We start from the raw sequence: 56,110 nt of genomic DNA, 5'->3' as shown, positions 1-56,110 counted from the left end.
CCACTACAGAACCGCCCAAGGCCATAAATAGAATGGCAACAATGGCGTCGAAGCCTATTGGCTTCAATACCATAGCATTACCTGTCATTGCCCATTCAATGAGTGGCCACGGAAGCAGCAGCAGACTTCCATACAGGAAGATATAGTACATAAACAGATTGTTTGGCGTATCTTGTTTGTTGCGTTCGACAAAAATGTTGTAAACAGCAAAGCAGAATGTGCTAAGCAGAAGCAACAGGTCGCCAACGGAATACTCAATACTGAGCAGTTTATCCAATTGCCCATCAAATACGATGTAAATAACCCCCACATAGGCCGCGATAAAGCCAACCACTTTGGTGAGACTCTCTCGTTTGCCGCTGCAAGCAGCGATAAACAGTGTCAGACAAGGAATCGTTGCTTCAATGACACCTGCGTTGAATGCACTTGATAGATCAAGGCCTCGGAAGTAGAAGTAGTAGCAGGCGGTGATCCCAAAGAAGGCGGTGAGCGCTACCTTGATATGGCGCATTATTGGCATGGAATAGCGCTGAATCTGTCGCCGATAAAGCAGCGCTAACACCAAAGCGGCAATACCGAATCGTAATATAGTGACCATAGAGACAGAAAAGGTCTCCATCGCTATTTTCCCTGCGATGGCCGAGCCTCCCCAAAAAAAAGCAGAAAGGAATAATTTGAAGTAGGTCGTCAGGTTCATCGCTTGGCTAAAGTCCATGTGTGGTAATCTTTACCAAAGGCTATAAGCAAAAAGGCTCATACAACAGAATGGATAGGGACAAAATGCATCAAGATCATGCCAACTCGTTGCCACACTCTGTTGTTTTAGTGGGATTCGAGTCACTGAGAACCTTTGAGTTTGGCTGTGCGGTGGAAATTTTTGGACTTGAACGACCAGAGCTTGGCGTTGATTGGTATCAGTTTAAAGTGTGTGGGATAGAGTCAAGTACGGTGCAAGCGATAGGGGGCGTGTCGGTGACGTTTGAGCACGGTCCAGAGATACTAGAGCAAGCCGACACAATCATTCTTCCTGGTTGGCGCGATGTGAATGAGCAGCCCCCAGAGGTATTGGTCAATGCACTAAAGCGAGCTCATGAGCGAGGCGCACGTATTTGTAGTATTTGCACAGGGGCATTTGTGCTCGCCGCAGCAGGGTTACTCAATGGCCGAGCGGTGACGACACATTGGCATCATTCAAACCTACTGTCACAACGCTATCCAAGCCTTCGGGTGTCCCCATCTTCGCTGTACATCGAAGATGGTAATATCTTGACCTCAGCGGGCTCAGCGGCGGGATTGGACATGATGCTCGATATCGTACGTCAGGATTATGGTTATAGAATTGCCAATATGGTGGCACAGCGCTTGGTGATACCGGCATACAGAGATGGTGAACAGCTACAGATCGTTTCTCAAGAAGCGATGGCGACTTCGCAGACTAAGATTGCGGAAGTTATGGATTGGGTGAGAGAGAGACTGTCTGAACCTCACAATGTGGACTCTCTTGCCAGTCAGATGGATATGACGCCGCGAACTTTTCAGCGAACATTTAAGAATGTTGTTGGGCTCCCTGTGATTGAATGGCTAACGCGAGCACGAGTGGATCGCGCTAAAGAACTGCTAGCAACGACCTCTTCAACGGTGTCACACATTGCCTACCATTGCGGCTTTGCCTCCGAAAGTACCTTCCGACACCAGTTTCGAAAGCTAGTAAGTCAAACGCCAACTGAGTTTCGGCGTCAATCATCGAGTAATTTGCAGCAATTGAGAGACAAAAACACTGAATAATCGCGATTATTCGATTATATTGTTGCTGTTAACAGGTAATGCTAGGTGCGCGTATGTCCGAAGAAGTCAGCAAAAACATCTCTGAAACCTTGTTTGAAAAAAACAAGCAGGCTAAAGAAACCTCCCACCTTATCCGGTATATGCCAAGCAGTATCCGAGTGCTTGAGGAGCGTCGATCACAGCAGCCAACCTCTTGGTATCGCAACTTATTGCGTTTGCAGTGGGTTTGGCAAGGGATGGATCCGATTGAATTAGAGTCGGTATTGGCAAAAATTGCCTCTTCAGAACACTCGAGAACGGTTGATGAGTGGCTGGATACCGTTATGGGGTACCACGGTGGCAACTGGAACTATGAGTGGACTAAGCATGGCATGATGCATCAAAAGCGTGCCAATGATTTGCAAGGCGATGCTGCGGCGGAAGAGCTGTTTAAAGCATCGCTTAGCTTTAGTATCGCAGGCTACCCCCATCTTAAAAATGACAACTTGGCACTGCAAGCTCAGGTTCTGGCAAATAACGCCTACAATGAAGCCGCGAAACACACCAGTCACATCATTAAGCAAGTTGAGATCCCTTATCAGAATCGACGCATTACCGCTAACCTTCACCTGGTAAGCACCGAAAAACCTCAGCCTGTTGTCATTGTTAGCGCTGGACTTGATTCGTTGCAAACCGATATGTGGCGTTTATTTAGAGACTACCTAGCGCCGGCCGGTATCGCGATGTTGACGGTGGATATGCCATCGATAGGGCACAGCTCACACTGGCCACTAACCGAAGATACCTCTTGTCTGCACCAAGCGGTAATACAAGAGCTGCCAAATATTCCTTGGGTTGACCATTTTAGAGTGGGTTTGCTCGGCTTTCGTTTTGGCGGCAACGCCATGGCTCGTTTGTCGTTTCTTGAGCCAGATAAAATTAAAGCGTGCGTGACGCTTGGTGCACCAATTCACCACTGTTTAGTGACACCGAAGATCATTCAGTCGATGCCGAAAATGTATATCGATATGCTAGCGTCTCGTCTTGGGAAAGATGCGGTAGACATTAATAGCCTTGCTGGGCAACTGATGGCATGGTCGCTGAAAATTCAAGGCTTCTTATCATCTCGCCGAACTAAAGTGCCTATTTTGGCAATGAGTATGGAAGGGGATATTGTGTCGCCGCTATCCGATAACCGCTTGTTAGCGATGTTTAGTCAATATGGCAAAGCACGTGAGATACCTGCAAAAGGCATCGCTAAGGGGTATGCGCAATCCCTCGAAATGGCCATCAAGTGGTTGGAGGACGAACTTTTAAAGTGACATTTGTGCAAATTTAGTGAACTATGTGAAATGATTGTGTAATCAAGTGCATGATAAAAATATAAATTAAACACAATTTATTATCGCTATTTATGTTTTATCCCTATTTCATATAGAAACGGAGTTTCCCTATGTCAGAAACGGCGAAAACCCCTACTCACTATCGCTTAATTGCTGCGTTTAAAGCTATTGGTCCGTATTTACGAGAAACCTTGAGTAAAGACGGTAGCTATCACTTTGACTGCCTTTCGGTGTGCGTGGATGATGCCAAATCTCCAGAAGATAGAGAGTTTTGGGGCTGGTGGCTCGATTTAGCCCTAGTAGATGGGCAGTTTGAGGCGACGTATCAAATCGGTCGCTACAACCAAACAGGCGAGTGGATTTTAGAATCGGCACCAAAATCGGCTATTAACGAGATAAATCGCACCCAAGAGGTGTTTCATCAAAAATTGGAAGCGACACTTAAGGATAAGTTCGAACTCGCTGTCTCTATTCATGACGACTCAGTAGAGTTTGTATAACCGCCTGTCATTAGGCTCCAGAGCCTGCCTTGAGTAGCTTTGGAGCCTTTTTTGTGCCTCTTTGCCCCCCGCTTTGCTTTTTTACTTGTACAAATGATGTTTGATTGCTAAAACATCACTCCTTATTCAATTTTTCACGTCAAACAAGTAGAGATAACTTTGGATATTACTCGTCAAACTGCCGACAAAAAAACGGTAGTGGTGAAGTTAGGTACTAGTGTCCTAACAGGTGGTTCCCTAGCGCTAAATAAAGCGCACATGGTTGAGCTGGTCAGACAATGTGCTGAGCTGAAAAAGCTTGGACACTCCGTTGTAATGGTATCGTCAGGTGCAATTGCGGCGGGTCGCGAGCACCTAGGTTACCCCGAACTTCCCAAAACGATGGCGAGTAAGCAGCTTTTAGCCGCTGTTGGTCAAAGCCAGCTTATTCAAGTATGGGAGTCTTTGTTTGCTATTTACGGGCTTAAAATCGGTCAAATGCTGCTAACGCGTGCCGATCTTGAAGATCGTGAACGCTTTCTTAATGCACGCGATACCATCAATGCCTTGGTTGAGAACGACATCATTCCAGTGGTGAATGAGAACGACGCAGTTGCGACCAGTGAAATTAAGGTTGGCGACAACGACAATCTATCGGCATTGGTGGGTATTTTGTGTGGTGCGGATAAGCTGTTGCTGCTTACCGACCAGCGCGGTTTGTTTACCGCCGATCCTCGCAAAGACCCAAATGCAGAGTTGATCCGTGAAGTGACAACGATTGATGAAACGCTTCGCAAGATCGCAGGTGGCAGCGGAACCACATTAGGGACCGGTGGCATGGCAACCAAGCTTCAAGCGGCAGACATTGCACGCCGAGCAGGGATTGAAGTTATTATTGCAGCGGGTAGTGCGGAAAACGTGGTGTTTGACTCACTATCTGATGAGCCTCAAGGTACTCGCTTCTTGCCTCTACCAGAAGCATTGGAAAATCGTAAACGTTGGATACTCGCAGGCCCTGCAGCAACCGGTAACATTGTTATCGATTCAGGCGCAGTGAATGCGGTAATAGGCAAGGGCAGTAGCTTACTTGCTAAAGGGGTTATAAAAGTTTCAGGCCGCTTCGCTCGTGGTGAAGTGGTACGTGTGACGACCAATGACGGGGCTTTAGTTGCAAAAGGAATTTGTGGCTACTCCGATGCCGATCTGTCCAAAATAGCAGGTAAGCACAGTAAAGAAATTGCTGATACGCTTGGCTATGATTATGGTGCAGAAGTGATTCATCGCGACGATATGGTCGTCATTCAAGATTAAGAATAAAGGGAACCGTTATGGACATGATTAAACTAGGCCAAAACGCGAAGCAAGCCAGCTTTGCTTTGGCGACCGCGTCAACGGCGCAAAAGAATCGCGCACTGCAAATCATCGCCGATGAACTTGAAGCAAACGCCGACGTCATTTTGGCTGCGAATGCGAAAGACATCGACCTAGGTCGTGAAGCCGGTCTAACAGAAGCGCTACTTGATCGTCTGCTGCTGAACAAACAACGCCTGAAAGGCATTGCTGATGACGTTCGCAACGTTATCACGCTGTCTGATCCTGTTGGCAGTGAAATCGACAGCAAAGTGCTTGAAAACGGCATGAGCCTATCGCGCCGCCGCGTGCCACTTGGTGTTGTTGGTGTGATTTATGAAGCACGTCCAAACGTTACGATTGATATCGCAGCACTGTGTTTGAAAACCGGTAACGCCAGCATCCTTCGTGGTGGTAAAGAGACCTTCTTCTCTAACATGGAACTGGTTAAAGTGATCCAGTCTGCACTCGATAAAGCGGGTCTGCCTGCGGCATCAGTACAGTACATTGAAAAACCGGATCGTGAACTGGTTTCTAAGCTGCTTAAACTGGATGACTACGTAGACATGATCATCCCGCGCGGTGGTGCTGGTCTTCACAAAATGTGTAAAGAGAACAGCAACATACCAGTTATCATCGGCGGCTTTGGCATTAGCCATATCTTTGTTGATGATAGTGCGGATCTTGCTCGTTCTTTGGATGTGGTTGAGAACTCAAAAGTGCAACGTCCATCGGCATGTAACTCATTAGATACTCTGCTTGTGCACGAGAAAGTCGCAGCTGAATTCCTACCAATGATCGCTGAGCGCTTGAAAGGTAAAGTTTCACTGGTCGCAGAGCCAAAAGCGAAAGCGATGTTGGCAGGTTTTGATGATTTGCGTGACGCAGGTGAGGGTGACTTTGATACCGAGTGGCTGAGTTTCACTTTAGGTGTGAAAGTTGTGGCAGATGTTGAAGAAGCCATCGACCATATGCGCGTTCATAACGCTAGCCACTCTGATGCGATCATGACTAACAGCCTAATTAACTCAGAGAAATTCATTAACTCTGTAGGCTCAGCTGCAGTTTACGTAAATGCTTCGACACGCTTCACGGACGGCGCTCAATTTGGTCTTGGTGCAGAAGTTGCGGTATCAACGCAGAAACTCCATGCTCGCGGCCCTATGGGGCTAGAAGAGTTAACCAGCTACAAGTGGGTGGGTAAAGCGGATTACTTACCGCGTCCATAACGCTTGACTACATTGAATACAAAAAGAGTCAGTCGAATATCGGTTGACTCTTTTTTTGTTTTGAGGTGGTCATTTCAACCTAGCGTGTTGCTCTTGCCAAAAATCTGTCTAAATGGTTGGCAAATTCACGGCGCTCTGTCTGCCCAAGTGGTGCCGGACCACCAGTTTGAACTCCACTAGAGCGCATAGTGTCCATAAAGTCACGGATATTAAGACGAGCCTTAATGGTATCTTTAGTATAAAGCTCACCGCGTGGGCTGAGCGCCAAAGCATTTTTAGTGATCACTTCATCTGCCAAAGGAATATCAGACGTGATAACCAAGTCACCGGCGTTGACTCTTTTCACGATTTCATTGTCTGCAATGTCAAACCCAGCAGGTACGGTTAGCGAGTGGATATTGTCTCGTTTCGGTACAGGTACGCTGTGGTTAGCAACAAAGGTACAGGTTAAGCCAGTGCGTTCCGCGGCTCGGCACAGTGTTTCTCGAATCACTTTTGGGCATGCATCGGCATCGACCCAAATCTTAACGGCTTGTTTTAACGGTTCAGTCACGAGATTGCTCCAATGCAGTCAATCGCTGAGTCAGTGTGGCAACTTGCTGCTCTAATTCCTTCACTCTTAGCTCTAGAGGTTGCTCTGCTTTCTCAGCAGCGATTTCAACTTTTGGTACATGTTGACTGCTCTTCCAAGATTTGATCACGGTGATCAGCGCAGGCATAGGTACTTTAGTCTTCAAACGCGCTTTTACTAGTGCGACGGTTGGCTCTTTTCCCTCTGCGTGCAATGAGCTGATTGCAGCTTCAATCTCAGCGGAGACATCTTTGGTTATCATGTTGGTTATTCCGTTAAATAGGCTATCCATTAATAGTACCTTCGAATCTAAGGGAGGTACAGATGGAGCTTGTGTGACGGTCATCACCAGTGACTTGAAGCGAGGGAATCTAAGACATTAGCCAATTTGGAAACACCCTGTGCGAGATCTCTCACACGAGCTGTGAGATAAAGAGAAAAAATCGCCAGAAATTTGGAAGAGAAAATCAATAAGCTCATGTTAAATATGATATTTAACCTTTACTTAACAGTGTCGGCGAAAAACTTTTTGAATTGGGTAGATTGTCCAGAATCGCCATTAGGGTAAATTAGAACCTGTCGGAAGGATGCTGACACGGAACAGGAATGACATTGGAAGGTCATCTTCAGGAAGAAGATTTGGTTACCAAGGGAAACGTAACCAGCACGGAAGTTAGGATAGCGCGGGAAGCGAACAATCATCAGGACGGTGATTTTTAGGGAAATGGATACACTCAGGAAGAGTGCAAGGAACCCCATCAGGATGATGGTCAAGGACACCGCTCAAGGAACAAGTGAAGCGAGCTGACTGGGATAGTTAGCGTCATTGGATGAGATGGACACCGCTAGGACGGCGACGAATGGATATAGCTGAAGGATTCAGCCACTATTACGGATGATGCATGGAGCATTTTTAGTAGCCGGACTGCTGCGAGTAAGACTATAGCCCCAATACGCAAGTGTTGGGGCTTTTCTTATTTATAAACCCTAACTTTCATACTTCTCTTGTAAGTGTCGCACTTAATCTAAAGAACACAGAGCCTAAAGCCTATATTAGGTTATTTGGGTATTCAGTTACGAAAAGGAAGTCAATGACAATAGTTACTCGCAGAACCATTCTCGTCCCCTATACCGACTATCTGGAGTCGGATTTTCTGATGCTTAACGTGTGTGCGAAAAATCGCAAACACATGAATGGTCCTCATACCCTAGCCACTGCGCGTCGATTGTTTCATACCATATTGAGCGACTCAAAGTTCTATGCGATGGCGGCTCTGGATCTGCGAACGCGCGATTATATGGGGCATATTTTCATTGAGCGCGGAGCGGAGGGTGAAGGAGAGATAGGCTATATCTTTGACAAGCAATATTGGAACAAAGGGATTGCAACAGAGGTATTAAGAGCGTTTATTCCTGATGCCGTCCATACTTTAGGGCTTAATAGGCTTGAAGCGAACGTCGATATTGACCATGCCTCTTCGATTCGATTGCTGAGTAAACTCGGGTTTGAACAGTACGGACAAGCGGAAGATGAGCATGGCCCGTACTATCAGTTTCAATCTACATTCGGTGTGCTGGAAAGTGAAAGTTCAGCACATGAAAACCTTTCATCACCAGCTTTCCTTGGTAATAGTCGTCACCGAGTGCTGAAAACTCAAACTCATAAATAGTGTGCCAACCGAATCGGCCGTTGGCATCTCTAAGTCTGTGAGCACCAAACGACACGCTCAACATTTGCAGATCTAACTCCTTACAGCGACGTGTCACCGCCGCCTTGGCAATCTCAGATTGGCGCCGCTGCTGCCAAAATACAAAGCAGAACATACTCAGCGCCAATATCATCAAAAGATTATCTATCATTTCACCTTCCTAGTGAGTTTTTCCTTGTGTTGCCGCCTGTTGCAACGCGATCAATGCGCTGGCGAGCTCTGGTGATGGGCTAGAATGCAGCAGTGGCAAAAGCACTAAACGCAGGCTCGGCATCATCACTAGATCGGCAAATAATTGATTAAACAAGCCTTGGTTGCCAGTTTGAGCCAAGCGTACCAAGAACTTCTCGGCTAAGGCTGGCGTAGTCAGAGGTTGCCATGCACGGCCTGCTATGGCAATCAGCACTTCCTGATGACTCAAGCGCGCACTGGCTAAAATTTCAGTAACTAACGACTCTAGCTGCTCCGGCTTGCCACCCGATAGCGCACGAGCATAAGCGGCTAACAAGAATAGATCCGGCTCGTCGGACTCGCATTCAAATTGAGCAAGTTCGCGCAGCGTTGTGGAGAGCTTTTCTGGCAACGCCACATGCTCAAGTGCGCCAAGTAGCGCATAGCGTGGCTCGCTTGCAAGGTGACGCAGGCTAGTGCGGATCAAGCGACCGTTTTCATCACGTCCAAGCCTAGCTGCCATATCGGTGATGCCTTGCAGTCCAACCGTTTGCCAGTTGTCCCAGCCAAGGTCGCCTCGGAAGTATTCACGAGCATGCTGGTAGTATTGGCTGGTAGTCAGATCCAGTTCAGCTCTTAATAAGCTATGGAATACAGCTAACTTGTCGTCTGTTGGTTTATACGTAAATGGGTTGTTTGACAGCTTTTGTTGCTGCTCCTCGCTTATCTCTTTTCCAAGACGTGTCCCCATTGCTTCAAGCACGTATTTTAGAAACTGGCCGACATCGCCTTGGCTCAGTAATCCACGCTCATCAAGCTGGAATTTAAGGAACCAAATCCAAGGCTGTTTTTCTTCGTTCCAGTAGGCGATGGCAAACTGAGCCTGTCTTTGAATCGGATAAGGGTAAGGCTGACTAGCGCGCTCGACGGCAGCAAACTGATCGTTATCAATCAGTTGTACGCGTCTTGAGATATCGTAGATGTGATATTGGCAGCCACTGTTGACCAATAGATCCGTCAAAGTATGAATGGTTTCCATGGAGGGGTTCCTAGTACGGTTTGGGTATAGAACAATAGATGGTATTCTATCGCCAATTTTCAAGTCATTGACGACCATTTTCAATAGCGATGATGCAAAGTCGTGAAATAGTTCGTCGCGCTACTAGATAGATCTATGAAGTTATTACTTGTTGAGCTGAAACAGCAGCTTAAAAAACACTCACTTTGGCAGCTTAACGCCCCAGATACAGTGGCATTGAGTAGCCAACAGCCGTTCGCAGTCGATACCCTTGAGCCTCAAGAGTGGTTGCAATGGATTTTTATTGCCCGAATGGAGTCCCTGATTGAGGCCGGTGGCGACACCCCAAAAGGGTTTGAAATCACGCCATACTTTGAAGAAGTGTGGAAGCTGCGCCCTGAGTTGGCCGAGGTTCTAATGGTACTTAAACAGATAGATGAGGCCGCAAAATGAGTGAATCGACAGTTTTGCCAGAGGTTGAGCCACTAGAGATTGTCTACCGAGACGAGTACCTCATTGCGGTGAATAAGCCTGCGGGCATGTTGGTACACCGCTCATGGCTAGATAAAAATGAAACACGTTTTGTCATGCAAACTCTGCGTGATCAAATTGGCCAGCACGTTTTTCCTTTGCACCGTTTGGATAGACCAACATCGGGTGTGCTTTTATTTGCACTTTCGAGTGAGATAGCAGCGAAAGCGATGCCGATGTTTGCCGAGCACAATATTGAGAAAACCTATCACGCCATTGTTCGTGGCTGGATTGAGCAAGGTGATGTTTTAGACTATCCACTGAAAGTGGAGCTCGACAAAATCGCCGATAAGTTTGCCAACCAAGAAAAAGAGGCACAGCCAGCGGTCACCGCCTATCAGCCATTGGCGAAGGTTGAAGTGCCATACTCGACAGGTCGTTTTCCAACTAGCCGCTACTGCTTAATGGAAATGAAGCCAAAGACGGGTCGTAAGCATCAGCTTCGTCGTCATATGCATCATTTAAGTCACCCGATTGTCGGTGATACGACTCATGGTGATGGCCGGCACAATCGCTTGTTTAGGGAGCATTACGATACCCATCGTATGCTGTTGCATGCGTCTTGTTTGGCGTTCAACCACCCAATTACTGGCGAGCCAATACGTATTCAAGCAGGGTTTGATTCGGTTTGGCAGAGTCTAATGAGTGAATTTGGCTGGCAAGAGTGTGACGCAATCCAAGATTACACCTAATTACGTTACTTTACGGACTAAATAGTGGATTTCTTAATAGGTGAATTTTCGCTAAACTGTGGTCTAAACCATAGGAGGTGTTATGCATTGTCCATTTTGTTCAGAAAATGACACAAAAGTTATCGATTCCAGACTGGTAGCCGATGGCCATCAGGTGCGTCGTCGTCGTCAATGTTTGGCGTGCAGTGAGCGTTTCACCACCTTTGAAACCGCCGAACTGGTTATGCCAAAGGTGATTAAATCCAATGGTAATCGTGAGCCTTTCAACAAGGATAAGATGGTCGGTGGCATTCAGCGAGCGCTAGAAAAGCGTCCTGTAAGTGCAGACTCGATTGAACTTGCGATCAGTCATATTGAATCTCAACTTCGCGCTACTGGCGAGCGTGAAGTCCCAAGTGAAATGATAGGAAACCTAGTCATGACTCAGCTTAAAGAGCTGGACAAGGTAGCCTATATTCGTTTCGCATCTGTTTACCGTAGTTTTGAAGACATTCGCGAGTTCGGTGAAGAAATCGCTCGCTTGGAAGACTAACAGCCACCCCAAAATCAGCGATAGGTATGGATTACTATGAGTCAGTTTAGCGCTATTGACTATCAGATGATGAGTTTAGCGATTGACCTTGCCAAGAAAGGCCGCTTCACCACTGCTCCAAATCCGAATGTCGGCTGCGTGATAACGCAAAATGATGTCATTGTGGGGCAGGGATACCATAAGAAAGCGGGTGAGCCGCACGCCGAAGTGCACGCAATGCGTATGGCGGGTGAGCAAACTAAGGGCGCGACGGCGTACGTCACCCTAGAGCCATGTTCCCACTATGGGCGCACGCCACCCTGTGCCGAAGGGCTGATTAAAGCGGGTGTCGCGAAAGTCGTCTGTGCCATGTCCGATCCAAACCCGCAAGTCGCTGGGCGTGGTTTTGCCATGCTTGAAGAGGCGGGTATTGAAGTGCAGGTTGGCATCTTGGAGCAAGATGCGCGAGCACTAAATCGAGGTTTTCTAAAGAAAATGGAAACCAATCGTCCCTTCGTTCAGCTTAAAATGGCGGCCAGTCTCGATGGGCAAACCGCACTTGCTAATGGTCAAAGCCAGTGGATCACAGGCGCTGAAGCGCGCCGCGATGTACAGGCGTATCGTGCTGAAGCTGGCGCTATTTTGTCTACTAGCCGCACCGTTATTGACGACAATGCATCTCTAAATGTTCGCTGGAATGAACTGCCAAGCCAAGTTCATTCGGTGATTGACTCCACAGAGCTTCGTCAGCCAGTTCGTGTCATATTGGACAGACAAAATCAGCTCAGCTCTGATCTAAAACTGTTCAGCACCGAAGGCGTTATCCTCCGAGTGGCTCATGAAGGTGGCGATCTTAACATCCCAGCAGGTTCAAGCGAGCAGCTAGACCTTGCCCAAACGCTAGATGTACTAGCCGAAGAGCACCAAATTAACCATGTTTGGGTGGAAGCGGGCGCAACTCTGGCGAGCTCTATGATAGAGCAGCAGCTTGTCGATGAGCTTATTGTCTATTTAGCACCTAAGCTTATGGGGGCTGATGGCCGAGGACTGATCGGCGCGCTTGGGCTTGAGTCGATGCAACAGGTTATCGATCTCGATATTAAAGACATTCGTATGGTGGGTAGTGATATTCGAATCGTTGCCACGCCACAGCTAAAAAAGAAATAGAAGATGTTTACAGGAATTATTGAAGCCGTTGGTACCCTCAAAGCGATCACGCCAAAAGGGGAAGACATCAGTGTTACCGTTGATGCTGGCAAACTGGATATGGCCGATGTAAAACTCGGCGACAGTATTGCGACCAATGGTGTGTGTCTAACTGTGGTGGCGTTCACTGACAGTAGTTACCAAGCGGATTTATCATTAGAGACGCTAAAGAAAACCGGCTTTGCCAACTACAGCGTGGGTGACAAGGTCAACCTTGAAAAAGCCATGTTACCGACCACGCGTTTCGGTGGTCATATTGTCTCTGGTCACGTCGATGGCGTGGGTGAGATTGTCGACAGACAGCAAGTCGGCCGTGCAGTTGAGTATTGGGTACAGATGCCATCGGAAATCACTAAGTATGTCGCCCAAAAAGGCTCGATTACTGTGGATGGTATTAGCTTGACAGTGAACGATCTTCGTAAAGATGCGTTTAAGCTGACTATCGTACCACATACGTCAGAAGAGACGACTATCGACCAGTTCCAGGTAGGGCGAAAAGTAAACCTTGAAGTCGATGTTATGGCTCGTTACATGGAGCGATTACTTCAAGCGCAGACTCACTCTGAGCCTGAGTCGAGACTGACGATGGAATTCTTACAACAAAACGGTTTTGCCTAATCTCGCGAATCTAGTTCTCGAAAATCTAAGAATTGCAAAACCCAGATAAAAACAAGCGCAATAACAGGAACGTGAAATGCCAATTAGTACGCCGCAAGAAATCATTGAAGATATCCGTTTAGGAAAAATGGTCATCCTGATGGATGACGAAGATCGTGAAAACGAAGGCGACCTTATCATGGCCGCTGAACATATTACTCCTGAAGCCATCAACTTTATGGCAACTCATGGTCGCGGTCTTATCTGCTTAACTATGACCAAAGACCGCTGTGAAACGCTAGGTCTTCCGCCGATGGTGCAAGACAATAACGCGCAATACACCACAAACTTTACCGTATCGATTGAAGCCGCTGAAGGTGTGACTACCGGTATTTCTGCTGCTGACCGCGCGCGCACTGTGCAAGCGGCTGTTGCGAAAGATGCCAAAGCGGCCGATCTTGTTCAGCCAGGACACATCTTCCCACTTGCTGCTCAAGATGGTGGTGTACTAACTCGCGCAGGTCACACTGAAGCGGGCTGCGATTTAGCAAAACTGGCGGGACTTGAGCCAGCATCGGTGATCGTTGAGATTTTAAACGACGATGGCACTATGGCGCGTCGCCCAGATCTTGAAGTGTTTGCTGAAAAGCATGACATCAAACTAGGTACGATTGCTGACCTTATCGAGTACCGTAACAACAACGAAACAACGATTGAACGCGTTGCTGCGTGTCACTTGCCGACAGAATTTGGTGAGTTTGAGCTGGTCACATATCGCGATACCATCGATAACCAAATCCACTACGCTATGTGTGCTGGTGACTTGACGGCAAACACGCCACTGGTCCGTGTTCACTTGCAAGACACGTTCACTGACATTCTGCGCTCAAACCGTAACTCAGATCGCAGCTGGACACTGGACAAAGCGATGAAGCGCATTGGCAATGAAGGTGGTGTGCTGGTCATACTGGGTAATGAAGAGAGCACAGACTTCTTGATTCACAAGATGAAAATGTTCGAACAGCAAGACAGCGGCACAGCGCCTACTATGGCGAAAAAGCAGGGCACATCTCGCCGCGTAGGTGTGGGCTCTCAAATTCTAGCTGACCTTGGCGTGCATGAAATGAAATTGCTGTCATCAGCAGACAAAAAATACCATGCTCTCGGTGGTTTTGGTTTGACGGTCACGGAATACGTCACAGAGTAACCTATCAAGCCTTTGCTTCTGATAAGCAAAGGCTTTTTGTTATTAAGACTGCGCCCTACTTTTGGACACCTTGCTAAAGCCTTGTCTGGACGAAGTTAGCGGTAGATATTAATAAATGACTTGTGCTAGAATCCGTCGATTCTCGCGAGATGAACATAGTTTATAAGGAAAGCATATGAAAGTTATCGAGGGTGGCTTCCCAGCACCGAACGCAAAGATTGCTATTGTAATTGCACGATTCAATAGTTTTATCAATGAAAGCCTACTATCGGGTGCTATCGATACTTTGAAACGTCACGGTCAAGTGAGCGAAGACAACATCACGGTTGTACGCTGCCCAGGCGCAGTTGAACTACCACTTGTTGCTCAACGTGTTGCGAAAACAGGTAAGTTTGATGCAATCGTATCGCTAGGTACAGTCATTCGTGGCGGTACACCACATTTCGACTATGTTTGTAGTGAGTGTAATAAAGGTCTTGCACAAGTGTCTCTGGAATATAGCCTACCAGTAGCCTTTGGTGTATTGACTGTTGATACCATCGATCAAGCTATCGAGCGTGCAGGAACCAAGGCTGGTAATAAAGGTGCAGAGGCTGCACTAAGCGCGCTTGAAATGATCAACGTTCTTTCTGAAATCGATTCCTAATGGGGGCCAGTGTGAAACCAGCCGCACGTCGTAATGCACGTCAATTTGCTCTGCAAGCAATTTATTCTTGGCAAATTACTAAAGAAAATGTTGCCACTGTTGAAGAACAGTTCTTATCAGGTGGTAAGTATGATGAAGAAGAACATCATGCTGCTGAGCCTGCGTTGACTGCGCCAGAGACTGACGTTGTATATTTCCGTGACCTACTCACGGGTGTCGCGTTGAATCACACGGAGCTAGACAGCAAGCTACGTCCATTTGTTTCTCGTCCAATGCAAGATCTAGACATGATGGAACTTGCGCTACTTCGCCTAGCGATGTACGAGATGACACGCCGTGAAGACGTACCTTACAAAGTGGTTATTAACGAAGCGATCGAACTTGCAAAAGTATTCGCCGCAGAAGACAGCCACAAGTTTGTTAACGGTGTACTAGATAAAGCAGCACCACACGTTCGTAAGAAGTAACAAACAACGTTTGTCTATTCGTAAAAAGGTCAGCAATTTGCTGGCCTTTTTTATATACTCTGTTCACCTTTTCGTTGCCAAGTCGACAAGATGTCTGGTGAATTTAGTTTAATCGATAAGTACTTTGCTCATAAGCAGCAAAACCGAAAGGATGTGATCCTCGCTCAAGGAGACGATTGTGCGATTGTCGCCCCTACTGCTGGCTCTCATATTGCCATTAGTACCGACACCTTAGTGGCGGGCACTCATTTTCTCGCTGACGCTAATCCTGCGCAAATTGCTCACAAAGCCCTCGCGTCAAACATCAGTGATCTCGTGGCCATGGGCGCTTCCCCTGCTTGGGTTTCTATGGGTATTTCGTTACCTGAAATCAATACGGCATGGCTAGAGCGTTTCTCCAATGCGTTTTTTAAGCTTGCCGATTACTATGGTATTCAACTGATTGGCGGCGACACCACTAAAGGCCCACTTACTATCACTCTTACTGTTCAAGGCACACTACCTGAAGGTAAGGCGTTGACTCGCCATGGTGCCCAGTCAGGAGACTGGGTCTATGTCACCGGACAACTCGGTGATGCCAAAGCTGGGCTTGATGTGATTTTAGAGAACAACATCAGTGCGGATACCAGCCTCAATCAAGAGCTACAACGACGTCACTTTGAAGCCACGCCACGCGTACTAGCGGGTATAGCGTTGCGAGATATTGCTTCAGCAGCCATCGACATTTCTGATGGGCTGGTGGCTGATTTAGGGCATATTCTGAAACGCTCGAAGGTTGGCGCAAGGCTTAATGTTGCAGCGCTTCCGATATCAAAAGAACTGCTGCAGTTTGTCGGTAGCCGGGCACTTGCTCAGCAATATGCACTGACCAGTGGTGAAGAGTACGAACTATGCTTTACGGTACCAGAGGCCAATCGCGGTCAACTTGAAGTGGCGTTAAGTAATACGCCGTTTACCTGTATTGGGCAACTGACCGGCACAGAATATATAGAGCTTCACAACGACGATGCGCCAGTGGACTGGCAACTCGACGGTTTTGATCATTTTAAGGGAAATCAATGAGCAATCCTCTCGACTTAATCTCACTTAAAAATCCGTGGCACCTGCTAGCAACAGGCTTTGGTAGTGGTTTGTCACCGATTATCCCCGGCACCATGGGGACGCTCGCGTCGATCCCTTTGTACCTGCTACTGGTTCAGCTGCCGTTAAGCGTTTACCTCATTGCCGTGGTGATCGCCTGTATCATTGGTATAAAAATTTGTGACGTCACCTCTCAAGACATGGGCGTGCATGATCACGGCTCAATCGTTTGGGATGAGTTTGCTGGCTTTTGGATCACCATGGCGATTGTACCCGCACTCAAACTGCCTGCCGATGACTGGAAGTGGTTAATCACAGGGTTTGTGCTGTTTCGCTTCTTCGACATGGTAAAACCTTGGCCTATCGGCTGGCTCGACAAGCGCATGCATGGCGGCCTAGGCATTATGATTGATGACATCGTTGCTGGTATTATGGCAGGGCTTTGTTTGTATTTAGTGGGTCATTTTGCTGGCTGGCTAGCCTAGTTCAAATCGTTAGCCTAGTTTTAATCTTAAGCCCTGCCTGTATGCGGGGCTTTGTTTTTAGTTTTTTTGGCCTCACATTTCACTTCATCAATTCTCCCAAATATTGCCGATAATCCGCCAATCTTGAGCGGTCATTCCCTAGTTATGCTGGCCTAACTACACCCTCTATGAAGGGATAGAGGCTCACGCTCTAGAAGGAAGCTCAGCATGTCGAACGATAACACAAACCCATTCCAGTACACGCCAAACAGTTATTATCGGGACCTGTTTCCCTACTTGCTTTTTGACGATACCCCCATTATCTCCAGTTACGATGTAGACAACCGATTTATTTCCCCACCTCAGAGTGTGTTGCAATCTGCTGAGTTTACTAATTACGTCGATGCGGCTAAGAGCGATGATAGGGCGAAAATTGAATCTTTGGCATTGGCCTATATTAAAGGTTCAGACTTTATTGCCTCCCCAAGTCTATTTGACGATAAACTTTCGGGTATTTTAGCTAAGTTGCAAAATCGTGGTAATCGAGGCGAAAGTTGGCAAAGCATACTCGTTGAGCAGTTTGGTAGTGTTGAGGCGTTTAAAAGTTATGTTACGACTACAGGCGCCGCCTTTATCAAAAGGCTATGGCTTAGCACTATTGCGCTGATCATTCAGCTAGATTACGACACCTATTGGCTAAACCAACTGATACTAGTACTGAAGGCCATTTTCGTGATGGCCAAAATTGCTGACACCATTCCTGTGGCAAGTACGGCCCCTGGCCCACTCAATTCTGCTCAGTTTAATTTTCCCGAAACCTCTTCAGAGGCAACTGCGAAAATTCACGTTTGGGAAACAGCAAGTTTGGCGCTACCTCAGCCCTTATTTCCGTTACCAAGTAGTGTCAAAATACCGAGCCAATTGCCAGCAACGCCTTATGCAGTAGGTACTCTCAAGCGGATGAGCTACAAGTTAACTGGATACAAAATCGGAGAAATTCAGAAGGTTGAAACCATACTTCCGGGTGAAACCCGTAAGTCTCAAAAGCGTAGCCGTCGTCTAGACAGCACATCAGAACAGCATAATCACACAGATAATAAAGCTCAAACGACCGAGCATAATCTCACCACAGATGATCTTAACGCCTGGGTGGAAAAAGCGCGTCAAGGTCGATTAACAGAGAACACTGTCGATAGCTATCAAACCGATTACGCACCCACATCACCCATTGCAAAAACTACAGGCAGTTGGTCAATTGTCGAGTCACCTCAAGGTGCTGAGCAGACCTCAAAACAAAGCTTCGCCAAGTCCTTACTCGATAAGGCGATAAATCATGCTTTTGATGAAGTGAGCAAAGCACGTCAAGTTGTCGGCACTGTTGAACATGAAAATACCCAAAGTCATGCCTTTTCAAATCGCCACAGTGAGGTCATTAATGGGGTTTACTTCTGGTTGAATAAAGTGTTTACGGTACAGGAGCACAATTCTGAGAAGCGAATTATGGTCTCGATTGACGTTGAATTGCCAGACTTGGCCATTAAACAGCTGGTCAGTCAGATACCAGAGCTGGATCCGCAAAAACCGACATCGCTTGAAAAGTTAGGTATTACACACTTTAACCAGATAGAAACGACCAAGAGCACGGAAGCGAGTCCCACAGAGGATCCACAACCTAGCGAGGGGCAACGGTCACGTTATTACTTAGATCTGTGTGAGCAATTTGGTATCGAGATGCCAGAAAGTCCACCAGTGGAAAGCAAAGTGATCACAGGGAGCTTGAAACTCGAGTCGACTCAGGGGCAAACACAAGTATCGGTACCAATAGGGTATCAAGTTGATAGCGTGGTGGTGACGGTGCAGGCTGAAGCCATGACACCGGTAGATTCTGTGGTTATTGCCGGTCAGGTGATAAAAACAGCCGATGACAACGGTCAATATCGCTACGTAGACGATTCGAATTCATCAGGGACGGCAAAGCAAACCTTAGGTCAGCTATTTACGGTACCCGTCTCCATTACCCTAAAAGAGCCTGAAGAAGTAACACCGATAGCGCCTGCAAAAGGAAGTGATCCTGCTAGCCTTGAAGCCAATACTTTTTCTGCACAGCGGCAAGCAAGGCAAGATCATGCGGTAGGCGCTTTGGCTGATGTTCTGGTTGCGACAACGCTCGCACCCGAAACCAAGCTTGCGTGGCAATACAAACTATACATTCAGTTGAAGCATGCCTACCTCAAGCAAGAGCTAGAGTATGACAAGCAGATTGAAAAGCGAGACGAGTTACTGGCGCAGCAAAGTAACCCTGTGGTTCAAGGGCTGATTCATCAAAATTTGCTGAAGGCGAGTAAAACCGTGCTGTTTGAGCAGGCCAAAGCCCTCGTTGGCAACGACGCGAACTCGCCGCAAGATTCGTTGCCATTTAATAGTTATGCGGACTCCTCCCTGGACTGGGCGCACCTTTATTGCAAATTAGAACAAGAGGTGGCCTCGAACACCGAGGCAGCCAATCATAACGCGACATCTACTCAAACGACATCACTGCTCGAGCAGCTTGACCCCACGCTATTTTTAAGTCGCTACTTGCGAGCAACCAGAGCGAAACTATTGGTGCCCATTGTCCGTGGTCATGAAGTTGCTTTTCTCTACTATCTTGAAACAGGGCGTATATGGCATGGAAAAGCGAGTCTTGCACCTGTGAACTATCGCTCGCTCGCCATAGTGAATGACTTTAAAAAGTTACCGCCGCCGTCAGAGGATGACGATGACCAGCAAAATTCATGGAGTGTAGTCATGCCGACCACCATGTCAATTTTGTCGGATTACCAAGACATTTCACAACTAGAGGATTACTTGAATGACCGATAACACCAACATTCCCGGTGATGCGCCAAGGCCGATACCGTCTTCGCCACCACATGGTATTCAGTACCAAGGTATGCCAGTGGGAGCTGTGGTTGCCTATGCTGGGCAAATTCGTACTAACAACACTACTGATGGTCATCAGCTTAATATCGATATGTTTCCATGGCTGGTTTGCGATGGTAGAAAGCTTGAAATAGCGAAATACCCTGAACTCTATCAGGCTCTTGGAGACCTTTACGGCAAAGCCGCCAGTGGCTATTTTGTGCTCCCAGATTTCCGAGGCCAGTTTCTGCGCGGAGTCGATGATAGAGCCGGGGTCGAGGCCAGCGGCAGTAAAGAGCAAAGAAAAACCGCCGATGGCGTAGCGAGCACCACTGTAGGGTCGTTTCAAGATACCGCCATGCGATCCCACCAACATCACTATTTAAAAAACGCCCAAGGCGTTTTAGTACCCGCAGATCCACCAGTGGGAGAGGGGCTGGCAAGCATGAGTGAATCAAAAGAGACGTTTGATATTCTTGGGGTCGATACCGAAAAGGTCAGCAGCTTTGAGAGTCGCCCCCCTAATGTGTTCATTCACTGGCTCATCAAGTGCAGCGGTGTGCAGGGATAATACTCCGTTCATCTATCGCCTACTAAAAAGCGCCAATCCAAAACGGGATGGCGCTTTTTATTTTGAGCTTTGCATTGCTTAGTAACGCGGAAGAAACCGTTTGAACTTGGTCAATAAAAACGGATAGTCATCGGTAACATCAACGGCGCAGTACCAATGCTGACCTACACTACTTTGCACGTTCTGAAAATCAAACACCACTTTAGCGATCTTGCGCTCGCCATATACCTCACTGAGTACCGTCACGTTATTGAGCTGAGCCACTTGGCGTTCGGCATTGCCTCCGGCATGGTTGTAGATGATTTCATACGAGCCCATATAGAGATCCAGATTATGATAAAGCGCGTAGTTTAGTGCTCTGTCGTGGTCGTTATCGCCGTTGTTTTCCGCCAAAGACAAGATGTCACCAATGACGTTCTTGAGCTTGCCGCTGTTAAAGCCTGCGTGTTGAGTTTGAATTTGCTGAACCAAACTAGACGGGGAAATAGACTCCACCTTGTTAATATGGATACACGGTAAAGCTTCTTGCGCGAGCATTTGATGGGTACCAATCACATTAATCGCTCTTGGAGCATCTTTGTCATTGAGCTCAAGTGCTGCAATTAACGCATTGAGGTGCTGCGGATCTGGTTTGAGGCGATAGATCTCATCATTGTAGCTGTTGATGATTGACCATTTCATGAGACGGGCAATATAGCGATTCTTGGGCTGAGAGAGATAAGTAAACAGACAGCGTTCACGATCCTCATACCACTGTTTATCCTTGAGAACACTGTCGGTGTTTTCAGGCATATACAACGTATGCTGGCCTTCACTATCACAAGAAGCGATGTTGCGCTCAAACTCTCGCTCCAGTCCCAAGTTATCAAACTCGGCTTTAACAAATCCGTTGACGTAGACGAAATCGACCGCGCCATCCTCAACCAAGAAAGGTAGGGCGTAGGGGAGTGATGAAGAGCGTTGCGCGACGTCAGTGACTTGCCCTGTCGGAGTAGAAATCAGATTCATAGCAGGCTCCCTAATAGTTGGTTGGAATGTAATCGGTCAAATTGCTGTGTAGAAACGGGAATTCATCAGTAACATCGACGCTCGCAAAGTAACTGAGTTGGCGACCGCTCACTGTCTTTTGGTAAGTCAAAATGATATCGACAATGGTTCTGCCAGGTGCAACATTGGCATATTGCACCTGAAGATCTTCTAAATACTGAGCATCATTGGCATTTGAGTGACCAGAATTGGGGTGATTAGATACGTGGTTACCTTGATGACTGGCCGCATAGATGGTGGGATAGCGATAAGCAATGAAGTTTTTCGCCCGATCAAAGTCAGAAACCCCAATATTGGGTTTTTTGGTCAGTGCATCCAACACATTGCTGATGGCGATCGTCGTGGTATTTTCACCGCTAAGCTCTTGTTGCAATTGCGCAGTGGTGAAGTGGTACAGATGGTGACAGCGCACCATGGGCAACGGTTTGTCATCACTCATTTTTTCGGGAGCAACTGGGCCTTTTACCCCAATCGCAACCGAATAAGTTTCATCGGCGAGGTTACTGGCCGAATCGAAGGTCAGCGCGTCAATGAACTCATCCAGTTCATCGCTACTATTTGGCAGTAGCACATAAGCATCTTGCCCTTCCACACTCAATATCCAACTGACCTGCTCTGCGATATAGCGATACGTCAGGTTGCCGTTGTTGTCTTTATGGGTGAACACCAGATTAAAGTTGCGTGGATTTAACCCGAGTGCTTGCGCGGCGGCTTCGTATTCTTTCTCAAGGCCTCGCGTTGGAAAGTGTACGCACAGCTTACCGGCAACGTAGACATAACTCGGTACAGGAATAGCGTGTTCTAACGCCACTGCCGCAGGCGTTTGTATGGTCTCCACAATCTCCTCAGCGCACTGCACGGGCGCAGTTTCAGCTCCCTTCGACGAGTTCGCAGCGGCCGTTTCACATTGTGTCACAGTACCTTGTTCTGGGCCTTGCTCTGGGCCCAGCGGTAGGGCATCTGACGATGTTGGCGTAAGCACAGCGCTTACCTTGTTGTTTTCTGGTAAATCATGATGGGTTGACGGTTGGTTCATTGGGTTTCCTCCGGTATACCTAGGTCATCACGCATTCATCCATACGTGAATAGATCAACAACCTTCAGCGTAACGAGTTGCCCGCCAAACCGAGCGGTAAATCTTATGCATTGCACCGTCAAAATGATGGATGTTTCCCTGCCATCAATTCCCCCGCAAACTGCGACAGTTCTGCTCAGTATTATTGTCTGCCCATGACTACATTGTGAGTACATACACAGTTTCAGGTTGCCAACACGAGCACGGCAACGAGGAGAAAGGGCAGACATGACTGCAAGTCACTTCGGTACCCATACCGATAAATATCTGACGCTTTGGCCTGCGCAACCAAGTCGCGACTTCTGGCCCCAAGCGTACCCAAACCGCTCACTTGGTGTGCGGTTGCCAACGAAGTTACGACAGGGAATGGAGCGCCTAACCGGACTTGATTTGAGCAAGGTAAGAGTGCATTACAACTCACCTATGCCAGCCCGAGTCCACGCACATGGCTATGCACAAGGCGATCATATCTACCTAGCCCAAGGGCAAGAGCAGCATCTGCCGCATGAGCTTGGCCATGTGGTGCAGCAGCGATTAGGCATGGTAGAGCCGACTAAGGAGGTAAATGGAGTAGCGGTGAATGATGATGAAGAGTTGGAGCGGCATGCGACGGAGTTGGGGGAGGCGGCTATGAGAATTAGTTGAGCTGTAATGCAATGTCGCAGCAACTACTATAAATCAGATAAAAGCTAAAGAGATGATCAAAATAAAGAGTTGTCTTTAAGCACCTTGCTGTCGGCAACTAAGATAGTTTATTGCTATTGATTGATTTTAATAAAAAGGTATGAAAGATGTTTGAACAAGTAGGAAAGTTGAAAAAGAAAAAATTGTCTGTTGTTAATTCTTCTCATAATCAGAAGGTTAAAGCAAACAACAGCTTTATGCAGATAGATAATAAGAACGAAAAGAAGCTGATGCAGCGTAAGGTTGCTAACTGGCCAGACGTGCAAGTAGCTGAAGGTACTTTCGTATATCATTGTTGTAACTGGAAGTCAGCAAAAAGTATAATAGACGATCATATTAGAGATGTAGAAAATGGCTGGGGCGGTGGTGCTCTTGGGCCCGGTTTTTACACTCATAAAACACCTGAAGGCAGCGCCAACTATGTAGCGGATGGCCAGCGCAATGTGATCTTAAAATTCAAAACGTGTCGTCTCGCAAATGGGCAATCTGTAAGACCATCAGTTTATGCCGATAAGATAGGGGTTCAAAGTGGTGAGGACCCACTCGCTAACAATGATTTTTTACTCAATGCTGAAGACGAAAATGAAATCAAATGGCACGGTGGTGACGCACTGACTTTCGAAGGTTTTTCAGTGTGCCCTGAAATTAATAAGTTTTATAGCGATGAAAATGATATGGAAGGTGATCTTTATTTTAGTTTGACACAGATGGCGAAAGCTCGTAATTGATTTAATAAGGTTTTAGACATGTCCGGAATACTAGGCAAATAAATACAGCAAGGCTGCTCATTATGTTGCCATGAAAAAATGGGTGGCATGGACTAGATACGATAATAGATGGGATTATTAAAATTAGTGAGGTTAGGTAATAATATTTAATGGTTATGCAGTTGTTACAATTGAGTGCAACCTGTAACCACTGAGTATGATAATTTTAATATTGAAACTAAATGTTTGCTAATTAAGCTTACACCTAGAGAAAAGTAACGAATTATAGAGAAAAGAGCAAAGATGTATAGTGAACTTGTCTGACCGTAAGGAAGGAGTCAATAAGCTAACCAATTATATTAGATGGAATCTATTTAAGAGGGTTTAATGTATGTATGCACAAATTGGAAATATTCGCAAAGGCAGAAACAACGCAGTAAATATACCAGCCACTGGAAAAAACTCTACTAAACAACGTTCTATGGGGAGCGAGAGTCAAGCAAAGTCGAGTTCTCACCAACCGACTGGAGCTGCTCAATTTATAACATATACTAATTTGGCAGGTAATAATGTAAATTATTGGAGGAATCAAATAAGCTTAACTCAGAACTTTCAAGATAAACACGTGGCAACTAATCTAGCAGATGCAGAGGACGCATTTAATTGGCGAATAGAACAGTTTAATGAAATAGTTAACGTCAATTCTACAGCTATAGATCAAGATGTGTGGAAAGATGCACTAATTGCCGCAGTAGGTAATTTTAATCCGCCTCCTGTCGTGAGGCACCATGTAGATAGAAATGTGATGGTGAATGTCAACTGTCGAAACTTAACTGAGAACGGCATGGATATGTATGGCAACCGATTGTTTATAGATAATGGTGTTGAAAATAGAGCTTTTAATATGACGTTTAGAGTGTATAGAAACAACGGTCGTCCAACTATTTCCATACGTCATATACATTAGGTTTTTTAATAGAACTAATAGGGTTAGTATCTTAGTAGGCTCGAAAGTGCACCTATGTCAGAAATATTTCGTGCCCATACTGAGGCCCAAGATCTAATAGCGTTTACGCAGCAGCGTTTATACACAATGAAACTAATGCAGAAGTGAATTTTCGTGGTTGTGATTGATGATCAGAAGTGGAGCATCATGCGGGTACCCTGGGAGCAGAGACTAGTGCGTTATGGTTGATAAGCGTAATGATCACAGAATATTACTGCAGGATAAATGAACTTCGAGATAAAGAAAAGTTGATCGTGTTGCATGTTGAAAAATTAAATATCATTAAAAAACCAGTATAAGCCGTTTGATTCCACAAGTGTGAGTCAGTTTTTATTCGTAAATTAATGCGAGTGTATCGTCATTAATTAGAGGGTTACGAATGAAAACAAATCATAAGTTAGTACTGTCGATTTTTATGTTAATTATTAGTGTGGTGGTGTTTAAAGTCGTACCTCACAATAATAAATCCCATGCAGGATTTATTAAAGGTATTGATGTTTCTCATTATCAAGGGCAAATAACATGGCCTGCGATTGATAACAGTGATATTCACTTTGCCATAGCAAAAGCAACAGGAGGGATGACCTATATTGACCCTGAGTTCAAAGTGAACTGGAACGGGATGAAGGAGCAGAGCCTAATACGCGGTGCGTATCACTTCTATTACCCGCAAGACGATCCGGTTAAACAGGCAAACAATTATCTTAACGTGCTCGGTACGTTGCAGCCAACTGACCTCCCTCCCATCGTTGATGTGGAGGTCACAGGAAACCAGCAGCCAGATGCCATTGTCACTGGCTTGCTGAAATGGTTAGCCACGGTTGAACAGGCAACGAAGCGGCGTCCGATGATCTACTCAGATTTGGATTTCGCCAAACAATACTTATCGGATCCTCGCCTTAGTGACTATCCATTGTGGGTTGCAGACTACAGTGACGCCATTCAGGGGCTACCCACGCCCTGGCAGTCAAAAGGTTGGACGTTGTGGCAATACTCGCAAACCGGTGAGGTAGACGGCATCGAGGGGAATGTTGACCTTGACCTGTTTAAAGGCACTAAGAAAGCACTTAAGGAATTCATTTCCACTACTCACCTGAAACGTTAATGAGCACATGATGTTAATAGTGATTTTGCATAGAAAAGGCTAGGTGACGCTTGTTATCTGGCCTTTTTTACTGCGCCGCTGCAATCATGTGACGATGAAAGACAAGGACTGACATGCAAGACTATTCTTTTGATTCTGACCACTTTTCCCATTCAGCTGACCAAGCTCAGTTATTAGAACCGCCGATGCTGTTTGGTAATGCGCTGGATCTCACCCAAGAGATGGCGTGCTGCGAGTTAATTATTCAAACTCGGCTCCATGCCCATTTTAGGGCGCTGGAAACGCAGCAAAACTCGGAGCCAACTCAGACTACTTATTCCCACCCTGAAACTGCTGCCGACGTAAGCTCTGTCTGCCTACCAGCAATGCCCGCGTTTAATCCCACCCAACAAAAGGGAACCTACAGCAAGTTTGTGGTTGAGAGCCGGCTGTCGACATTGGCTCGTTTGGCTTTGGCACTCTCGGCGGCGAGTGAACTTCGCCCCGGCTTACTGGAGATGCTATTAATACGAAATGAAGCGACCGGTCTACCGTTTAGCGAATTTGGTGTCGTTATTGATCATGATCGCGCCTATGCTACAGGAGAAACCTTAGCGTTTTTGTTGGGCGGCAATGATCTGCTCAACCGCTTTCAAGTTCAGTCGTTTTTAGAAGGGCTGCAAAATGGCAAACGTTCAATCACACCTGATTTGCAAGCACTAAAAGGGATCATTGAACTAAAAGTCGATACTTCGCTTGGGGTCATGCAAGCGCCTTTACGTCTATCTAAAGAAGCCTTGCAGCGCTTTACCACAGCCACGCCATTTCACCCTGAATGCAGTGATGCCTTTCCGGCAAAATATGTTGAGATCGATGTTGATTGGGATCAGCTTGTCTTACCCCCCTCGGTCACCAAACAAGTGATTGATATTCAGAATTACATCTCCTATGGCGAGAGACTAGTGCAGCAATGGGGGTTTAAAGGAAAAGTACGACCGGGCTATCGTGCGCTTTTTTATGGGCCGCCTGGCACAGGAAAAACCTTGACCGCGTGTTTGCTAGGCCGTAAGACGGGGCGAGATGTTTATCGCGTGGACATTTCGCTGGTGGTGTCTAAGTACATTGGTGAAACTGAAAAAAACTTGGAAAAAGTGTTCGCGATGGCTGAAGACAAGCAGTGGATCTTGTTCTTCGATGAAGCGGATGCGCTGTTTGGTAAGCGCAACCAAGCAAACACGGCCAATGACCAGTTTGCCAACCAGAATGTGGCCTATTTACTGCAGCGTATTGAAGAGTTTAATGGGGTTGCTATCTTAGCTTCCAACCTAAAAGACAACTTAGATGAGGCGTTTTATCGCCGCTTTGAATCTATGATTTACTTTCCTTTGCCAGACGAACCCGAACGTTTATTACTGTGGCAAAATGGTTTTCCAGAGTTTGCCCAGCTGGAGCCGGATATTGACTTGTCAGCCCTCGCTAAAAAGTACACTTTGTCGGGCGCGAATATTATCAATGTGATTCGCTATGCGGCTATGCAGTCTATCAGCCGCGTGAGTTTAGGGGGTGTGAGTGGTTCTGACTCGGAACCTAGCTATGCCATTAAGCGAGAAGATTTGGAATACGCCATTGCGCGTGAGTTGGAAGCGTCTGTTTCTGGGCATGTGTTATCAGGCGATCCGCATGGTGATCTATTTAGGTAGAGCTTGATACGGCGATGCCCCTATCAGTGTTGAATGCAATTAGGCTCGACATTTTGTTGAGCTTTTTTCCTTTACGATGATTGAGCTTTTTGCGGTTATTGAATATTTAAACAAGGGACAGACATCTGAGCTTAAAATTTAGGATGAAAAAAACCTGATTGCAATTGGGGGGCAACCAGGCTGCTGCAATAGATAATAGGGAGGTTAGTCTTTGAGATTGTCATTCACTTTAGATAGTGTGCTGTGCACTTTGTTGAGTTCAGTCATGGTTGACTGCAGCCTTTGATTTAAGGTGTGAGTGACGCTGTCGAGTTCTTGTTGAATGCTATCTGTGACATGAGATAGCTGAGCTTGCAGTTGCAGCCAGCCTACATCCATCTGCGATGGTTCACTGGAGGAAGTGGCTTGCTGCTGGGCATCCAATAATCTCTGAGCATGGCGTTCATCAATTGCCTGAGGATCACTGGCTGGGGCTTCCTGTTGAGGGTTTTGTGGATCGGGTGTTGAGTTTGAAGTTTGAGTCATGACAAATCCTTTTTGATTGTGAGTGTGTGGTTAGCTAATAAAATACAACACACCAGTGGTGGCCATTACACCGAGGGAGAGAGCAAATATGAGGCCGGAGGCAAGTTTGGCTTTATCCAACTCTCCTACTTTGTGCTTGTTGGCACTAATTTTTGTTGAGTGACGATCTTCTGGATTGGCGCTAATGGCCGGTTTATCTGCTGTCGATTGGTTAGCATCTAAGTCACTGCTTACTGAGTCTCCAGAAGCTGCCTTATAGATCGAAGTTACGTCAGCCTTAATTGCTGACACTGGTTCACTGCGAGGGGATTTGCTGTCAGCATCGCTCTGGAGTGTACGGCCTTTTTTGTCTTCTTGGGTCTTACTTTCTGGGGTAGGTTTGGTTTTTTTAGCCGCAGCGTGTGCATTTAAGATCCGGCCACAAGCGCTAGTGATAGAAGTCGAAGAAGCCATTTGTGCGTTTTGCTGAGACGTAATGGCATTCTGCATGCCACGAGAAAGCGTATCAGCAAAAATCGTATCTACCATCGCCTCAGAGTATTGCTCCGAATTGGCAAGTGTTGCTGGAGCGTCATCTTGGTGATGTTTACCACCATTAACGGCATGAAGACCTCCTTCTACAGCTTTGGCTGCCAGTTTCTCTTCATCAAACATGGTTGCTTCTCCTTTCGATCACAGGGATTTATCAGCTTTAGTTACGCTGTTGTATAGGTCGATAAAATTGCCCTTGGCTGCTTTCGCTTGATCGTTCAATTGTTTTAAGGCGTCGAGGTAGCTCGAGTCGCCGGTTTCGATATAGTTGGCAAGCGCAACACCAGAGGCCGTTGACAGTAAAGTGTTCATATCTCTCATATTGTTAGCAGCGTCTTGCACAGCAAGGGCGCCTGATTGAGCAATGGATTTATCAGCGATGTCCTGGGTTTTGTTGCTTGGCTTTTGTTCTGAGTGCAAAGTCATGGTGAGTTTCCCTATCGTAGTATCGAATAGGCAGCACTACGTGGAACGCAGTGCTGCAACCTGGTTTATTGTGTTGAGGCCATAAAGTTATCGGCGCGCAATAATGTTCTCAGACACAACGCCCGTTACGGCTTCGCCAGTATTGAGTAGGGCGTTAACTCCTTGCACTGTGGCGGCTTGCCACATTACGTTTGCTTGCTGTTGACCCGTTACTAGGTTTTGACCACTAACGGCAAGCGCTTGGCTTGTCGCCAGCATCAGGTTGCCCATTGCAGTGGCTGGGGTATCGCCCAGTACTTTGGTGTTCACTTGTGTGACTGAGTCAGTAATTGCTGGATCGACGGTTGCTACCATGATGGTGTCCTCTTTATTACATGTTTTAATGAGAAATGATGCTTCGGTATTACGTTTATTTCAGTTTCGCTTTAGCGAGTGAAATCAATAAAACCGTATCGTCTTGCTGCGCACCACTTCGATTTAGTTGGTAGATAGGTTTGCGATAGCCAAAACGGTATGTAGCCATCAGGCTATCGCTGCTAATCTATCGATTGGCAATAATGTTCTCAGACACAACGCCTGTTACCGCTTCGCCTGTATTAAGCAGTGCATTGACACCTTGCACGGTAGCCGCCTGCCACATGACATTTGCTTGTTGTTGGCCTGTTGTCAGGTTTTGACCGCTGACGGCAAGCGCTTGGCTTGTCGACATCATCAAATTACCCATTGCTGTTGCGGGTGTATCGCCTAGCACCTTGGTGTTGACCTGAGTTACAGAATCGGTGATTGCACCATTTACAGTTTCAATTGACATGTTGGTTCCCTCTACTCATTGCTAATGAGTTTAATGTTTTGATATTAGAATTAGCCTCGGCTAATGATTTGGCCAGTGACAGTGCCCGTTACCGCTTCTCCAGTATTAAGCAGCGCGTTCACACCTTGAACTGTTGCTGCTTGCCACATGACATTTGCTTGCTGCTGACCTGTTGTTAGGTTTTGAGCGCTAGTTGCGATAGCTTGGCTTGTTGACAGCATTAAATTGCCCATCGCTGTGGCAGGTGTATCACCCAGTACTTTCGTGTTGACTTGTGTAACGGAGTCCGTAATTGCACCATTAACTTGACTTGGCATAGTTGTTTCCTTTTAGTGAGTGTCGTTGTTGACACGTTGGTTGCGAAAAATGAACATTGGCGACTTAAGGCCTATGTTTTTACTTATCCACGACTGATGATTTGGCCTGACACTGCGCCGGTGACAGCTTCGCCTGTATTCAACAAGGCGTTCACCCCTTGAACCGTTGCGGCTTGCCACATAACGTTTGCTTGCTGTTGACCTGTAGTTAGGTTTTGGCCGCTAACCGCGAGAGCTTGACTAGTCGCTAGCATGAGGTTGCCCATGGCGGTAGCCGGTGTATCACCAATAACTTTAGTGTTGACCTGAGTCACCGAGTCGGTGATCTGGGAATTGACGTATTGAGGCATATTATTTCCTTATGTCGGTGTAAAAGGTGAGGGGTTAACCTCGGCTGATGATTTGTCCGCTGACCTTTCCAGTGACAGCTTCCCCGGTGTTAAGCAGAGCATTAATGCCCTGAACTGTCGCTGCCTGCCACATGACGTCGGCTTGCTGCTGACCGAACGTCAAGTTCTGCCCTGCAGTAGCGATTGCTTGACTGGTTGCCATCATTAAGTTGCCCATAGCAGTGGCTGGAGCTTCACCAACAACCAGCGTATTTGCTTGAGTGACCGAGTCAGTGATTGCAGAGTTGACTGTATTTGGCATTGTTTCTTCCTTCCATTGTGGTGAGTGTTTAAATGGTGCGCTTTAAAATGTATCGATTTGTCTTATGAGTATTGTCGGCGATCTATTTATTTAACTCTTGGCAATAAACACTTATTTGTTTGGCGAATTAACGGTTCGTAGGTGGTTGTTTATTTTCTCTCTATGTTGATTTTTATACTGTCTTGGTGTGAGAGATGTGTATTTTTTGAATGTTTTCTCAAAATTGCTTAGGTCATTAAATCCAGAATCTAAAGACACTTGTGTTACCGGAAGTTGTGGGTAGTCTCGAAACGATTTCTTTGCAGATTCTATGCGTAGTTCGATCAGTATTTGTTTGAACGTCCTATCAAGGTTGTGGCGCAGTAGGTAAGTGAGGTGTGAAGGACTAATAAATGAGTGTTTGGCCAACTCATTGAGTGTCATACCTTCTTTAAAGTGCTCGGATAAGTAAACAATAGCCTTTTGAACGCTACCGTGTAAGTGTTTGAACTTTTCGAACTCTTTATTAAAAATGTAGTGAATAATAGAGTGGTTATTTTGTTCTTCAGCCTCGAGGTTGTAACACGCTTTATTCTCCATTAGCGTGCTTTTAATGTCCTCCAAACAAATGGTATTGCTTTTTCTGAACGTAGCGATTTGAATGATGGATCTATGAAGTTGATCGCTATCGCCATGCCAATTAAACTCTCTGAGATAGCGCATGGCGGATGGGGCTATTGATATTTTTTCTCCTCCTCGAATGCCGCTATTGAGGAGAATAGACCTAATGATAGTTGGGATATCTTCACGTCGTTGGTTTAAACGTGGTAAGTGGATCGTAAGGAAGTCTAATTTTCTGGCTAAAAATGGATTAAAATCATGGTCTTGAATTAATTCGGCCAGCGTGGTTGAGCATGAGGAAATGATTCTCAACCCATGACTTAATGCGGTTTTCTCCCAAACGCCGTTAGCTTGGTTAGATAGCAGCGATAGTAGCCTATTTTGCTGAGAGATGGTTAGGCAGTCGATTTCGCTAAGAAACAGTGTTCCGTGTTCAATAGATTCAGCCAGTTGGCTAATTTCTTGGTCAAATTTCTCTTTTATCGTCGAGCAGTTAACTTCAATAAAAGGTAGATCTTGCCGCGCGCTTGAAAAGTGGATACTGCTTGCAACGGCGAGCTTCTCAGTCCCGGTCGCGCCATAGATTAATACTGGAGCATCGGATATTGATGATTTAAGTATTAAGTCATATATTTTTCTCGATATGCGACTAACACCAATTAAGTAGTGAGCGTGCTTGAAGTTGTCATTATATTTTGATTGAGTTAGATATTGCTCAGCTAATGAAGTGATCTTCTTGTTGACCTTGCTCTTATCTTCGTTTGTAAGTGGCGAGGAGCTGTAAATTGTATAGTTACCAACGCTAGGATGGGATAATTTACAGTTCTGTATTCCATTATAACCACCGTGGTTTTTATGTATTGACTTCCTGTGATCAAAGTCAAATTGTATGTGATTGATATTGTTTCCTAATTCAGAGCTATTGATTATATCCGCAAGAACTGAATTATTATAGTTGTTACCTTTTGAAATCCTTTCATACATGTTCATCCGTTTGCCTCACAACTGACGTTTATCATTTTTATGTGCATCCAATTTAGCATCGGAGGTCATGATTATTATTGGAAGAATTTACGATTATTAGGTTAGATCTCACGATACTGGAGAATTACACAGAGAAAACAGTGGCCGGTATTAGAGGAGTTTCCTTACTCATATTTCACGAATTATTATATGGAAAGTGCTCAACTACATGCATATACTTGATTTTAGTTTAGGCGAGTTGGTCGATAGTTTGTGATGCCTTTACTATCGTCAGAGAATTAGGAGGGTCATGTGAGCAAGGAACGCGAAACGTTAACTGAGGAAAAAGGTCACTCAAACGGGCGGCAAGAGTTTCGATTTAAGGGGCCTGTATGGTTAGCTAAGGTAATGTCGCATTTACCTGGGTTTTCTCAGCCAAATCGCAACGATGTTATTGAAGCTTACGAGTGGTTCGAGAACGGTGTTGTACACGTTAAACTTACAGAGGCAGAATCGGCGCGTAAAGTGATGGAGCGGGCTCGAAAATTCTACAGTAACTATGCCAACGTACTTGGAATTTTAGTTGGCATTAGCATTGCCGGCTTGGTTGAATGGTTACAGGTACAATACCCAGAAGTTAAGCATATTAAGTACGCACATATTGGGGCTGGAGCGGCGACGTTATGGATCATCAACAATATTATGAATGAGTACGATAGGCGGGTTGAAGAGCTTCGAGCACTCGAGCCTGCGGAGTAACGGTTAGACAATAAATTCCGAAGTTATGCACTATTGTTGAGAGCGGCGATGGTGCTATTGAGTGCATGTTTACTTGGATTCTGGTCGGAGGTCTATAGCTTTTGATTTGTGTAAATCATTGTAATTTAATGCTTTGTTGTCTAATTGCATACAACCCCATATCTGAATGACAAAGCTTTACTATACGTTTGGTTAAAAGTTGCTATGATTGCCGCCTCTTTTACGCTCTGTAACAATTGGTATGTTTAGCAATCTACGTCTTTTCATTAATTCTTTTCTTGTCATGGTCAATACGGCTATCACGGCTGTCGTGGTTTGTACATTCTCGATCATTAAATTAGCCCTACCTCTTGCGTCTGTTAAGACTCTGATGACGAGCTTATCTAATAAGCAGATGTGGCTTTGGGCAACGATTAATTTGTGGCTTCTTAATCTGAACAACAATATCGAATGGGATATAGAAGGCGGCGATGAGTTGACACCAGAGCAGTGGTACATGCTGCTGTCTAACCATCTCAGTTGGGCGGACATCGTTATCATTACCTCGGTAATGAAAAACAAAATGCCGATGTGTAAGTTCTTGCTTAAACAGAGCCTATTGTATGTCCCGTTTGTTGGCCTTGCGTGCTGGGGACTTGATATGCCATTTATGAAAAGGCACTCGCAAGCTTACCTTGTAAAGAACCCAGAGCGCCGCAACGATGATTTCAATGCGATTCGTAAGGCGTGTAAGAAGTTTGAACATGTACCCACCACTATGATCAGTTTTGTTGAAGGTACGCGTTACAGCGAAGAAAAATTGGCCACGGTTAAAACGCCATATAGACACTTGTTGAAGCCAAAAACAGGTGGCGTTGCGTTCACACTTAATGCTATGAATCATCTATTAGATGGTGTCGTCGACATTACACTGGCGTACCCAGAAAACCGCGAAGATCCGTTTAAGGACTTGTTGAAAGGTAAGCTCACCAAAGTAGTGGTTAAGATAGATGTCTATCAAATGGATGAAAATCTTAACGGTGATTACTTTAATGACAAAGTATTCAAGCGCCGTTTCCACAATTGGCTCAATGATGTCTGGAAGCGTAAAGATGAGACGCTAGAGACGATTTATTCGCAAAGCTAAGTCGCGTTTCAGAGACAACAAAGTCAGATACAAAAAAGGTCTACCCTAGGGTAGACCTTTTTAATGCGACTAAAACAGTTAAGCAAACTGTCTAGGTATCACTCTGCAGCACTTTTCGGCTTCGTTAATTAACACCGATACTGCATGAGTATGGTAATCCTCACCGCTCTTCCAAACGGTTTCTCCGAATATCTGACACAACTCAAAATCAGAAATAGTTCCCTTCATTTCCTTGTAGGCGACGGCTGAGATGATTTTTTGCTCTAATGCTTTAGGGCAAGATTCAACACGCCAACGGCTCACTTGAATATTCGGCAAAGCACACTCCTTTGTGGTCACATTTTCGTCATCAAAACCACGATAACACCATGAAAAAGTACGATCAAGGTGATCTTACTCACATTTTTGTGGGGTATATAACGTGCTAGAGCTAACTGTTTGTAAACCTGAGAAGTTCTGCCTATAAGGTGAAAAAATAAACTTTTGGTGGACGAATTAAGCATCCACCATTAAAAATGACAAATGTCTAATTTTTAAGCGAACTGTCTTTTGCTAATGATAAGTTGCTTAGCTCGCGTTACCAGTGAAGGAATACACCATGTCATCGCAATGGGGAGTGCAAAACGACTTACTGTATCAATGAAGGCGGCGGTATCTTGATCGCCCTTAGACAATTGATCTGGGAGCACAAAGGCTAACAATAGGTAGGTAAATACGACTAATAAGACACTAAACCACCATGGATCGCTATCCTGATATTGGATCACTGTGGTTGAGTCGTGGTGAGGTTTTTGCTGATTTTCCTTAATCATGGATTCTACTTCCTATTCATCCAATCTAACGCTTTCATTCAATCACGCTAAATGCTCAAAACAAGTAACACAGCTCAATAACGTAAGCGACATCGAAAAAATAAATGATTGTATTGTCAGTTTTGGTCAGACATCACATTCGGTTGGGGCTTTGTCGCAACGCATAAATGAGGCCAGTGCTATACACGATGGGGTTCTCATTATTGAGTAAATATTCTAACGCTTCTGCTAGCGCTCACTACACTGATGAAAAAGCCAGCAAAATAAAGGAATAACGATGGACTACAAAAGGATCAAAGTTAGCCGCACTGAGGATGTGGTGACTGTGACGTTAAGTCGACCTGATAAGCTGAATGGCGTTGACATGGGGATGTTCGAAGAGCTGATTCACGTGAGTCGTGCGCTACGTAAAGATCGCCAACTCAGAGCGGTGATTTTGACGGGTTCCGGGGACAACTTTAGTTCGGGTCTCGATTTTAAATCCATGATGACCAATAAAAGCAATGCGGCGAAACTGCTGTTCAAATGGTGGCCGGGTCAGTCCAATCGGGCTCAACAGGTAAGCAGTAATTGGCGCAAATTATCTGTCCCTGTCATTGCAGCAATCGATGGTTACTGTTGGGGGGCAGGGATGCAAATTGCGCTTGGTGCAGATTTTCGTATTTGTTCGCCTATGGCGAACCTATCCATTATGGAATCAAAGATGGGGTTAACCTCAGACATGGCTGGCTCTATTGCCTTGCGTGAGGTGATGCCTAAGGACAGAGCGATGCTTATCTCTATCTGTGGTCAAGAGTTGTCAGCGGAAGAAGCGTTAAAATATGGTTTGGTAACTGAGGTCTGCGAGGAGCCATTAGAGGCAGCTCAAGCGCTGGCAAACAAAGTAAAACGTATGTCTCCGGATGTGAACGCAGCGATGAAGCACATGTACACCCGATATTGGACAGCGCCCGCTTGGAAGCTGTTGGCCTATGAAACCTACAGCCAAATACGCATCATGTTAGGAAGAAATTTTGGGCGGATGCAAAGTGCGTTAAGAAAAAAAACGCCGCCTGAGTTTCAGCCCAGACAGCGCTATTGGTAGTGGGTAAAGCTTAGCGGACGATCAGATCCTCCCCACAAACTCGGCAGCGGAAAAGCTCTTTGATGCCAGAGAGCTTTTGCCATAAACTGCGCTTGATTCTAACGATCGCGAATCGCCGTTTACACTTGCACATGAAAATATACCTAACGTTGTTATTGTGTGATCTTAGTTCAGATTTTATATAAGCCGTGTATATAGTTACAGTTCTATAAATAAAAGTGAATAGCGGAAAACTCTGTTGTGTTATTCAATTAAGCTTATAATTTTAAAGTATATTTATTGATAATCTCTTGGTTTTAGGTATTGATCTGGGTTATGCATCGTGCGAAGAAACAAACAGCTTAGAAGTCAGTGGGTAGCTGCAATTAGTCGAATGAAAGCTTGGCTGCTGGGCTCGCTTTTATTGTTTAATCCTTTGACGTTAACTGCGTCGCAAAATATGGTTTTGGTTAATGCTGTTGTCTATCAGCATCCTAAAGCTAATAGCGTAGTGATTGAAAACGGGGTAATAACTCAAATAGGCATAGCCGATGAAGTTTTATCCAGTGTCGATTCTCGTGCAAAAATTATCGATCTCGAGCAGCAGTTTCTGCTTCCAGGATTTATTGACAACCACAATCACGTCTTTGAAGCCGCCTCTGAAGCAGGGGGCAATTGCGAACTCAGTGCCTCTGCAAGTCTCTTAGAGTTGCGGCCTTACCTTGAATACTGTCGTGAGCAAGCCAGTTCTGACGGATGGTTACTTGGCTATGGTTTTTCCCTCGAAATGATAATGGAAGAGAGCAGTGAGCTATCTCCAATTACGCTGCTTGATTCTGTTTTCCCTCACCGTCCGGTGATTTTAATGGAGCAGACCTCACACTCGATGTGGCTGAACTCACAAGCGTTAAAGCTGGCAGGCATTACCAAGCGTACTTCTGATCCTCAAGGCGGCGCATTGCTGCGTGATGCCGAGGGCAATCTCAATGGCGTGCTGCTAGACAGTGCAGGGGATGCGATCATGGAAATCGCTTGGAACAGTTTGAAGGCACAATTTGAGCAGAGCTATCAAGGGCTACTCAATGGCTTAGCGGCTGCGGCAGAGCACGGTATTACCACCATTGGTGATGGCAGGCTCTACTGGAAAAGAGGTTGGTTTGAAGTATGGCAACATGCTCGAGAGCAAGAAGCGTTGACGTCACGCGTGCTGCTGCGCCCGTGGATCTATCCTGATGCGGATATGAAAGAGCAGCTTGAGTTCCTCGAGTCCATTTACACAGCTGAGGTATCACCAAGCGACAAGCTGATCGTCAGTCAAGTAAAGATGTACAGCGATGGCATCATTATCAATGGCACAGCCAAGCTGTTAGCGCCCTATAGAGAGACCTATCTGCCCAATCACCCTAAAGGTCTCAACTACATTCCTCCTGAGAATATGAAAACCTGGCTCAGTGCTCTCGATAAGCTTGGCTATAGTGCTCATATTCATGCCATTGGTGATGGAGCAGTGCACGAATCACTCAATGCCATTGAACATGTTCGTCATTCCGGCAGCGACAAGCCGTACACCTTGACCCATGTTGAGTTGGTCAATGAGCAAGATATCCCTCGTTTTGCAAAACTTGCGGTGACAGCAGACTTTCAAGTGGGCTCTGACTACGTAGCCTTTCAAGACCATGCATGGGCAAAAGCCTTCTTGGGCGCTGTGCGTGCTCACAGGCTCATGAATTTACGCGCGATTTTTGATACCGGCGCGAATTTAACCCTCAGCAGTGATTGGAATGTTCACGACATTAACCCTTTGGTTGGTATCGCGAACAGCATCATGATGCAGGACACGGGATTGCCATCGGTTGATGCTGCCATTGACGCCTACACCATCAATGCGGCGAAGAGTTTGGGGATTGATGGCTTCACGGGCTCAATTACAGTCGGCAAGTCGGCTGACTTGGTGGTGGTTGAAAAAGACATTCGTCAGCTATCACCGGAGGCGATCGCCGAAAGCGCAGTAACGTTAACCATGACTCAAGGCGAAATCGTCTTTCAGTGGACAGAACAGTAATCAAAATTGTTTGTTCGATGAACAATTGCTCATATTTATCAATATTATGAATGTGGCACTGTGACCTATTCGCTATGATAGAGGGTACTCTATTAACGCGAATGGTTTCAGGGAGCCCTTAGTGAGCGAATTTCAAGATCTCTCAATTCACATCGATCAAATCTCACAGGCCGAAGACACGCAGCAGCCACAGATCCTCAATCAATATATCGAGCAAGGCCTTGATGCCGCATCGATTGCGCTTATTCTAGAAGCATTTCCCATTGAACAAAGGGTTAGGCTTTGGCGCGAGCTGCCGCTCGAAAGCCACATTGATGTCCTTACCGAGTCTCGTGGTGAAGTGCGTGTATCGATCCTCGATGCTCTATCAGAGACCGAGTTAAAGCTCACCCTTGCTAAGCTTGACAACTTATCTTTGATTGAATGGGCAGACTCACTGCCTGACGAGATCATTGAAGAGGCCATTTCCCTCCTAGAGCCCGCAGAGCTTGAGCTTTACGATCTTGCGAATGAATACCAAGAAGAAGAGCTGGGTCGCTGGGTTGAACGTAAAGTGGTGGCACTGCCATTTAATATCTCCGTTGCCCGTGCCAAAGTGCTGGTGGACAAGTACACCCATGAGCCATCGGGGTATGTTTACCTAATTGATAAGCAGCACCGCTTTCGCGGTATGGTCGAATACGCTGAGTTGGTCGGTGCAGAGGCATCGACGCGGATTAAGTCGTTAGTGTTGGAACATGTGAGCACGTTAAGTGCCACGCTAGAGCTTGCTGAGGCCGTCGATGCCATGGAGCGCTCTGCGTTTACCTCACTTCCCGTCCTCGATGAACGTAAGCGACTGCTAGGCGAGATCGATTGGAAGTTCGCACTAAGTACTCAGCGTGAAATTTACGAAACGCGCCTTATGGCGGGTACTGGTATGGACGAAGGCGATGACCTGTTTGCGCCGATTCTTAAAAGCTCACAAAAACGTGGTGTGTGGCTCGGCATTAACCTCCTCACTGCTATTCTTGCCTCTGTAACTATTGGTCTGTTTGAAGATGTGATCGCGCAAGTGGTCGCGCTGGCGGTTCTGATGCCTATTGTGGCCTCCATGGGCGGCATTGCAGGTAGCCAAACCTTGACCTTGATGGTGCGCTCTATGGCGCTAAATCAGATCACTGCAGGAAACCGGTTTGCGCTGATAAAAAATGAGCTTGGCATTGGTGCGATCAACGGTCTGCTGTGGGCGTTGATTATTGGCGCTGTAGCAGGGCTGTGGTTTCAATCGCCACTGCTTGGCGGCACGATTGCTCTGGCGATCGTCGTTAATATTATCACCGCAGCCTTGTTTGGGGTGTTGATTCCATTAATCCTCGATAAACTCGACCTTGATCCGGCTCTGGCAGGTTCGGTTATCCTCACCACAGTCACTGATGTCGTCGGTTTTTTCGCTTTCTTAGGCACGGCAAGTTTGGTGCTGTTGTAGGGAAAGGCTGGCCTAGTTTGCTTTTTTGTAACCAGCTGGTGATCACATCAGCTGGCCTACAAAAAAACGAACTATACGTAACTTATTGAATAAAAAGTTAGTTTTGTCCTCGTTTTGGTACAAATATTGGTGAATTTGATCACCTTTGTTAACGCGTCGACTTTTCCCGTTTTACCTTCCTAGCACTCTATTTGATTGGAGTTATAATCCCGCGCCATTTATTGGTGGTGAGAATGAAAACGTCAGTGGTATTGACTGGTGTTTTTCTAATGATTTCAATCAACTTGCTTGTCTTTGAATACGTGGACAGGCAATAGGTGTTTAAGTGATGAAACTGATCAAAACAACAATTGCTGCGGCGCTAATGTCTACTATGCTAACAGGCTGTATCGGCCAAATGGCGACAACAGGTGCACTTATGTACGAAGTGAACCTAAAGGGTGTCGATAACCGTTACGCGCGCGCAGGTCTGTATACTTTGATGTCACCAGTGTACGCGATCACAGCGGCTGCTGACCTATTTGTTGTTAACTCTATTGAGTTCTGGACGGGTACGAACCCTATCACAAAGAAAAAAGCCGTCGCTGACACACCGGCTGAGGCTTACATTAAAGTAAACCACAAAGTAGGTAAGAAGTTCTCAACAGCGCCAGTGAAACTATCGAAACTTGACGACAGCACAATGCAAATGGAATTTTTGGATGATGCGGGCAAAGCACGCACGTTGGTAGGCGTAAGCGGCCAAGACAGCGTTGACTTCTACCTAGATGGTCAATACGTGACAACCGCGACACACCAAGAGCTAGAGCAGTACGCGACCGCTTCTTAATGCTATTTGGTTGATAAAGCACAAACAAAAAGGCCGACTGGGTGCTGATCCCGGTCGGCCTTTTTACCAATCAATAGGATGCGGAAAAGGAGCGAATTGGTATAGCTCGATCTTACCATGTTGCTCAAAAAGCGCGATGAGCAGAGCGTGGCAGAATGTAAAATTCAGTATGCAATCTTCTCTACAGAAACATTTGGTCGTGTTTAGAGACTTCTAATTAGGTTTAGAGACCTTGAATGCGTTTGGCGGTAACAATCAGTCCTTGCGTATAACTAAAGCCGTAACCATAGCCATAACCACCGTAACCATTTTCACCTCTTCCACCCGCCTCAAGTATTGCTTTATAGTCATAGTCACCACTCGTGATTGGGGTAATAGAGACCACCTCAAAGCCATCATGATTGAGTGTCGCGACCGCTTTTTGCAGATCTTCTGCTAGACGGACACTGTCCACTACCGATTTGGAATACCCCGTTTTTCGCCACACGGGAGAATCGCTATAGTCGACAGCTTCATGTTTTCCCACTTCGCAAAAATGCGCGGGTACATGAACGATTCGATTCATTTATTTACCTTACTGCTATTGTTACTCTGATATGCCTTTTGGGTCAGTCTTAATGCCGACTCTATGTTATTAGGCTTGCCGATTCTAACTTACTCTTCCGTCAACATGCACAAATTGTTCATTTATTCAGATAGTTAAATGTCGTAAGTGAGCTGTATCGCACAATTCGTTTCCGATCGAGCCTAGTTTTATCCGGTGACATATGCTGACACGCGTGGCGAAATGACCATTCTCATACATAATTAATGGTGTCTTTTGTAAGTAAGGAGACACGTTATGAAATGGATGATTGCAGCGGGTATGGGGGCGCTACTCTTGCTCTCAAGTGCTAGCTTTGCCAGTCAAAGTGGCGGGAAAATTGGCTTTTTGGTGGACTGCACCATTGACGGGAAATCAACTCGAATGCCAATGACGGCTTGCAGGCAAAAAGGAGGCGAGGCCAGATAGTCAGTAGTGACCATTCGCCTTAGCGATGACTTAAGCGTCGGATTTGGCCGCTAAGGCGAATGTGAATAAGGAAAAGTTAGAACTCCGCTTTAATCCAAATCATACGGTGATCGGACGAGACATCCTTTCCATTACCCCATTTTCCGATACGTGAATCATTAAACAGCAAACGACCTTCTTCGTAACTTGCTGCCCAGTAAACCCCAGAATCAACGATGTTTAACGTCTGAGAAGGGAGAGCATAGTCGACAGCTAGACCAAAGGTTGAAGTGAGGCGATTAGGCGCTGGGTGTGTAGAGCTGTTGTCAGTAGCATGCTCTGCCGCACCTGAGCTTGTTGGGTACAGCTCACCATTTGAAACCGCTTGATTGACGAGTGGGTCGTTGTGCAGCGCTTGCATAACCGCGCTAATACCATCGCCAGCAACAGGGTCAAGGTTTTGGTCGCCCATCATCACAAATTTGGCACTGCTATCAAGTCCACCTGTGCTACCTTCATCATCGTAGAAGTAGTCTTTACCTTGAATGTAGTCATGCCAAAACGTTACTTCCGCGGCATTTTGCGCTTTGTTTTTACCCGTATCGAATACTGGTGGTGTAGGGTGAGACATCAACAAGTGTACCACTTCATCACCATCGGCTGTTGGAATGATAATCGGTGCATCCACATGGTTTTTGGAAGACAGTCTTACCTGTTGCCACTCTTCATTGGTATACCAGTTGTCACCGCAAGCCATACCAGCAGGAATTGGGTTGTTGGCGTCATCGCAAAGAGTAATGGTTGGTATCTCAGCGCCTGCCATGTCTTTCCATTTGAATTCTTGGAATGTGCGTGTATTGGCCGTATCTATTTGATACTTGGACATCAGTGCAAACGCGTATTGGCCGTGATAAAACCCAAAGCCCCAAGCGTCGCCCGGTAGCTGGCCAGCAACGCCATTGTTATCAAGGTCAAGATTTGAAAGCAGGCCGGTATTGGTCGCGTAAGACTCCGAAAAAGGGTACTCAATCGGCTCTAAATTACTATCACCACCCGCACCATTTAGGCTTTGAGCGACCGATAGGTAGTTGGTTTGAAAGCCGATCAGTGCAGCTTTATCTTCACCAGCACCGTCATTGTTGTACTCCGCCATCATGAGCACGTCAGGACGGTTTTTCTGAATAATCGCCGCAACATTTCGGATTTGAATGACCTTCTCCGCTTGGCTTTTGTCAGCATCGTCGATAGTGCCATCAAGGTAGGTGGTAACCAGTTGCTGCTGAGTCTCTGGAGCTATTTGCATTTCCGCAACTAAATCGGCAAAGGTTGCTCGATCAAAAGAGAGGTTGTAGGTTGCGATTTTCACTTGAGTTGACTCTGCCACTGCCTGCTTGTCGGAGTCATTGCATCCAGAGAGCACCACTGCTCCTACAAGTAATGCGAGTGTTGTTTTTATTGTCTTCATAAATTGGCTCTAGTTTTATAAATTCAGCGCCAGAGTCTACTGTCATAGTGAAGGTGTTTGTGTGATAAGTGTTGCATTTGGTTTGTGCAAAAAGATTATATTTCAATTAATTGTGATATTCAGCGCATGTTTTTGGACGCATTTACGACATTTGAGCTTTGCTAAAGACGCAGTGTGGGTGAGTTTAGTCGTTGATTAATGGCAATCATGATCACGATAGATTTTATTGTTTGGAGCCACAGGATAAGGTTGAGTTAGACTCCGCCAAATTCTTTTTATGCGAGACGGAATGCCGTTTAGCAGTAATGGCTTAGGAACATAATGAACATCAAATCGCTTTCTATCTTGGTTGGTTTGGGGATGATGCTGGGTGGCTGTAGCCAAGACAGTGATACCAACGAAACCAATCCCTCTTTTTCGACAATTAAAGGGCTAGCATCGGCTGGTGGTGGGATCAAAGGGCGTATCGCCTTGGCACAGGTCGATGCAAGCCCCAATAGAACAACGGTTCTCAATAGCATGGTGTACACAGCGCCAAAAGGTGGTGATTTTACCATCGCCAATGCTGGGCAATTGGTGTATCCAACGCTGCTTAAGATCGATGGAGCCTCTGGTGTTAAAGCCATCAGTGAGTACACCATTTTGATGGATAACATGTCTCAGCACTTGAATCTAAACCCGCTAACACGCTTACTTATTGGTAAGGTTGCGGGCGTTGATGCTGAGCTTGTGTTTGAAGATTTTGAGCTGCACCAGTCTAAGTTCACTGCGGCAGCGATTGAAGCCGCGCAAGTTGAGTTGAAGTACACTCTAAAACCATTGTTTGAAGCAGCGGGAGTGGGTCTAAATAGCGACTTGCTTCGTGAGTATTATCCAGCTGATCACACTGAACTCGATGCTATCTTATCCGCTTTAGCGTTAGAGTATCACTCTGATGGCGCTGTGGTGACTTACCGGCCTAACCCTAAACACTCTCTAACGCTTACTTATGCGCAAGGTTGGCAAGGGGAGCAGTTGTTGCCTGAGGACTATGGGATGGAGACGCTCAAGTTAGAACTGGCGCTGCTTAATCAAGCCTCGCAGATACTCGAAGCCATGATTCTTCTTAAAGATGATCAGGCCGGGTTTGAAGCGTTCTTAGCGCCAGAAGCACATTGGTTTGGTGCAAACCGAGCAGAGCTGCATCAAAACTATTTTAATGTTTTGCCGAATGAAGAGGATGCGTCTTTAGAGCGTTATCGCGATTTAGTGCTGCTTGACAGTCAGCCTGAGAAAAAGCGTTATTTGGTGGGGTATACCACGGCATTTGAAGCCAGCACGTCTAGCAGCATTGCGCGCGACCAAGCTTGGTTTGAGCTTGATGAAGGCAAGTTGAAGTTCCTTGGTGACGATAAGCCATACCCGACCTCTTTTTACGCGGTATACAAGTTAAACCAAGCGACGAAACCTTATAATTGGGGTGACTTTGATACGTTTGATTGGGTGTTTGAAACGTCTGGCTTTTTGACGGCCTCTGACTGCGAGTTGGTTCCTGAAGTGGGGGAGTGGCAGTTCGGCAATCCAGAGTTTTTCGATGAGTTAGCGCCGCTTAGCTCGGTAATTGATGGCTTAAATTCTGTCACCGTGACATCGCCGTCCGACCAGGTGATTAAGATGGATAAAGTCTACCGTACGCCGAACTCGACCAGTTGCCATCTCGTCGATAGTGGCAACTTTGTTAGCGGTATGCTTTCTGGGTACCCAATAAGTGAAGCTGGTGCAATCCCGAGTAACCAAACATATACAGTGGCATTCCACTTTGATGCTCAAGTTTTGGACAAACAGATTTATCTGACTGAGCCGCCAGCATCACAGCTGGAAATGACGCCGTACATGGCTGAAGTAAAACAGCTTAACGGACGTAAGGATGAGTTTGTCTACCAATGGTCAAGACCAAGTACGTTTGTCACTGAAGGCGATTTGTATCTATATCATCCTCAGCAAGAAGGCGAGGGTAGCCGAGTCACCATTGGTGAGGGGATGACCCAAGTTTCTGGTGGCCAAAAGGACGATGTGGTTCGTATATTCCATAACGCTCTTGACCCATACGGACGCATTATCAATCAGTACTATGTGTCGGCGGATGGTACGCCGCTTGGCACAAACCAGTAACTGACTCCTACCTGTAAAAAAGCCAGCAATGTCACTTGAACATTGCTGGTTTTTGTTCGTACAGCACTAACGGGCTGGTGACTAGGCTTGCCCTTTAGACACGATTCGACTGATGCGTGAGTAGTGCAGGCCAAAGTGGGCACCGATCTGCTTTTGTGTGTAGCCACCACTGCGAAACGCAAGGCAAATGGCTTCATCTCGGCTATTGGCTTTCTGCTCATATTCTTTCAGGCTAAGAGGTGCTGAGCGTCGCTGGGCACTTGGGATCTCAGCAAGCTCCCCGGTCAGCGATTCAAGTGGCGTAAGGTGGCGCTGAATAAAGGCCTCATCGCCCAAGAAAATTTGACGTTTTAGATGTTGCCATGGATTGCACTCTTTCCCTTCGAGAACAAAATGTTTGTAGTGGCTCAATGCTTGCTCGCGATCTGTGCCAAAAGATTCGAGAGTGGGCTTACTGACAAACCATGTTGGTGCTGTTTTGCTGCCGTTGAGGTAGCCCCAACTGCTCCACGGATAACTTTCTGGATCCACGACCATATTCGCTTTCACTGGGTTGAGCAAAATATCACGACCGACATCGAGAAAGTGCGCGTCTCTTTCGACCAGAATGGATTTAAAACGCCCCTGGTATAGGTGTCCACTGCGACCATGTTTTTGATTAAAGCGCTGTGTGTAGACGCCGTTAAGCTGGCGCATGGCGATACTTAAGTTGCCATCTGGCGTTTCAATCAGCAGGTGATACTGACTCTTCATCAAGCAGTAACTATGAACCATCCAGTTGTAGCGCGTTGCGGTGTGATCGAGCACTTGAAGGAACAGTTCAAAATCTTCACGGTCTTGAAAAACAGACTGTCCGTCGTTGCCTTTCGAGTTCACATAATAGAGGGCGCCTGGGTATTCGATTCGTAGTGGTCTGCTCATAACGGTGGGGGTCGTCTCATAAGTGTATGAACGTTCTACTATAAAGGATCAACCTTGAAAGGCAAAACGCAAGACTTGACCCCTATTGGATTTGCTCGTGATGCGTTGTCCAATATGTCAGCACTTTTGATAGGAGCGTGCTAACACATTGGATAGTGAGGATTTTGCGAGTTATGCCGCTACCGCTTTAGTGATGCTAAGTGGTGCCACGTTGTGTTTGTTGCGTTGCCATACACGCTCATGGAAGAAATAAGCAACTGAGTTAATAGCGGGTTCAATCGTTGCCATTAGACCACCAATAAAGGCATCGCCAGTCAGTAGGTAAGTAACACTAAACGCCACGCCAAAATGGATGACAGCAAAGCTTGCTGTTTTCACTTGAGTCTTTGACTCACGACGTTTTAGGTAAGGCAGTTTTTGCCAAAGCTTCTCATGAAGATAAAACGCGCCAGTGTTGATAGTCGGCTCTACCATAGCGACCAGACTACCAAGCAAGAAGTCTCCAGTCAGAGAAAACGCAACCATAGTCGCGATAGAGAAGTGTATACCTGCAAAAGTAAGTGTCTTGATCATTACGTTACCCTCATGAACGTTAATCTGTGTTGATGAGGTCATTATTGATAATAGTTCTCAGTAACAGAAGTAAATTACTCCTATTTAGTTGATAGTTTATTTCTATCAATGTCTTTGGATTGAGTCGAATTTCAAAGATTATCAGGATCTAGGCGTTTAAACTTTTGACTTTGTTTGATAATCAAACTAAATTGATGATCAAGTATTTTGATTGTCAAACAAAGTGTGCCTCATGCCTTTTGAATCCGCCCCTCACTCACATAATTTCTCTAGTCATAATCACCAAGGTGAAAAACGAACGCTGTATGTGCTGCTGCTAACTGTAACCACTATGGTCGTCGAGATAGTGGCGGGAACCTTTTACGGCTCCATGGCACTCTTGGCTGATGGGTGGCACATGGGGACACACGCTGCTGCTTTCTGTATCACGTTATTTGCCTATCGCTATGCTAAGAAACATGAGGACAACGAGCGGTTTTCCTTTGGCACAGGTAAAGTCAGCGTGCTTGGGGGGTATACCAGTGCTATTGCTCTAGGTATTGTGGCGCTTATGATGGTCGTCGAATCGGTGCATCGATTGTTCAATCCACAGCCGATTCATTTTAATGAGGCAATTGTCGTGGCTTTTATAGGACTTGCCGTGAATGTCGCGAGTATGTTTTTGCTTGGCGATCATCATCACGATCATCATCACGATCATTCTCATCATCACTCGCATGACAATGACCATTCACATGAGCACGGACATTCGCATCATCACCATGACCACAATTTAAGAGCGGCCTACATGCATGTTTTAGCGGATGCATTGACCTCGTTGTTAGCTATCGGCGCTTTGATTCTTGGTAAGCTCTATGGTTGGAATTGGCTAGATGCATTTATGGGCATTGTTGGTGCTGTGGTTATTGGTAAGTGGACGCTCAACCTTTTGAAACAAACCAGCCCTATTTTGCTCGATGAGAGCGTAGAGGAAGCGTATCGAACAGAGATTCGTCATGAACTCGCCCTCTTAGCAGACGTGGTTGATTTGCATATGTGGAGAGTGAGCGGTCATCATTATGCTGCGGCCATTACCTTAGTGTCTAAAGACCCGCTTTCTTTGCAGGCGTATAAACAAAAACTCAGTAAGTTTGATAAGATTAGCCATCTCACACTAGAAGTACGTTCGACTTAATGCAGAATCTAGAAACGCTAAATCAGCTATTGACCGAGTTTTACGACAAGATGTCATCTTGGGAGCAGTCCGTTGTTAAAGAAACGGGGTATTCATTGGCGCAAGTACACACCATAGAGGTTTTGGGTGTTCATGGTGCAATGCGAATGAAGGAGCTTGCTGACAAGTTGGGGATCACGACCGGCACGCTGACGGTACAGGTCGATAAGCTGGTTGCTGCAAACTTGATTGAGCGTTTCCCACACCCTAATGATCGCCGCGCGATTGTGGTGGGTTTGACCGAGGGAGGGCAAGCGATTCACCGTCATCACAACCAATTGCACCTGAGTTTGGTCAAAGACATCACCCGCCATTTTGATGAGGGGCAAGAGGCTTTGCTTATCTCGTGCTTATCGAAGATGAATCGAGAGTTTTAAGGCTACCAAGAGTCGTTAATTTCTCATTGCTTTTTTGAGCGCTTAGCAGTACATATAAGCAGATCCCACTACTAGGCTTTCTGTGTGAAGCGAACGATTAACTTCTTCCCATTACTGCTGACTTTGCTAACGATGTTGCTTTTGAGCAGCGTCGCCGAGTCTATTAGTGAGACGAGGTATTCCTATCAGCCTGCGGTCGTAAATCCAGAGCGGGCGCCCGACCTCGCTAACGAGAATCAACTTTTACGTCCTTCTACATGGCGAGTACCATCACACAAAGCTCAGTTCCGACCGAGCGATCCCTTGCCTTGGTTGATTGTCGCGTTTTCACTGACCTCATGGTTTGTGCTTTCGCAGTTAAGATGCACCTTCCCAAGCAGCTATCTCGCCTTTGCTAATCCTCGGCTCGGTGGCTGGCAAGAGTCCAACCTACAATTTCGTTTCATTCACTCGCGTTAGTCACACTTTCAAAGATTTAACTTCCTCATTTCGTTAAGCTTTTGGAGTGTCTATGTTTGATGCGACTCAAGAGGTGTTGATTGCTATATGGCATCAAGACTTCGACGCACTGCTGTCGCCTGGCAGTGCGGTACTGATCTATGTTTTGGTCTCTTTGTTTATTTTTCTAGAAAGCAGCTTCCTGCCTGCGGCACCTTTGCCATGCGATAGTGTCGTGGTGCTGGTGGGTACCTTGTCTGCGGTAGGGGTTCTTAACCCATTTCTCGCGTTTGCGCTGCTTATCATTGCCGCGTCCGTGGGCAGTTGGCTTGCGTATTTACAAGGGCGCTGGTTAAACCGTTTGCCTGTCGTCCAAGGGTGGGTAAACAAAGTCCCCGAGAGCAACATGAAGATGGTGGATAACCTTTTGGGTCGCCATGGGCTTATAGCTCTGTTTATGGCTCGATTTGCCCCAGGTGTTCGCTGCCTGGTGCCTATGGTGATGGGGATTCGACTGCATGAAGTACAGCGTTTCCACTACTTTGCTTGGTTCAGTGCCAGCTTGTGGATTGCCCTGCTGGCCGGCGTAGGATTTCTCTTACCTTCCCTGCCTGAGCCTATTAGCCGTTTTGCTACCATGGTGTTGATGGCAGCACCTGTTGCAACGCTCTGTGCGGCGATCTTCACCTTTGTGACCTGGCGTCTGCGTAGGCTTATCGGTGACAAGAAACGTCGTCTCAATAAGTTTTAATACCGTCCTATTTCCTAGCTCACACATAGGAGGCGTTTGCAGCGCCTCTGATTAGAATCCCATGTTGAAAAATTTTAAGACTCCGCAGCTCGACCTTAGTATCTTGCTGGCGATTATCTCGATCATGATGCTTGGCTCGCTCACCATTTGGAGTGCCAGTGGTTACAGCGAAGCGATGATGACCAATCATTTGATGCGCTGCGGCATTGCACTGACCTGCGTGTTGATTATGTCTTCGATCCCGGCGAAACAGTATCGACGTTTCTCACCGCATCTTTACTTACTCACCATTATTCTGCTAATCGGTGTGGTGCTGGCAGGAGATAGCAGTAATGGCTCTCAGCGCTGGCTAAGTATAGCTGGGGTTCGCTTTCAGCCTTCAGAGTTGGTAAAGCTTGCGATTCCAATGATGGTGGCTTGGTTTATTCAAAGGGAAGGCACAAGACCAAGTGGCTTACGGCTGATTGCGGCTATTTTGATGACGGCCATTCCCGCGGGTCTAATCTTTATTCAGCCAGACTTGGATGGGGCAATCTTTGGCGTGATTTACATGCTGTTTGTGCTCTATTTCGCTGGCATGAGTTGGAAGATCATCGGAGGCTTTGTCGCTCTAGTGGCAACCTCTGCCCCTTTGTTATGGTTCTTTGTGATAGAAACCTATCAAAAGAAACGCATTTTGCAGTTCTTAAATCCGCAAAGTGATCCACTCGGTTCGGGGTATCAAATTATCCAGTCCCATATTGCTATTGGCTCTGGTGGGGTAACGGGGAAGGGCTGGACGAACGCTACTCAAAGCTCGTTGGGCTTTATTCCAGAAAGTCACACTGACTTCATTTTCTCTGCGTTCGCAGAAGAGTGGGGGTTTATTGGCTGTGTTTTGCTTCTGTCGCTCTATCTGTTCATTACGCTGAGAGCCTTGTGGCTCGCTTGCCATTGTCATCATGCCTATAGCCGTTTGGTGTGCGGTGCGCTAGCGCTCAGCTTCTTTTTGTACGCGTTTATCAATACCGGTATGGTCAGTGGTCTATTACCTGTCATGGGTAGCCCGTTGCCGTTTTTCAGTTATGGCGGCACCGCAATGATTACTCAGGGTGTGTGCTTTGGGATCATTATGTCTCTCTGCCGAGCGACATCGCGTTACGATTAAAGTGAGATGAGAAAAAGCGCCTTGCTAAAACAAGGCGCTTGGGTGAGAGTCAATAAAGCGTGGGATTAGTTACCAATCAAAGCAGGGATACCCGGCAATTGACCGACGACTGCGAGTGAGCCAATACAGACCACAAACGCCAGACCTGGGATTAGGTACTTGTCCTTTTTGGACAGGGTTTTAGCGCGCTCGCTATCGCCAATGAAGCCCATGTTATCGAGCAGCATAGTCGTTGCCCAGCCGAACACCGGGTTCACAAATGCGCACGAGAAAATACAGATACCCGCACTGAGTGAGTCTTTGTGTTTGTGAATCATCTGCATGCCTGCTTCAAGTAGAGGCAGGAACACACCAACAATCAGCGCAACGCGCAGCACCGGTTCCCACATGGCTAAATCCATTGGATAGCCCAGCACTGAGGCCAATATACACAAAATACCCGTAAGCAGCGCGCCACCAGGAATAGGGCGCTTGGCGATAGCCGCTGGGATCATGTAGGTACCCCAAGAAGAGGCGAGATTCGAGCCGCCAAGTAAAGAGCCCACACCTTGACGAATCGATGCCACCATCATGGTATCGTCAACGTTCATCAGTACGCCTTTGGCTTCTTTTGGATAGTTCAGCTCTTGGAATACACGGTGACCTAAATAGTCAGGTGACCACATCGCCACAGCCAAAAGTGCAAACGGTACAACCGCAATGTAGTGTTCAAGCGTCGGCCAGCCCAGCTTCCAACCTGTGTCTTCACCCCACCAGTAGAATGGACTTAAATGTGGTAAGCCAGGTTCGGTAGTAAAAGCAAACTCTGCGCCCATGGCGTACGCGACAATACCGGCAATCGCCGAGCAAAGCGGGATAGCTAGCCAGCGTTTGTTCACTTTAGCCAGGTAGGCGTACACCAACACAGTGACACCAATCACCGCAAACGAGATATAGCCATGGCCGCTAGCGCTTGCCCATGCTTCGGTTTTATTGATTTGGCTGATTAGGCCGACGGCTCCTAAGTAAATCAGCAAGCCTCCCCGTACGCCGACCCCGGTGAGGGTCATCAACTTGGAGCCCCCTTTGGTGAGCGCGAGTATCATCCCGAATGCGCACACCATTATACCTAGGGCGAGTGGGTGTCCACCTGCGGCAGCCACAAGGGGTATCAGCGGTATCATTGGCCCATGTGTTCCAGCAAGGTTCGCATTGGGGTTAAGAATCGCAGAAAACAAGATAACGAATAGAGCACCCGCAATGAGTAGCTCGTATCGGACGTTTTCTGCGACAAATTCCGGTGATAGGCCAAACTGTGCTGCGAACACTGCGACCATGGCTGTCACCATGACCACTTTCCCTATGGTGGCGGCAATCGCCGGTACCCAGTCTTCTATCTCGATACTGTAATCACGAAAGGGTAAGTGAATACCCCACCGTCTGAAGCTCATGATCTTAAGATCATGGTTCAGAAATTCTTCCCTGCTTTCAAACTCTTGCGCTTTACGGCGCATATCCCTATAAAAGGTTTTACTACTTCCAGACATACGTCTCTTTCCCTTGTGAGAGGGAGAACAACCAGTCGGCACTTAAGGCTACTTGCGCACGGTATACCAACCTTCGATTGATACGAGTCGGCATCCCAGCCGCTACCGCGCTCCTTCTTTTAATGCCAGAAGGGAGACTTAATAACTTTGTGTTCTCCTTAGTGATAGCCAGCACCCATGATCGGTACCAGCTGGATCCGTGTTTCACTATTGAATGAAAGGTAAATAAATTGAAAACGGCTTTTATTGATTTGGATTAGCATGTCACCAATGATCGCGGGGTAAAGTGAGTTTTTTGTTGTAGTTGCGAGGCCGAGCACAGGTTCTTGTTATTAACTTATGAAATCAAACACCTAGCGATAATGAAGATATCAGAGCACGCCAATCGAACGGAGCAATTATTCGGACTCCGTGCCGAAGACATTCATAAATGGATTGATGGTTTTTTTGAACACGATCGATTTGATCATGCTCTAAAGCAAGGGACAGTGACTCGCGATCCCTACGATCACCGTCGATTTCGGCACTGTAAAGAAGCGCTGAACGAGGCGTATCAAGAGTTCAGTGGCCAGTATTCGCGCCAGCAGATACGCAATGTGTTTGAAACTCATATTCGTGATGATTACGACGGCTATATTCCTTCCCGTGCTGATTTTGAAAATGGCACGTTTCAAACCAAATACCATGATGCCCATGACGGCGATGAACTCAGTGCTGTATTGAGCGCCAATGAATTGATGGATTACTTTGATGGTTTACATGCACGTCATTCTGAAAATCGCGGACTGTTAAACCGCTTTACCTTGCGTATTGTTGCCCCCTCGATTTTGGCGCTGGTGTTATTTGTTGCTGCGATTATTTTCGCCATTGTCCCCTTTGTTGAGCAGTCGATGGTCGAGCAAAAGCGCAACATGTTGGCGCAGCTGACCTCCTCTGCGGTGAGTATTGTCGATAGCTACATTGAGCTTGAGCAAAAAGGCGAGCTCAGCCTCCAAGAGGCGCAAATCCGCGCGAAGAATGAAATTGAAACCATGCGCTATGGGCCTAACAATCGCGATTACTTCTTCATTATCGACAGTAAGCCAACGATGGTGATGCACCCCTATCGCGCTGACTTAACAGGACAAGACCTCAGTGACTATCGAGATAGCGACGGTGTTGCTGTGTTTGTCGAGTTCACTAAGCTAGTCGATAACCACCAGCATGGTTTTTTGGAATACTTGTGGCAGTGGAATGACCAAGCGGATGTGACCACGCCGAAACTGACTTATGTGGAAGGCATTGACGAGTGGCAATGGATCATAGGTACAGGTGTCTATTTGGACGATGTCCAGCAGGGTATCGACAAGCTAGAAGGGACGCTTTACGCCATTTTTGCCGCGATTTTTGCCGGTCTTGTAGTGTGTATCGGCTTTGTTATGTCGCAAAGCAAAGTGATTGAAAATCGGAAAAAGCGCGCCGAAATCGCGCTACATGAAGCGAAAGATCGCTATCGTGCTTTAGTCGAATCATCGAATGAAGGCTACATTTTGGAGACCGATGGGCAGATCATATACTCCAATGCCTGTCTTCATCGCATGGTAGGTTATAGTGAACACGATTTTGAGCAGCAAGATATTTGGTCTCGATTATTTACTCAATCACCTCAAAACACCAAAGTGCTGGCGCACCTTGAGGCACTGTTTGATGGTGGAGTTGAGCCTGGGGAGTTTGAAGCGCAACTTATCACTAAACACGGCAATACCCTAGATATCATTGTTAGCTCATCGCGTATCTTCTTGTCTGAAAAACAGGGGCACGTACTGTCGTTTAGGCCGATAACCCGCAAGATTTATGGCGGTAGTTTTGGCGTTATCGATGAGGTGCGTGACTATCAGCCTATGGTCGCTGATATCATCAGCAAGATAGAACAAAGCCATTCGCCAGGCCATGCTGTGGAAACACTGAATCAATTGACGGTCGTTATCCGTCAGATGATAGAGTCTGGCTGCCGTCCTGAAATATTGCGCCGAACCATAGGTACTGCCTACGATGCGGCTATCTGCCGATTTATCCAGTTGGCGACGATTGAGCTTGGTGAGCCACCGGTACCGTTTACCTTTATTTCTTTTGGTAGTAACGCGCGCCACGACATGACGCTGTTTTCCGATCAAGATAACGCCATTGTGTTTGATGGTGCCACGTTAGAGCCGACTGAGTTAAAGCAAGTTCGCCGCTATTTTTTGAGCTTGGCTGAAAATGTCTGCTCCATGCTCAATCGTGCAGGATATCGTTATTGCGAAGGACTGATTATGGCGTCGAATCACCAGTGGTGTTTGAGCCTTGATGAGTGGAATCGCAACTTTGAACGCTGGATAGCAGACGCTACCGCTGAGTCGATACTGGAGCTGAATGTGTTTTTCGATATTCGCGCGACCTATGGTGAAGGGGCACTAGTGGATGCGATGCACGACAATATTCAACATCAGCTCAAGCGCCAACCATCGTTTTTTACAACGTACGCACATAACTGCCTGCAGCATGAGATCCCACTGACCGCGACGAAACAGATCAAAGTGGAGAATCATCAAGGGCAGTTAACCTTGAACCTCAAGCAATGCTTAAGACCAATGGAGATCTTCTGTCGTCTGTACGCGTTAAAACATGATATTCGTGAGAGTAATACCGTCACTCGTCTTAAACTTTTGGCGGCAAAGCAGGAGTTGGACGCCCCGACGCTTCGTGACATGCTGTATATCTTTGATCATATATGGCAGCTACGATTTATGAACCAAATCGACGAGTACACCGATCTTTGCAAGGTTAATGATGATATCGATTTGGCCAAGCTGTCGACGTTGGAGCGCCAACATTTAGAATCGGTGCTTGAGCGAGTAAGCCTATTTCACGATAAAGTAGAGCGCGACTTTTTGCGATGATAAGTCAGTGACATTTTGCGAGTGAGTTGGCATGAAGATAGCTGGGTGTTCATTGTCTCTTTCCTTTACTGATAGCTCACTCGAAAACTTTCCAAACTATTGACAATCTTAGCTTTATTTAGCGATCTCGGCGCGGCGAATCCTCTTATTACTGTCGATAATTGTTGTGTAAAAACAACTGGTTCCAGTAATTGAAGAGAGGAAGAGTATGAACAAAGCCCTATGTTTAGCCGCCGCGCTAGGCTTATCATTGCCGAGTGCATTCGCCAATGACAACGTTGTCGCTGGCTACTTTGCTGATTGGCAATACCAAGACCAACGAAACCCTTACAAGGTTCAAGATATTCCCGCCGACCAGCTCACTCATGTTATTTACGCCTTTTTGAGCATGTGCGGCCCTCATACTGCGGCCTCCGCTGCGGTGCAGCAGCAAATCGCAACAGCGTGCGAAGGAAAAAAACCGTTTACCGCAGTGATTGTCGATCAAAAATCAGCACTAGAAGTGGATTTTGGTGAGGTGGATGTTGATGTTAATTATCAAGGTCACTTTGCTCAGTTCGCACAACTTAAAAAGAGTCACCCAGAACTGAAAATCCTACCGTCATTTGGGGGATGGACCATGTCTGAACCGTTTCATGCCATGGTGAAAGATCCAGAGAACGTAAAATGGTTTGCCAAAACCGCCGTTGAGCTTATTGCCAAGTATGACTTTTTTGATGGTATTGACCTAGACTGGGAATACCCAGGAGGTGGCGGCTTGACTACATCGCCTTGGGATCCAGAAACCAAACTCAGTGATGGAGACAAGCTCGCAGAAAAACAAGCGTTTACGCTGCTAGTCAAAGAGCTGCGCCAAAATATGGACGTGCTAGGCAGCAAAACAGGT

61 protein-coding genes (2 of these 61 cut by a window edge) are annotated in these 56,110 nt (G+C 46.4%); 38 read left to right on the top strand and 23 right to left on the bottom strand.

The annotated features are described in order from the left end of the window. Positions 1-715 carry the 5' portion of a DMT family transporter gene (locus ACVA6Q_RS08840; protein WP_446647292.1) on the bottom strand. The gene continues 224 nt to the left of window position 1, outside the view, so 715 of the gene's 939 nt are visible here — the first part of the coding sequence; it begins with the start codon at positions 713-715; its stop codon lies beyond the left edge, outside the window. Positions 716-780: 65 nt separating this feature from the next. Between ACVA6Q_RS08840 and ftrA the strand changes: the two genes are divergently transcribed. From ftrA to ACVA6Q_RS08815, 5 genes are all read left to right on the top strand, one after another. Further along, positions 781-1,785: a transcriptional regulator FtrA gene (gene ftrA, locus ACVA6Q_RS08835; RefSeq protein ID WP_446647291.1), complete on the top strand. Its 1,005-nt coding sequence runs from the start codon at positions 781-783 to the stop codon at positions 1,783-1,785. Positions 1,786-1,838: 53 nt separating this feature from the next. Continuing rightward, positions 1,839-3,086, top strand: a complete 1,248-nt coding sequence (frsA, locus tag ACVA6Q_RS08830) for an esterase FrsA (protein WP_446647290.1) — start codon at positions 1,839-1,841, stop codon at positions 3,084-3,086. Between the two features lie 131 nt (positions 3,087-3,217). Then, entirely contained in the window at positions 3,218-3,607 is a 390-nt protein-coding gene (gene crl / locus ACVA6Q_RS08825) for a sigma factor-binding protein Crl (protein WP_353496808.1), read from the top strand. A gap of 159 nt (positions 3,608-3,766) precedes the next feature. Continuing rightward, the gene (gene proB, locus ACVA6Q_RS08820; RefSeq protein WP_418642026.1) at positions 3,767-4,897 is read left to right on the top strand and encodes a glutamate 5-kinase; all 1,131 of its coding nucleotides are present in this window, start codon (positions 3,767-3,769) and stop codon (positions 4,895-4,897) included. Positions 4,898-4,914: 17 nt separating this feature from the next. Then, a complete protein-coding gene (locus ACVA6Q_RS08815) occupies positions 4,915-6,165 on the top strand; it encodes a glutamate-5-semialdehyde dehydrogenase (RefSeq protein WP_446647289.1) in 1,251 nt (416 codons plus the stop codon). A gap of 79 nt (positions 6,166-6,244) precedes the next feature. Here ACVA6Q_RS08815 and ACVA6Q_RS08810 read toward each other — a convergent pair whose 3' ends face one another. Together ACVA6Q_RS08810 and ACVA6Q_RS08805 are read right to left on the bottom strand one after the other, a co-directional pair. After that, positions 6,245-6,718, bottom strand: coding sequence for a YaiI/YqxD family protein (locus ACVA6Q_RS08810; protein WP_353496806.1), 474 nt, complete (start codon positions 6,716-6,718; stop codon positions 6,245-6,247). Continuing rightward, positions 6,711-6,998 carry a hypothetical protein gene (locus ACVA6Q_RS08805; protein ID WP_353498720.1) on the bottom strand — a complete coding sequence of 96 codons (288 nt, stop codon included), beginning with the start codon at positions 6,996-6,998 and terminating at the stop codon, positions 6,711-6,713. The genes ACVA6Q_RS08810 and ACVA6Q_RS08805 overlap by 8 nt, the downstream gene beginning before the upstream one ends. Before the next feature lie 829 nt (positions 6,999-7,827). Between ACVA6Q_RS08805 and ACVA6Q_RS08800 the strand changes: the two genes are divergently transcribed. Continuing rightward, a complete protein-coding gene (locus tag ACVA6Q_RS08800; RefSeq protein WP_353496805.1) occupies positions 7,828-8,406 on the top strand; it encodes a GNAT family N-acetyltransferase in 579 nt (192 codons plus the stop codon). On the opposite strand, the gene ACVA6Q_RS08795 is transcribed toward ACVA6Q_RS08800, so the two are convergent. Both ACVA6Q_RS08795 and ACVA6Q_RS08790 read right to left on the bottom strand, forming a co-directional pair. Further along, positions 8,297-8,596: a DUF3301 domain-containing protein gene (locus tag ACVA6Q_RS08795; protein WP_112462101.1), complete on the bottom strand. Its 300-nt coding sequence runs from the start codon at positions 8,594-8,596 to the stop codon at positions 8,297-8,299. The genes ACVA6Q_RS08800 and ACVA6Q_RS08795 overlap by 110 nt on opposite strands. A 9-nt stretch (positions 8,597-8,605) precedes the next feature. Next, positions 8,606-9,655: a DUF3549 family protein gene (locus ACVA6Q_RS08790; RefSeq protein ID WP_446647288.1), complete on the bottom strand. Its 1,050-nt coding sequence runs from the start codon at positions 9,653-9,655 to the stop codon at positions 8,606-8,608. Between the two features lie 135 nt (positions 9,656-9,790). Between ACVA6Q_RS08790 and ACVA6Q_RS08785 the strand changes: the two genes are divergently transcribed. The 12 genes from ACVA6Q_RS08785 (at position 9,791) to ACVA6Q_RS08730 (ending at position 20,507) form a co-directional block, all read left to right on the top strand. Continuing rightward, a complete protein-coding gene (locus tag ACVA6Q_RS08785; protein WP_446647287.1) occupies positions 9,791-10,087 on the top strand; it encodes a YqcC family protein in 297 nt (98 codons plus the stop codon). Further along, a complete protein-coding gene (gene truC / locus ACVA6Q_RS08780; protein ID WP_446647286.1) occupies positions 10,084-10,857 on the top strand; it encodes a tRNA pseudouridine(65) synthase TruC in 774 nt (257 codons plus the stop codon). The genes ACVA6Q_RS08785 and truC overlap by 4 nt, the downstream gene beginning before the upstream one ends. Before the next feature lie 82 nt (positions 10,858-10,939). Next, positions 10,940-11,389, top strand: a complete 450-nt coding sequence (gene nrdR, locus ACVA6Q_RS08775; RefSeq protein WP_042496919.1) for a transcriptional regulator NrdR — start codon at positions 10,940-10,942, stop codon at positions 11,387-11,389. Between the two features lie 36 nt (positions 11,390-11,425). Beyond that, complete coding sequence (ribD, locus tag ACVA6Q_RS08770) at positions 11,426-12,535, top strand: bifunctional diaminohydroxyphosphoribosylaminopyrimidine deaminase/5-amino-6-(5-phosphoribosylamino)uracil reductase RibD (protein WP_353496800.1); 1,110 nt, start codon at positions 11,426-11,428, stop codon at positions 12,533-12,535. A gap of 3 nt (positions 12,536-12,538) precedes the next feature. Beyond that, positions 12,539-13,192: a riboflavin synthase gene (locus tag ACVA6Q_RS08765; protein ID WP_446647285.1), complete on the top strand. Its 654-nt coding sequence runs from the start codon at positions 12,539-12,541 to the stop codon at positions 13,190-13,192. 76 nt (positions 13,193-13,268) lie between these two features. Further along, a complete protein-coding gene (gene ribBA / locus ACVA6Q_RS08760) occupies positions 13,269-14,378 on the top strand; it encodes a bifunctional 3,4-dihydroxy-2-butanone-4-phosphate synthase/GTP cyclohydrolase II (RefSeq protein WP_446647284.1) in 1,110 nt (369 codons plus the stop codon). A 175-nt stretch (positions 14,379-14,553) separates the two neighbouring features. Continuing rightward, positions 14,554-15,024: a 6,7-dimethyl-8-ribityllumazine synthase gene (ribH, locus tag ACVA6Q_RS08755; RefSeq protein WP_004741508.1), complete on the top strand. Its 471-nt coding sequence runs from the start codon at positions 14,554-14,556 to the stop codon at positions 15,022-15,024. Then, positions 15,024-15,491, top strand: a complete 468-nt coding sequence (nusB, locus tag ACVA6Q_RS08750) for a transcription antitermination factor NusB (protein WP_353496797.1) — start codon at positions 15,024-15,026, stop codon at positions 15,489-15,491. Before ribH ends, nusB begins: the two co-directional genes overlap by 1 nt. Positions 15,492-15,581: 90 nt before the next feature. Further along, positions 15,582-16,553 carry a thiamine-phosphate kinase gene (thiL, locus tag ACVA6Q_RS08745; protein WP_446647283.1) on the top strand — a complete coding sequence of 324 codons (972 nt, stop codon included), beginning with the start codon at positions 15,582-15,584 and terminating at the stop codon, positions 16,551-16,553. Then, positions 16,550-17,056: a phosphatidylglycerophosphatase A gene (gene pgpA, locus ACVA6Q_RS08740; RefSeq protein WP_112462109.1), complete on the top strand. Its 507-nt coding sequence runs from the start codon at positions 16,550-16,552 to the stop codon at positions 17,054-17,056. The genes thiL and pgpA overlap by 4 nt, the downstream gene beginning before the upstream one ends. 207 nt (positions 17,057-17,263) lie before the next feature. After that, positions 17,264-19,897: a hypothetical protein gene (locus tag ACVA6Q_RS08735; RefSeq protein WP_446647282.1), complete on the top strand. Its 2,634-nt coding sequence runs from the start codon at positions 17,264-17,266 to the stop codon at positions 19,895-19,897. Further along, a complete protein-coding gene (locus ACVA6Q_RS08730) occupies positions 19,887-20,507 on the top strand; it encodes a phage tail protein (protein WP_446647281.1) in 621 nt (206 codons plus the stop codon). The genes ACVA6Q_RS08735 and ACVA6Q_RS08730 overlap by 11 nt, the downstream gene beginning before the upstream one ends. Positions 20,508-20,585: 78 nt before the next feature. Here ACVA6Q_RS08730 and ACVA6Q_RS08725 read toward each other — a convergent pair whose 3' ends face one another. Both ACVA6Q_RS08725 and ACVA6Q_RS08720 read right to left on the bottom strand, forming a co-directional pair. Next, positions 20,586-21,515 carry a cyanobactin maturation protease PatG family protein gene (locus tag ACVA6Q_RS08725; protein WP_446647280.1) on the bottom strand — a complete coding sequence of 310 codons (930 nt, stop codon included), beginning with the start codon at positions 21,513-21,515 and terminating at the stop codon, positions 20,586-20,588. Between the two features lie 10 nt (positions 21,516-21,525). Further along, entirely contained in the window at positions 21,526-22,590 is a 1,065-nt protein-coding gene (locus ACVA6Q_RS08720) for a cyanobactin maturation protease PatG family protein (RefSeq protein WP_446647279.1), read from the bottom strand. Between the two features lie 267 nt (positions 22,591-22,857). On the opposite strand from ACVA6Q_RS08720, the gene ACVA6Q_RS08715 reads away from it, so the two are divergent. From ACVA6Q_RS08715 to ACVA6Q_RS08695, 5 genes are all read left to right on the top strand, one after another. After that, the gene (locus tag ACVA6Q_RS08715) at positions 22,858-23,274 is read left to right on the top strand and encodes an eCIS core domain-containing protein (protein WP_446647278.1); all 417 of its coding nucleotides are present in this window, start codon (positions 22,858-22,860) and stop codon (positions 23,272-23,274) included. 146 nt (positions 23,275-23,420) lie between these two features. Further along, complete coding sequence (locus ACVA6Q_RS08710) at positions 23,421-24,041, top strand: hypothetical protein (RefSeq protein ID WP_446647277.1); 621 nt, start codon at positions 23,421-23,423, stop codon at positions 24,039-24,041. Positions 24,042-24,411: 370 nt separating this feature from the next. After that, positions 24,412-24,987: a hypothetical protein gene (locus ACVA6Q_RS08705; RefSeq protein WP_446647276.1), complete on the top strand. Its 576-nt coding sequence runs from the start codon at positions 24,412-24,414 to the stop codon at positions 24,985-24,987. Positions 24,988-25,405: 418 nt separating this feature from the next. Continuing rightward, positions 25,406-26,131, top strand: coding sequence for a glycoside hydrolase family 25 protein (locus ACVA6Q_RS08700; protein ID WP_446647275.1), 726 nt, complete (start codon positions 25,406-25,408; stop codon positions 26,129-26,131). Between the two features lie 113 nt (positions 26,132-26,244). After that, the gene (locus ACVA6Q_RS08695; RefSeq protein WP_446647274.1) at positions 26,245-27,810 is read left to right on the top strand and encodes an ATP-binding protein; all 1,566 of its coding nucleotides are present in this window, start codon (positions 26,245-26,247) and stop codon (positions 27,808-27,810) included. A gap of 204 nt (positions 27,811-28,014) precedes the next feature. Here ACVA6Q_RS08695 and ACVA6Q_RS08690 read toward each other — a convergent pair whose 3' ends face one another. The 9 genes from ACVA6Q_RS08690 to ACVA6Q_RS08650 form a co-directional block, all read right to left on the bottom strand. Next, positions 28,015-28,335 carry a hypothetical protein gene (locus ACVA6Q_RS08690; protein WP_446647273.1) on the bottom strand — a complete coding sequence of 107 codons (321 nt, stop codon included), beginning with the start codon at positions 28,333-28,335 and terminating at the stop codon, positions 28,015-28,017. 30 nt (positions 28,336-28,365) lie between these two features. Continuing rightward, the gene (locus tag ACVA6Q_RS08685) at positions 28,366-28,989 is read right to left on the bottom strand and encodes a RebB family R body protein (RefSeq protein ID WP_446647272.1); all 624 of its coding nucleotides are present in this window, start codon (positions 28,987-28,989) and stop codon (positions 28,366-28,368) included. A gap of 18 nt (positions 28,990-29,007) precedes the next feature. Then, entirely contained in the window at positions 29,008-29,292 is a 285-nt protein-coding gene (locus ACVA6Q_RS08680) for a hypothetical protein (protein ID WP_446647271.1), read from the bottom strand. Between the two features lie 87 nt (positions 29,293-29,379). After that, complete coding sequence (locus ACVA6Q_RS08675) at positions 29,380-29,646, bottom strand: RebB family R body protein (RefSeq protein ID WP_112462126.1); 267 nt, start codon at positions 29,644-29,646, stop codon at positions 29,380-29,382. Positions 29,647-29,833: 187 nt separating this feature from the next. Beyond that, on the bottom strand, positions 29,834-30,103 hold the full coding sequence (locus ACVA6Q_RS08670) for a RebB family R body protein (RefSeq protein WP_112462127.1): 270 nt from the start codon (positions 30,101-30,103) through the stop codon (positions 29,834-29,836). 50 nt (positions 30,104-30,153) lie between these two features. Then, on the bottom strand, positions 30,154-30,420 hold the full coding sequence (locus ACVA6Q_RS08665) for a RebB family R body protein (protein ID WP_112462128.1): 267 nt from the start codon (positions 30,418-30,420) through the stop codon (positions 30,154-30,156). Positions 30,421-30,503: 83 nt separating this feature from the next. Then, the gene (locus ACVA6Q_RS08660; RefSeq protein ID WP_112462129.1) at positions 30,504-30,770 is read right to left on the bottom strand and encodes a RebB family R body protein; all 267 of its coding nucleotides are present in this window, start codon (positions 30,768-30,770) and stop codon (positions 30,504-30,506) included. 34 nt (positions 30,771-30,804) lie between these two features. After that, positions 30,805-31,071 carry a RebB family R body protein gene (locus tag ACVA6Q_RS08655; RefSeq protein WP_446647270.1) on the bottom strand — a complete coding sequence of 89 codons (267 nt, stop codon included), beginning with the start codon at positions 31,069-31,071 and terminating at the stop codon, positions 30,805-30,807. Positions 31,072-31,182: 111 nt separating this feature from the next. Further along, a complete protein-coding gene (locus ACVA6Q_RS08650) occupies positions 31,183-32,661 on the bottom strand; it encodes a sigma 54-interacting transcriptional regulator (RefSeq protein WP_446647269.1) in 1,479 nt (492 codons plus the stop codon). Positions 32,662-32,946: 285 nt separating this feature from the next. Between ACVA6Q_RS08650 and ACVA6Q_RS08645 the strand changes: the two genes are divergently transcribed. Continuing rightward, positions 32,947-33,393 (top strand): hypothetical protein, encoded by a 447-nt coding sequence (locus ACVA6Q_RS08645; RefSeq protein ID WP_446647268.1) that lies wholly within the window; start codon positions 32,947-32,949, stop codon positions 33,391-33,393. Positions 33,394-33,634: 241 nt separating this feature from the next. Next, positions 33,635-34,519: an acyltransferase gene (locus ACVA6Q_RS08640; RefSeq protein WP_446647267.1), complete on the top strand. Its 885-nt coding sequence runs from the start codon at positions 33,635-33,637 to the stop codon at positions 34,517-34,519. 78 nt (positions 34,520-34,597) lie between these two features. Here the strand turns inward: ACVA6Q_RS08640 and ACVA6Q_RS08635 are convergent, their stop codons facing one another. Together ACVA6Q_RS08635 and ACVA6Q_RS08630 are read right to left on the bottom strand one after the other, a co-directional pair. Further along, the gene (locus tag ACVA6Q_RS08635; protein ID WP_042496929.1) at positions 34,598-34,837 is read right to left on the bottom strand and encodes a hypothetical protein; all 240 of its coding nucleotides are present in this window, start codon (positions 34,835-34,837) and stop codon (positions 34,598-34,600) included. 215 nt (positions 34,838-35,052) lie between these two features. Further along, positions 35,053-35,331, bottom strand: a complete 279-nt coding sequence (locus ACVA6Q_RS08630; protein ID WP_353496794.1) for a hypothetical protein — start codon at positions 35,329-35,331, stop codon at positions 35,053-35,055. Positions 35,332-35,608: 277 nt separating this feature from the next. Between ACVA6Q_RS08630 and ACVA6Q_RS08625 the strand changes: the two genes are divergently transcribed. The 4 genes from ACVA6Q_RS08625 to ACVA6Q_RS08610 all read left to right on the top strand — a co-directional run bounded on the left by ACVA6Q_RS08625 (position 35,609) and on the right by ACVA6Q_RS08610 (position 40,753). Then, entirely contained in the window at positions 35,609-36,415 is an 807-nt protein-coding gene (locus tag ACVA6Q_RS08625; RefSeq protein WP_446647266.1) for a crotonase/enoyl-CoA hydratase family protein, read from the top strand. Between the two features lie 373 nt (positions 36,416-36,788). Continuing rightward, complete coding sequence (locus ACVA6Q_RS08620; RefSeq protein ID WP_446647495.1) at positions 36,789-38,456, top strand: amidohydrolase; 1,668 nt, start codon at positions 36,789-36,791, stop codon at positions 38,454-38,456. Positions 38,457-38,577: 121 nt separating this feature from the next. After that, positions 38,578-39,924, top strand: coding sequence for a magnesium transporter (locus tag ACVA6Q_RS08615; protein ID WP_446647265.1), 1,347 nt, complete (start codon positions 38,578-38,580; stop codon positions 39,922-39,924). Positions 39,925-40,252: 328 nt separating this feature from the next. Beyond that, the gene (locus ACVA6Q_RS08610; RefSeq protein ID WP_112478987.1) at positions 40,253-40,753 is read left to right on the top strand and encodes a DUF3332 family protein; all 501 of its coding nucleotides are present in this window, start codon (positions 40,253-40,255) and stop codon (positions 40,751-40,753) included. A 223-nt stretch (positions 40,754-40,976) separates the two neighbouring features. On the opposite strand, the gene ACVA6Q_RS08605 is transcribed toward ACVA6Q_RS08610, so the two are convergent. After that, a complete protein-coding gene (locus tag ACVA6Q_RS08605) occupies positions 40,977-41,318 on the bottom strand; it encodes a hypothetical protein (RefSeq protein ID WP_446647264.1) in 342 nt (113 codons plus the stop codon). A 276-nt stretch (positions 41,319-41,594) separates the two neighbouring features. Between ACVA6Q_RS08605 and ACVA6Q_RS08600 the strand changes: the two genes are divergently transcribed. Continuing rightward, complete coding sequence (locus ACVA6Q_RS08600) at positions 41,595-41,765, top strand: hypothetical protein (RefSeq protein WP_353496789.1); 171 nt, start codon at positions 41,595-41,597, stop codon at positions 41,763-41,765. 76 nt (positions 41,766-41,841) lie between these two features. Here ACVA6Q_RS08600 and ACVA6Q_RS08595 read toward each other — a convergent pair whose 3' ends face one another. Then, a complete protein-coding gene (locus tag ACVA6Q_RS08595; protein ID WP_446647263.1) occupies positions 41,842-43,209 on the bottom strand; it encodes an endonuclease/exonuclease/phosphatase family protein in 1,368 nt (455 codons plus the stop codon). 321 nt (positions 43,210-43,530) lie between these two features. Between ACVA6Q_RS08595 and ACVA6Q_RS08590 the strand changes: the two genes are divergently transcribed. Further along, positions 43,531-45,360, top strand: coding sequence for a hypothetical protein (locus tag ACVA6Q_RS08590; RefSeq protein ID WP_446647262.1), 1,830 nt, complete (start codon positions 43,531-43,533; stop codon positions 45,358-45,360). An 81-nt stretch (positions 45,361-45,441) separates the two neighbouring features. Here ACVA6Q_RS08590 and ACVA6Q_RS08585 read toward each other — a convergent pair whose 3' ends face one another. Next, positions 45,442-46,281: a transposase gene (locus tag ACVA6Q_RS08585; RefSeq protein ID WP_446647261.1), complete on the bottom strand. Its 840-nt coding sequence runs from the start codon at positions 46,279-46,281 to the stop codon at positions 45,442-45,444. Between the two features lie 171 nt (positions 46,282-46,452). Further along, the gene (locus tag ACVA6Q_RS08580; protein WP_446647260.1) at positions 46,453-46,854 is read right to left on the bottom strand and encodes a DUF2061 domain-containing protein; all 402 of its coding nucleotides are present in this window, start codon (positions 46,852-46,854) and stop codon (positions 46,453-46,455) included. A 232-nt stretch (positions 46,855-47,086) separates the two neighbouring features. Here ACVA6Q_RS08580 and dmeF point away from each other — a divergent pair, with 232 nt between their 5' ends. From dmeF to rodA, 5 genes are all read left to right on the top strand, one after another. Beyond that, on the top strand, positions 47,087-48,028 hold the full coding sequence (dmeF, locus tag ACVA6Q_RS08575) for a CDF family Co(II)/Ni(II) efflux transporter DmeF (RefSeq protein ID WP_446647259.1): 942 nt from the start codon (positions 47,087-47,089) through the stop codon (positions 48,026-48,028). Then, positions 48,028-48,444 (top strand): MarR family winged helix-turn-helix transcriptional regulator, encoded by a 417-nt coding sequence (locus ACVA6Q_RS08570; protein WP_446647258.1) that lies wholly within the window; start codon positions 48,028-48,030, stop codon positions 48,442-48,444. Before dmeF ends, ACVA6Q_RS08570 begins: the two co-directional genes overlap by 1 nt. An 84-nt stretch (positions 48,445-48,528) precedes the next feature. Further along, on the top strand, positions 48,529-48,903 hold the full coding sequence (locus ACVA6Q_RS08565; RefSeq protein WP_353496782.1) for a hypothetical protein: 375 nt from the start codon (positions 48,529-48,531) through the stop codon (positions 48,901-48,903). 52 nt (positions 48,904-48,955) lie between these two features. Continuing rightward, entirely contained in the window at positions 48,956-49,633 is a 678-nt protein-coding gene (locus ACVA6Q_RS08560) for a DedA family protein (RefSeq protein WP_446647257.1), read from the top strand. 61 nt (positions 49,634-49,694) lie between these two features. Next, positions 49,695-50,780: a rod shape-determining protein RodA gene (gene rodA / locus ACVA6Q_RS08555; RefSeq protein WP_446647256.1), complete on the top strand. Its 1,086-nt coding sequence runs from the start codon at positions 49,695-49,697 to the stop codon at positions 50,778-50,780. Positions 50,781-50,845: 65 nt separating this feature from the next. Here the strand turns inward: rodA and ACVA6Q_RS08550 are convergent, their stop codons facing one another. Beyond that, positions 50,846-52,306 (bottom strand): DUF3360 family protein, encoded by a 1,461-nt coding sequence (locus ACVA6Q_RS08550; RefSeq protein ID WP_353496779.1) that lies wholly within the window; start codon positions 52,304-52,306, stop codon positions 50,846-50,848. Between the two features lie 362 nt (positions 52,307-52,668). On the opposite strand from ACVA6Q_RS08550, the gene ACVA6Q_RS08545 reads away from it, so the two are divergent. Beyond that, on the top strand, positions 52,669-55,224 hold the full coding sequence (locus ACVA6Q_RS08545) for a DUF294 nucleotidyltransferase-like domain-containing protein (RefSeq protein WP_446647255.1): 2,556 nt from the start codon (positions 52,669-52,671) through the stop codon (positions 55,222-55,224). Between the two features lie 208 nt (positions 55,225-55,432). After that, positions 55,433-56,110, top strand: partial view of a glycoside hydrolase family 18 protein gene (locus tag ACVA6Q_RS08540; protein WP_446647254.1) — the 5' portion only. 618 nt of this gene lie beyond the right edge of the window; only the first 678 of its 1,296 coding nucleotides appear in the window; its start codon is at positions 55,433-55,435; the stop codon falls past the right edge of the window.

The organism is Vibrio sp. DNB22_10_4 (assembly GCF_052879755.1).
The sequence above is the reverse complement of the archived record's forward strand: the minus strand, read 5'-3'. Positions and strand labels throughout refer to the sequence as shown.

Bases quoted from the DNA above. Each gene is read 5' to 3' on its own strand.
- ftrA (WP_446647291.1), top strand. From the start codon at position 781: ATGCATCAAGATCATGCCAACTCGTTGCCACACTCTGTTGTTTTAGTG.
- frsA (WP_446647290.1), top strand. From the start codon at position 1,839: ATGTCCGAAGAAGTCAGCAAAAACATCTCTGAAACCTTGTTTGAAAAA.
- crl (WP_353496808.1), top strand. From the start codon at position 3,218: ATGTCAGAAACGGCGAAAACCCCTACTCACTATCGCTTAATTGCTGCG.
- ACVA6Q_RS08815 (WP_446647289.1), top strand. From the start codon at position 4,915: ATGGACATGATTAAACTAGGCCAAAACGCGAAGCAAGCCAGCTTTGCT.
- ACVA6Q_RS08805 (WP_353498720.1), bottom strand. From the start codon at position 6,998: ATGATAACCAAAGATGTCTCCGCTGAGATTGAAGCTGCAATCAGCTCA.
- ACVA6Q_RS08800 (WP_353496805.1), top strand. From the start codon at position 7,828: ATGACAATAGTTACTCGCAGAACCATTCTCGTCCCCTATACCGACTAT.
- ACVA6Q_RS08795 (WP_112462101.1), bottom strand. From the start codon at position 8,596: ATGATAGATAATCTTTTGATGATATTGGCGCTGAGTATGTTCTGCTTT.
- ACVA6Q_RS08790 (WP_446647288.1), bottom strand. From the start codon at position 9,655: ATGGAAACCATTCATACTTTGACGGATCTATTGGTCAACAGTGGCTGC.
- ACVA6Q_RS08785 (WP_446647287.1), top strand. From the start codon at position 9,791: ATGAAGTTATTACTTGTTGAGCTGAAACAGCAGCTTAAAAAACACTCA.
- truC (WP_446647286.1), top strand. From the start codon at position 10,084: ATGAGTGAATCGACAGTTTTGCCAGAGGTTGAGCCACTAGAGATTGTC.
- nrdR (WP_042496919.1), top strand. From the start codon at position 10,940: ATGCATTGTCCATTTTGTTCAGAAAATGACACAAAAGTTATCGATTCC.
- ribD (WP_353496800.1), top strand. From the start codon at position 11,426: ATGAGTCAGTTTAGCGCTATTGACTATCAGATGATGAGTTTAGCGATT.
- ACVA6Q_RS08765 (WP_446647285.1), top strand. From the start codon at position 12,539: ATGTTTACAGGAATTATTGAAGCCGTTGGTACCCTCAAAGCGATCACG.
- ribBA (WP_446647284.1), top strand. From the start codon at position 13,269: ATGCCAATTAGTACGCCGCAAGAAATCATTGAAGATATCCGTTTAGGA.
- ribH (WP_004741508.1), top strand. From the start codon at position 14,554: ATGAAAGTTATCGAGGGTGGCTTCCCAGCACCGAACGCAAAGATTGCT.
- nusB (WP_353496797.1), top strand. From the start codon at position 15,024: ATGGGGGCCAGTGTGAAACCAGCCGCACGTCGTAATGCACGTCAATTT.
- thiL (WP_446647283.1), top strand. From the start codon at position 15,582: ATGTCTGGTGAATTTAGTTTAATCGATAAGTACTTTGCTCATAAGCAG.
- pgpA (WP_112462109.1), top strand. From the start codon at position 16,550: ATGAGCAATCCTCTCGACTTAATCTCACTTAAAAATCCGTGGCACCTG.
- ACVA6Q_RS08735 (WP_446647282.1), top strand. From the start codon at position 17,264: ATGTCGAACGATAACACAAACCCATTCCAGTACACGCCAAACAGTTAT.
- ACVA6Q_RS08730 (WP_446647281.1), top strand. From the start codon at position 19,887: ATGACCGATAACACCAACATTCCCGGTGATGCGCCAAGGCCGATACCG.
- ACVA6Q_RS08725 (WP_446647280.1), bottom strand. From the start codon at position 21,515: ATGAATCTGATTTCTACTCCGACAGGGCAAGTCACTGACGTCGCGCAA.
- ACVA6Q_RS08720 (WP_446647279.1), bottom strand. From the start codon at position 22,590: ATGAACCAACCGTCAACCCATCATGATTTACCAGAAAACAACAAGGTA.
- ACVA6Q_RS08715 (WP_446647278.1), top strand. From the start codon at position 22,858: ATGACTGCAAGTCACTTCGGTACCCATACCGATAAATATCTGACGCTT.
- ACVA6Q_RS08710 (WP_446647277.1), top strand. From the start codon at position 23,421: ATGTTTGAACAAGTAGGAAAGTTGAAAAAGAAAAAATTGTCTGTTGTT.
- ACVA6Q_RS08705 (WP_446647276.1), top strand. From the start codon at position 24,412: ATGTATGCACAAATTGGAAATATTCGCAAAGGCAGAAACAACGCAGTA.
- ACVA6Q_RS08700 (WP_446647275.1), top strand. From the start codon at position 25,406: ATGAAAACAAATCATAAGTTAGTACTGTCGATTTTTATGTTAATTATT.
- ACVA6Q_RS08695 (WP_446647274.1), top strand. From the start codon at position 26,245: ATGCAAGACTATTCTTTTGATTCTGACCACTTTTCCCATTCAGCTGAC.
- ACVA6Q_RS08690 (WP_446647273.1), bottom strand. From the start codon at position 28,335: ATGACTCAAACTTCAAACTCAACACCCGATCCACAAAACCCTCAACAG.
- ACVA6Q_RS08685 (WP_446647272.1), bottom strand. From the start codon at position 28,989: ATGTTTGATGAAGAGAAACTGGCAGCCAAAGCTGTAGAAGGAGGTCTT.
- ACVA6Q_RS08680 (WP_446647271.1), bottom strand. From the start codon at position 29,292: ATGACTTTGCACTCAGAACAAAAGCCAAGCAACAAAACCCAGGACATC.
- ACVA6Q_RS08675 (WP_112462126.1), bottom strand. From the start codon at position 29,646: ATGGTAGCAACCGTCGATCCAGCAATTACTGACTCAGTCACACAAGTG.
- ACVA6Q_RS08670 (WP_112462127.1), bottom strand. From the start codon at position 30,103: ATGTCAATTGAAACTGTAAATGGTGCAATCACCGATTCTGTAACTCAG.
- ACVA6Q_RS08665 (WP_112462128.1), bottom strand. From the start codon at position 30,420: ATGCCAAGTCAAGTTAATGGTGCAATTACGGACTCCGTTACACAAGTC.
- ACVA6Q_RS08660 (WP_112462129.1), bottom strand. From the start codon at position 30,770: ATGCCTCAATACGTCAATTCCCAGATCACCGACTCGGTGACTCAGGTC.
- ACVA6Q_RS08655 (WP_446647270.1), bottom strand. From the start codon at position 31,071: ATGCCAAATACAGTCAACTCTGCAATCACTGACTCGGTCACTCAAGCA.
- ACVA6Q_RS08650 (WP_446647269.1), bottom strand. From the start codon at position 32,661: ATGAACATGTATGAAAGGATTTCAAAAGGTAACAACTATAATAATTCA.
- ACVA6Q_RS08640 (WP_446647267.1), top strand. From the start codon at position 33,635: ATGTTTAGCAATCTACGTCTTTTCATTAATTCTTTTCTTGTCATGGTC.
- ACVA6Q_RS08630 (WP_353496794.1), bottom strand. From the start codon at position 35,331: ATGATTAAGGAAAATCAGCAAAAACCTCACCACGACTCAACCACAGTG.
- ACVA6Q_RS08625 (WP_446647266.1), top strand. From the start codon at position 35,609: ATGGACTACAAAAGGATCAAAGTTAGCCGCACTGAGGATGTGGTGACT.
- ACVA6Q_RS08620 (WP_446647495.1), top strand. From the start codon at position 36,789: ATGAAAGCTTGGCTGCTGGGCTCGCTTTTATTGTTTAATCCTTTGACG.
- ACVA6Q_RS08610 (WP_112478987.1), top strand. From the start codon at position 40,253: ATGAAACTGATCAAAACAACAATTGCTGCGGCGCTAATGTCTACTATG.
- ACVA6Q_RS08605 (WP_446647264.1), bottom strand. From the start codon at position 41,318: ATGAATCGAATCGTTCATGTACCCGCGCATTTTTGCGAAGTGGGAAAA.
- ACVA6Q_RS08600 (WP_353496789.1), top strand. From the start codon at position 41,595: ATGAAATGGATGATTGCAGCGGGTATGGGGGCGCTACTCTTGCTCTCA.
- ACVA6Q_RS08595 (WP_446647263.1), bottom strand. From the start codon at position 43,209: ATGAAGACAATAAAAACAACACTCGCATTACTTGTAGGAGCAGTGGTG.
- ACVA6Q_RS08590 (WP_446647262.1), top strand. From the start codon at position 43,531: ATGAACATCAAATCGCTTTCTATCTTGGTTGGTTTGGGGATGATGCTG.
- ACVA6Q_RS08585 (WP_446647261.1), bottom strand. From the start codon at position 46,281: ATGAGCAGACCACTACGAATCGAATACCCAGGCGCCCTCTATTATGTG.
- ACVA6Q_RS08580 (WP_446647260.1), bottom strand. From the start codon at position 46,854: ATGATCAAGACACTTACTTTTGCAGGTATACACTTCTCTATCGCGACT.
- dmeF (WP_446647259.1), top strand. From the start codon at position 47,087: ATGCCTTTTGAATCCGCCCCTCACTCACATAATTTCTCTAGTCATAAT.
- ACVA6Q_RS08570 (WP_446647258.1), top strand. From the start codon at position 48,028: ATGCAGAATCTAGAAACGCTAAATCAGCTATTGACCGAGTTTTACGAC.
- ACVA6Q_RS08560 (WP_446647257.1), top strand. From the start codon at position 48,956: ATGTTTGATGCGACTCAAGAGGTGTTGATTGCTATATGGCATCAAGAC.
- rodA (WP_446647256.1), top strand. From the start codon at position 49,695: ATGTTGAAAAATTTTAAGACTCCGCAGCTCGACCTTAGTATCTTGCTG.
- ACVA6Q_RS08550 (WP_353496779.1), bottom strand. From the start codon at position 52,306: ATGTCTGGAAGTAGTAAAACCTTTTATAGGGATATGCGCCGTAAAGCG.
- ACVA6Q_RS08545 (WP_446647255.1), top strand. From the start codon at position 52,669: ATGAAGATATCAGAGCACGCCAATCGAACGGAGCAATTATTCGGACTC.